The sequence below is a fragment of the Dermabacter hominis NBRC 106157 genome (assembly GCF_001570785.1).
GTDB classification, from domain to species: domain Bacteria; phylum Actinomycetota; class Actinomycetes; order Actinomycetales; family Dermabacteraceae; genus Dermabacter; species Dermabacter hominis.
Window position 1 is genome coordinate 1 of sequence record NZ_BCSI01000007.1, and the last position, 57,671, is coordinate 57,671.

At 62.9% G+C, this 57,671-nt stretch carries 44 protein-coding genes and 3 tRNA genes (1 of these 47 running past the window's edge); 25 read left to right on the forward strand and 22 right to left on the reverse strand.

The features are described 5' to 3' along the window. On the reverse strand, window positions 1–1,641 hold a 1,641-nt coding region (locus tag DEHOM01_RS07215), incomplete at its 3' end, for a hypothetical protein (protein WP_217998002.1). A 550-nt stretch (window positions 1,642–2,191) separates the two neighbouring features. Between DEHOM01_RS07215 and DEHOM01_RS07220 the strand changes: the two genes are divergently transcribed. Further along, window positions 2,192–2,569, forward strand: coding sequence for an iron chaperone (locus DEHOM01_RS07220; protein ID WP_061212156.1), 378 nt, complete (start codon window positions 2,192–2,194; stop codon window positions 2,567–2,569). 132 nt (window positions 2,570–2,701) lie between these two features. On the opposite strand, the gene DEHOM01_RS07225 is transcribed toward DEHOM01_RS07220, so the two are convergent. After that, a complete protein-coding gene (locus DEHOM01_RS07225) occupies window positions 2,702–4,354 on the reverse strand; it encodes an ABC-F family ATP-binding cassette domain-containing protein (RefSeq protein ID WP_061212157.1) in 1,653 nt (550 codons plus the stop codon). 59 nt (window positions 4,355–4,413) lie between these two features. Between DEHOM01_RS07225 and DEHOM01_RS07230 the strand changes: the two genes are divergently transcribed. Continuing rightward, window positions 4,414–5,676 (forward strand): GNAT family N-acetyltransferase, encoded by a 1,263-nt coding sequence (locus DEHOM01_RS07230; protein ID WP_061212158.1) that lies wholly within the window; start codon window positions 4,414–4,416, stop codon window positions 5,674–5,676. A 29-nt stretch (window positions 5,677–5,705) separates the two neighbouring features. On the opposite strand, the gene DEHOM01_RS07235 is transcribed toward DEHOM01_RS07230, so the two are convergent. The 5 genes from DEHOM01_RS07235 to DEHOM01_RS07250 all read right to left on the reverse strand — a co-directional run bounded on the left by DEHOM01_RS07235 (window position 5,706) and on the right by DEHOM01_RS07250 (window position 6,945). Then, entirely contained in the window at window positions 5,706–6,137 is a 432-nt protein-coding gene (locus DEHOM01_RS07235) for a TA system VapC family ribonuclease toxin (RefSeq protein WP_061212159.1), read from the reverse strand. Continuing rightward, on the reverse strand, window positions 6,137–6,388 hold the full coding sequence (locus DEHOM01_RS07240) for a hypothetical protein (RefSeq protein WP_061212160.1): 252 nt from the start codon (window positions 6,386–6,388) through the stop codon (window positions 6,137–6,139). The genes DEHOM01_RS07235 and DEHOM01_RS07240 overlap by 1 nt, the downstream gene beginning before the upstream one ends. Before the next feature lie 255 nt (window positions 6,389–6,643). After that, window positions 6,644–6,716: transfer RNA gene (locus DEHOM01_RS07245), tRNA-Ala, on the reverse strand. A gap of 7 nt (window positions 6,717–6,723) precedes the next feature. Further along, on the reverse strand, window positions 6,724–6,852 hold the full coding sequence (locus tag DEHOM01_RS10140) for a DLW-39 family protein (RefSeq protein WP_217998003.1): 129 nt from the start codon (window positions 6,850–6,852) through the stop codon (window positions 6,724–6,726). A 19-nt stretch (window positions 6,853–6,871) separates the two neighbouring features. Then, window positions 6,872–6,945 (reverse strand) — tRNA-Ile (locus DEHOM01_RS07250). A gap of 532 nt (window positions 6,946–7,477) precedes the next feature. Between DEHOM01_RS07250 and DEHOM01_RS07255 the strand changes: the two genes are divergently transcribed. Together DEHOM01_RS07255 and DEHOM01_RS07260 are read left to right on the forward strand one after the other, a co-directional pair. After that, a complete protein-coding gene (locus tag DEHOM01_RS07255; RefSeq protein ID WP_061212161.1) occupies window positions 7,478–7,927 on the forward strand; it encodes a helix-turn-helix domain-containing protein in 450 nt (149 codons plus the stop codon). A gap of 265 nt (window positions 7,928–8,192) precedes the next feature. After that, window positions 8,193–8,630, forward strand: a complete 438-nt coding sequence (locus DEHOM01_RS07260) for a hypothetical protein (protein ID WP_156468326.1) — start codon at window positions 8,193–8,195, stop codon at window positions 8,628–8,630. 322 nt (window positions 8,631–8,952) lie between these two features. Here DEHOM01_RS07260 and DEHOM01_RS10240 read toward each other — a convergent pair whose 3' ends face one another. The 4 genes from DEHOM01_RS10240 to DEHOM01_RS07280 form a co-directional block, all read right to left on the reverse strand. Further along, window positions 8,953–9,735: a DUF3566 domain-containing protein gene (locus tag DEHOM01_RS10240; RefSeq protein WP_245630682.1), complete on the reverse strand. Its 783-nt coding sequence runs from the start codon at window positions 9,733–9,735 to the stop codon at window positions 8,953–8,955. Window positions 9,736–9,757: 22 nt separating this feature from the next. Continuing rightward, window positions 9,758–12,388, reverse strand: coding sequence for a DNA gyrase subunit A (gene gyrA, locus DEHOM01_RS07270; protein ID WP_156468327.1), 2,631 nt, complete (start codon window positions 12,386–12,388; stop codon window positions 9,758–9,760). 71 nt (window positions 12,389–12,459) lie between these two features. Next, the gene (gyrB, locus tag DEHOM01_RS07275) at window positions 12,460–14,535 is read right to left on the reverse strand and encodes a DNA topoisomerase (ATP-hydrolyzing) subunit B (RefSeq protein ID WP_061212163.1); all 2,076 of its coding nucleotides are present in this window, start codon (window positions 14,533–14,535) and stop codon (window positions 12,460–12,462) included. Between the two features lie 616 nt (window positions 14,536–15,151). Continuing rightward, the gene (locus DEHOM01_RS07280) at window positions 15,152–20,422 is read right to left on the reverse strand and encodes a S8 family serine peptidase (protein ID WP_061212164.1); all 5,271 of its coding nucleotides are present in this window, start codon (window positions 20,420–20,422) and stop codon (window positions 15,152–15,154) included. Between the two features lie 315 nt (window positions 20,423–20,737). On the opposite strand from DEHOM01_RS07280, the gene DEHOM01_RS07285 reads away from it, so the two are divergent. After that, a complete protein-coding gene (locus DEHOM01_RS07285) occupies window positions 20,738–22,852 on the forward strand; it encodes a bifunctional metallophosphatase/5'-nucleotidase (RefSeq protein ID WP_061212165.1) in 2,115 nt (704 codons plus the stop codon). A 298-nt stretch (window positions 22,853–23,150) separates the two neighbouring features. On the opposite strand, the gene DEHOM01_RS07290 is transcribed toward DEHOM01_RS07285, so the two are convergent. The 4 genes from DEHOM01_RS07290 to dnaA form a co-directional block, all read right to left on the reverse strand. Next, the gene (locus DEHOM01_RS07290; protein WP_245630683.1) at window positions 23,151–23,909 is read right to left on the reverse strand and encodes a DciA family protein; all 759 of its coding nucleotides are present in this window, start codon (window positions 23,907–23,909) and stop codon (window positions 23,151–23,153) included. Further along, window positions 23,906–25,228: a DNA replication/repair protein RecF gene (recF, locus tag DEHOM01_RS07295; RefSeq protein WP_061212167.1), complete on the reverse strand. Its 1,323-nt coding sequence runs from the start codon at window positions 25,226–25,228 to the stop codon at window positions 23,906–23,908. The genes DEHOM01_RS07290 and recF overlap by 4 nt, the downstream gene beginning before the upstream one ends. A 14-nt stretch (window positions 25,229–25,242) precedes the next feature. Next, complete coding sequence (gene dnaN, locus DEHOM01_RS07300) at window positions 25,243–26,361, reverse strand: DNA polymerase III subunit beta (protein WP_061212168.1); 1,119 nt, start codon at window positions 26,359–26,361, stop codon at window positions 25,243–25,245. A 452-nt stretch (window positions 26,362–26,813) separates the two neighbouring features. Beyond that, window positions 26,814–28,403, reverse strand: coding sequence for a chromosomal replication initiator protein DnaA (gene dnaA, locus DEHOM01_RS07305; RefSeq protein WP_061212169.1), 1,590 nt, complete (start codon window positions 28,401–28,403; stop codon window positions 26,814–26,816). Window positions 28,404–28,746: 343 nt separating this feature from the next. On the opposite strand from dnaA, the gene rpmH reads away from it, so the two are divergent. The 8 genes from rpmH to DEHOM01_RS07345 all read left to right on the forward strand — a co-directional run bounded on the left by rpmH (window position 28,747) and on the right by DEHOM01_RS07345 (window position 34,263). Then, the gene (rpmH, locus tag DEHOM01_RS07310) at window positions 28,747–28,884 is read left to right on the forward strand and encodes a 50S ribosomal protein L34 (protein WP_016663525.1); all 138 of its coding nucleotides are present in this window, start codon (window positions 28,747–28,749) and stop codon (window positions 28,882–28,884) included. Window positions 28,885–28,897: 13 nt separating this feature from the next. Then, a complete protein-coding gene (gene rnpA / locus DEHOM01_RS07315) occupies window positions 28,898–29,290 on the forward strand; it encodes a ribonuclease P protein component (RefSeq protein ID WP_061212170.1) in 393 nt (130 codons plus the stop codon). Beyond that, the gene (gene yidD, locus DEHOM01_RS07320; protein WP_016663523.1) at window positions 29,287–29,568 is read left to right on the forward strand and encodes a membrane protein insertion efficiency factor YidD; all 282 of its coding nucleotides are present in this window, start codon (window positions 29,287–29,289) and stop codon (window positions 29,566–29,568) included. The genes rnpA and yidD overlap by 4 nt, the downstream gene beginning before the upstream one ends. Before the next feature lie 81 nt (window positions 29,569–29,649). Beyond that, window positions 29,650–30,747 carry a membrane protein insertase YidC gene (gene yidC, locus DEHOM01_RS07325; protein WP_061212171.1) on the forward strand — a complete coding sequence of 366 codons (1,098 nt, stop codon included), beginning with the start codon at window positions 29,650–29,652 and terminating at the stop codon, window positions 30,745–30,747. Between the two features lie 9 nt (window positions 30,748–30,756). Beyond that, entirely contained in the window at window positions 30,757–31,281 is a 525-nt protein-coding gene (locus tag DEHOM01_RS07330; protein WP_061212172.1) for a Jag family protein, read from the forward strand. After that, window positions 31,281–31,955, forward strand: a complete 675-nt coding sequence (gene rsmG, locus DEHOM01_RS07335; RefSeq protein WP_061212173.1) for a 16S rRNA (guanine(527)-N(7))-methyltransferase RsmG — start codon at window positions 31,281–31,283, stop codon at window positions 31,953–31,955. Before DEHOM01_RS07330 ends, rsmG begins: the two co-directional genes overlap by 1 nt. Before the next feature lie 31 nt (window positions 31,956–31,986). Further along, a complete protein-coding gene (locus DEHOM01_RS07340) occupies window positions 31,987–32,856 on the forward strand; it encodes a ParA family protein (RefSeq protein ID WP_061212210.1) in 870 nt (289 codons plus the stop codon). A 12-nt stretch (window positions 32,857–32,868) separates the two neighbouring features. Further along, on the forward strand, window positions 32,869–34,263 hold the full coding sequence (locus DEHOM01_RS07345) for a ParB/RepB/Spo0J family partition protein (protein WP_061212174.1): 1,395 nt from the start codon (window positions 32,869–32,871) through the stop codon (window positions 34,261–34,263). A gap of 1,786 nt (window positions 34,264–36,049) precedes the next feature. On the opposite strand, the gene DEHOM01_RS07350 is transcribed toward DEHOM01_RS07345, so the two are convergent. The 5 genes from DEHOM01_RS07350 to DEHOM01_RS07370 all read right to left on the reverse strand — a co-directional run bounded on the left by DEHOM01_RS07350 (window position 36,050) and on the right by DEHOM01_RS07370 (window position 44,613). Further along, on the reverse strand, window positions 36,050–36,394 hold the full coding sequence (locus DEHOM01_RS07350; protein WP_061212175.1) for a hypothetical protein: 345 nt from the start codon (window positions 36,392–36,394) through the stop codon (window positions 36,050–36,052). Then, complete coding sequence (gene trxB / locus DEHOM01_RS07355) at window positions 36,391–37,440, reverse strand: thioredoxin-disulfide reductase (protein ID WP_082738783.1); 1,050 nt, start codon at window positions 37,438–37,440, stop codon at window positions 36,391–36,393. Before trxB ends, DEHOM01_RS07350 begins: the two co-directional genes overlap by 4 nt. 72 nt (window positions 37,441–37,512) lie before the next feature. Next, window positions 37,513–38,061, reverse strand: coding sequence for a hypothetical protein (locus DEHOM01_RS07360; RefSeq protein ID WP_061212176.1), 549 nt, complete (start codon window positions 38,059–38,061; stop codon window positions 37,513–37,515). After that, window positions 38,058–42,167: a murein biosynthesis integral membrane protein MurJ gene (locus DEHOM01_RS10145; RefSeq protein ID WP_082738784.1), complete on the reverse strand. Its 4,110-nt coding sequence runs from the start codon at window positions 42,165–42,167 to the stop codon at window positions 38,058–38,060. Before DEHOM01_RS10145 ends, DEHOM01_RS07360 begins: the two co-directional genes overlap by 4 nt. Window positions 42,168–42,195: 28 nt before the next feature. Next, window positions 42,196–44,613 (reverse strand): DUF6049 family protein, encoded by a 2,418-nt coding sequence (locus tag DEHOM01_RS07370; RefSeq protein ID WP_061212177.1) that lies wholly within the window; start codon window positions 44,611–44,613, stop codon window positions 42,196–42,198. A 91-nt stretch (window positions 44,614–44,704) separates the two neighbouring features. Here DEHOM01_RS07370 and DEHOM01_RS07375 point away from each other — a divergent pair, with 91 nt between their 5' ends. The 11 genes from DEHOM01_RS07375 to DEHOM01_RS07425 all read left to right on the forward strand — a co-directional run bounded on the left by DEHOM01_RS07375 (window position 44,705) and on the right by DEHOM01_RS07425 (window position 54,966). After that, on the forward strand, window positions 44,705–46,228 hold the full coding sequence (locus DEHOM01_RS07375; RefSeq protein ID WP_082738785.1) for a CCA tRNA nucleotidyltransferase: 1,524 nt from the start codon (window positions 44,705–44,707) through the stop codon (window positions 46,226–46,228). Next, window positions 46,225–48,669 carry a transglycosylase domain-containing protein gene (locus DEHOM01_RS07380; protein ID WP_061212178.1) on the forward strand — a complete coding sequence of 815 codons (2,445 nt, stop codon included), beginning with the start codon at window positions 46,225–46,227 and terminating at the stop codon, window positions 48,667–48,669. The genes DEHOM01_RS07375 and DEHOM01_RS07380 overlap by 4 nt, the downstream gene beginning before the upstream one ends. A 153-nt stretch (window positions 48,670–48,822) precedes the next feature. Further along, on the forward strand, window positions 48,823–49,113 hold the full coding sequence (gene rpsF, locus DEHOM01_RS07385; protein WP_061212179.1) for a 30S ribosomal protein S6: 291 nt from the start codon (window positions 48,823–48,825) through the stop codon (window positions 49,111–49,113). Between the two features lie 46 nt (window positions 49,114–49,159). Further along, window positions 49,160–49,729, forward strand: coding sequence for a single-stranded DNA-binding protein (locus DEHOM01_RS07390; RefSeq protein WP_061212180.1), 570 nt, complete (start codon window positions 49,160–49,162; stop codon window positions 49,727–49,729). A gap of 91 nt (window positions 49,730–49,820) precedes the next feature. Beyond that, window positions 49,821–50,057, forward strand: coding sequence for a 30S ribosomal protein S18 (gene rpsR, locus DEHOM01_RS07395; protein WP_016663507.1), 237 nt, complete (start codon window positions 49,821–49,823; stop codon window positions 50,055–50,057). 21 nt (window positions 50,058–50,078) lie between these two features. Continuing rightward, window positions 50,079–50,549, forward strand: coding sequence for a 50S ribosomal protein L9 (rplI, locus tag DEHOM01_RS07400; RefSeq protein ID WP_016663506.1), 471 nt, complete (start codon window positions 50,079–50,081; stop codon window positions 50,547–50,549). Window positions 50,550–50,672: 123 nt separating this feature from the next. Continuing rightward, window positions 50,673–52,127: an amino acid permease gene (locus DEHOM01_RS07405; protein WP_061212181.1), complete on the forward strand. Its 1,455-nt coding sequence runs from the start codon at window positions 50,673–50,675 to the stop codon at window positions 52,125–52,127. A gap of 10 nt (window positions 52,128–52,137) precedes the next feature. Beyond that, window positions 52,138–53,187: an acyltransferase gene (locus tag DEHOM01_RS07410; RefSeq protein WP_061212182.1), complete on the forward strand. Its 1,050-nt coding sequence runs from the start codon at window positions 52,138–52,140 to the stop codon at window positions 53,185–53,187. A 170-nt stretch (window positions 53,188–53,357) separates the two neighbouring features. After that, on the forward strand, window positions 53,358–54,218 hold the full coding sequence (locus DEHOM01_RS07415; protein ID WP_061212183.1) for a hypothetical protein: 861 nt from the start codon (window positions 53,358–53,360) through the stop codon (window positions 54,216–54,218). Window positions 54,219–54,339: 121 nt separating this feature from the next. After that, window positions 54,340–54,423 (forward strand) — tRNA-Leu (locus tag DEHOM01_RS07420). 75 nt (window positions 54,424–54,498) lie between these two features. Then, entirely contained in the window at window positions 54,499–54,966 is a 468-nt protein-coding gene (locus tag DEHOM01_RS07425) for a DnaJ family domain-containing protein (RefSeq protein ID WP_061212184.1), read from the forward strand. A 27-nt stretch (window positions 54,967–54,993) separates the two neighbouring features. Here the strand turns inward: DEHOM01_RS07425 and DEHOM01_RS07430 are convergent, their stop codons facing one another. Together DEHOM01_RS07430 and DEHOM01_RS07435 are read right to left on the reverse strand one after the other, a co-directional pair. Then, a complete protein-coding gene (locus DEHOM01_RS07430; protein WP_061212185.1) occupies window positions 54,994–55,608 on the reverse strand; it encodes a DJ-1/PfpI family protein in 615 nt (204 codons plus the stop codon). Between the two features lie 3 nt (window positions 55,609–55,611). Continuing rightward, window positions 55,612–56,445: a glycoside hydrolase family 25 protein gene (locus tag DEHOM01_RS07435; RefSeq protein ID WP_061212186.1), complete on the reverse strand. Its 834-nt coding sequence runs from the start codon at window positions 56,443–56,445 to the stop codon at window positions 55,612–55,614. An 86-nt stretch (window positions 56,446–56,531) separates the two neighbouring features. Here DEHOM01_RS07435 and DEHOM01_RS07440 point away from each other — a divergent pair, with 86 nt between their 5' ends. Next, a protein-coding gene (locus tag DEHOM01_RS07440) for a protein adenylyltransferase SelO (protein WP_061212187.1) crosses the window boundary here: on the forward strand, window positions 56,532–57,671 show its 5' portion. The gene runs 333 nt beyond the window's last position; the window shows 1,140 of its 1,473 coding nt (coding positions 1–1,140); it begins with the start codon at window positions 56,532–56,534; its stop codon lies beyond the right edge, outside the window.

The window sequence follows — 57,671 nt, forward strand, 5'->3', positions numbered from 1 at the left end:
CTCTGCGTAGGCAGGGGTGTACTCATCCGAGTCCTTGGTCACCAGGACGCTCCACGCGGAAACGTCGTTGCCACCGGAGACCAGGACCACATTGAAGAGGTCGCCCTTCTTGGCGTCTTCCGGGATGTCGAAGGTGCACGCTGCAACCTGAGCTTTGATGCCCTTGGACTGGTCGAGTTCGCAGGTCTTGAGGACCTTGCCCTTCGCGTCGCGCCACTCAACCTTCGATGGCAGCGTCGACAGGTCGCCCTTGAACTCCGGGGTCACCTTGGTTCCCGGAGCAGCAGGCTTGTCGATTGCGTTGTAGTCCGCCGTGATCGACACCGGGGTGTACGGCATGATCGCGTAGTTGACGTTGTACAGCGAGTTCAGGTTCTGGAACCCGATACCGTTGCCCCAGTTGATCGGCAGCTGGTTCTCACCAGGGTCAACTGCCGCCCGGAAGCCTCCGCCATCGTTGAAGCGCTGGAAGATCGGGGTGTGGAAGCCGGTGTAGCCGTTCTGAACCACACCGTCCTTGTTTTCGACCCACACGAACACATGGTTCGGGTTGAGGACGTCTTCGCGCACCTGACCCTTTTCGTACTTGCCGAATCGCAGGGTGTAGCGGCCTTCGTTATCGGTCTTGCCGTGGACGGTCTTGAGGATGTACTCGGGGTGGTCCTCGAGCATCTTCTTGGTGGCGTCGGCCAGCTTCTGCGGGTCATTCTTGTACTGCTCGTGCAGCTTTTGGTTAGCGGCAGCGCCGTCCTTGGTCAGGGTCGAGGCGTAGACGGTGTAACCGTCAGCTGCCTCGTCAATGCTGTTCATCGACGGGCCAGTGGCAACGATGCCTTTATCCGGACCACCGGTCTCGAGCCATACACGACCCGAGATGGTGTTCGGAACGCTGGTCTGAGTCGAAGCCGAGCCGATTGGCCCCTTGGGGTCTTCAACGAGCTTGTCGCCCTTGGCGGCCATCCAGCTGGTTTCGTGGTTCGGCGGAACTTCCTGGTAGAACGCCGCCATCAGCTGGATGTTGCCGTCAGCCGCAGCAAACGAGCCGAGCGGGCCTTCCACCAAACCATTGAAAGAACCGGGCACGAAACCGTTGGCCTGGCGGAACATAACAACCTTGTTGCCACGCTCATTGGTGAAGGGCTCAACCCAGATCCGGTGCTTCTGGTCAGTACGTGCCGCCCAGGTGTGCTCTTTGCCGAGCTTATCGGTCCAGGTGATGCCCTTCTTACCCGTACCGAAAGCGAAGGTGCCCTTACCACCGTTACCGCCGACGACGTCGGGGAGGGTGTGGGTCTTCGCGCTGAAGATCGGTGAGTAGGAGCCGTCCTTGTCACGGAACTGCGCGTAGACGGTCACGCCATCCATCGGAACGTTGCCGTTGTCAATGGTCGAGCCCGGGTTGCCGTTCGGGCTGGTCAGGTACACGTGACCCGAGATGAGGCCTTTGCCCACACCTTGGGCATCGGTCAGGTTCGCAGCCTTCTTGACACGACCGCTGGCGATCATGTCAGCGTCGATGGCCTGCTGATCCTGAGCGGGTTCATTGGCCATCGGGGCGACGCTCGGTGCAGTCTGAGCCGGCTGTGCAGCGATGGCCCGATCCAGGCCGCTCGCAGTGAAGCTCGGGGTCATGCTGGTCACCAGAGCCAGGGTCAGAGCAGCTGATCCAATACGCAAGGGCTTGCGATAAAAAGCCTCGTGCGACTTTCCATTAACCATTGGTGGGGGTCCTCTCGTAGTTTCCCTAGAGCATCAGGCCGTGAGCGGGAGCCCGGTACGAAAGACGAGAGGATTGTTACCGCAGCGTTATACGGCTTCTGTCCGCCAATCTGTAACGAGCGTTACTCGTGTGGCCAAAACAACCATAGCTCATAATTTCGTAGTGATGGCAGTAATGCAAGTCGCATTTGCTGGCACTTTTCGCTCATTGTGGGGTGTGTCTCATCGCTCCAACGACCCCACCACACATGCTTGAGTCTTCACTTAAATGTTACCGAGCCTCGCACACCCCGTGCGCCTCGGTGCCAGCAGAAACACGTGTTTGGGAGATCGCCACAGGCTCCCCTACGACGACCGCGGAAACTCACACCAGCAGGCGTCGGCCCGAGACTCGTTCGACTTCCGTAAGTCACATACGTTCACAAAAGTATACATTCAAGGGTTCTACGTTTTCCGACGTTAGATTTGCCCCATGACGATCAGGACGTTGGATGAGTTCCTCACCACCATCCCCGAGGGCCCCAAGCGCGACCGCATGGTTGAGGTTCTCGACTGGGTGAAGGCCACATACCCGGACCTCGAACTTAGGATCGCGTGGAGCACGCCCATGTTCACGCATCACGGCACGTTCATCATCGGGTTTTCGGCCGCGAAGATGCACATGGCCGTGTCGGCCGAAAAAGCGACCATGGACCATTTCGCGGATGTCATGCAGGAGCGCGGGACCGACCGCACGGCGATGCTTGCCCGCCTGCCGTGGAATACGCCCATCGATTACGAGCTGATGGCGGCATTCATCGACTACCAAATTGCCACGAAGAAGGACGTCACGACCTTCTGGCGCCCTTAACCTCAGGCTCCTAAAATCTGGCTCCTTTCGGAGCGGCTGTGGCCGAGGTGGTGAAAAACGACTCGGTTAGGCCCAAATACGGCCTCGACACGGCGATTTTTCACCACTTTCACCCAGCGACTCCCCCAGACCTCACCCGGTAGCACCAATAGCGGCCGCGGGTGCGAGATTGAGCCGCCGCCCCGCCCAGTGCTCAATGAGCCAGCGGTCGTGGCTCGCAATGATGAGGGTCCCCGACCATTCATTGAAGGCCCGCTCGAGCGCTTCAACGGTGGCGAGGTCGAGGAAGTTGGTGGGTTCATCGATCACGAGGAACGACGGCGCCTCGGCAAGCGCGAGAGCAAGCTGGGCGCGTCGTTGATTGCCCGCCGAAAGCTCTTCGATTCGTGTGTGCCACATCGAGGGGTGGAGCATTCCTGCGCCGCGCTCCCCCACCCCCTCAGTCCATACCTCGCGCGTGAAACCTGGGTCGAAGACGCGCGGCAGTCGCTGCGGCACAAACCCTACGGGGCGGTCGCTCGAAATACTGCCGCTCGCCTCGGCTCCTTCGGGCGAGGCTCCCGACGCGATCCAATTGAGAAAGGTTGTTTTCCCTGCGCCATTCCCGCCGGTCACGAGTAAGTGCTCTCCGCGCGCAAGATCAAGGGTGAGCGGCGCCATGCGCCCGTGCACGGCGGCATCTCGCGCCGAAAGGGCGAGGCCGGGGGCGTGGTGCGCGGGTGCGAGGGGGAACGTCAAATCGTAGGACCGAGGCCGACGGACCTCCCGCTCCTCGAGTGCCTCTAGGCGCCTGTCGTCATTTCGCTTTCGTCGCGTAGAGGTTGCCTGCGCACGATCGGCAAAGAACTTCTTCGCCATTCCTTGAGCCTCCGAGAGCCGCACCCCGCCGCGTGCGATCGATTGTGCGGCATTCCTGTGCGCGCGAATCTCCCGTTTTTCGCTCTGCTGCTCGGCGTGGATGTCGGCGTGCGCCCGGTGAGCCTTCTGTTTCGCCTCGAGGAATGCCGAGTATGCGCCATTGGTGCGATACACGCCGTGAAGATCGTGCCCCTCGGCTGTAGCTAGTGCCTGCCAGGTCGCGACGTCCAGGTCGTAAATTGCGGTCGCGGTCTCCTCAATGAAGGCGCGGTCATGGCTCGTCATCAGTACCGGCCCTTCCCACGCGCGAAGCGTATCGGCAAGGAAGGCCACGGCTTTCGCGTCGAGGTGATTGGTGGGTTCGTCGAGAACAAGAACCTCCGGCTTCGCTATGAGCACTGCCGCAAGCGGGAGACGCCCGCGCTGACCCGGCGAAAGAGTGTCGACATGCCGAGCCCGACCCTCACCGGTGAGCATCCCGAGGCCGAGACCTGCAAGGGTCTCGTCGATGCGAGCGTCAAGCGACCACACGTCGCGCGCTGTCATCTGCGCAAGGAGAGCGTCGTACTCGCGAGCATCGTCGGGGCTTCCACCCCCGTTTACCGCCATGTGGCTCGTGACGCGTTCAAACATCGTGCTGAGTGCGCGCACGGGCCGGAGGGCTTCGTCGAAATAGTCGCCAACGCTCCCCGAAAAGTTTTCTGCCGACGGAGGCTGGCTGGCGTCGGGCCCCATTCCTTCCCACGCAACCGCGCCACTATCCGGGCGAAGTTCCCCGAGCGCGAGTCGTAAAAGCGTCGTTTTTCCGCAGCCATTCGGGCCCACCAGGAATGCACGCTCACCTGCCCCCACCCGAAAGCTCACCCGATCAAGGAGGGGGCGCGACGTGAACGAAAATGACACGGCATCGAACACAAGTGCAGGCATCCCACGCTCCTCTCCCCTGGCACAGCTCCCCCAAACCCTACTTTGCTAGTGTTCCAGGCGTGAAACTCAAATATGAAACCCATCACGTCACGAGCTCAAATCCCGACGACCATCCCTGGTATCCCGCCTGGCTCACCGCCGTCCAGCAGGGATTTCACGATCCTTACCCCTCGCAGAAATTTCTCGAGCATCAACTGAAAATCGACGCGGAGCGCCAAGCGACCGCGCGCACCGTTCTCGATTCCGAACGACGCACCTACGGCCTCGGCAACGATATTCCCGTTGCCACCTTCATGGACTGGACCGGTGAACTGAACGTTGGCGGCAAGGTCATCGACTGCCACCAGATCAGCGAAGTCACCGTGCTCGCCTCCCATCGCCGCCAAGGCATCGCCACGACCCTCATGACGGAATCGCTCACAGACGCGAAGGAAAAGGGGCTCGCCGTTGCGGCCCTCACCGCGACCGAAGCGGCGATCTACGGGCGTTTCGGTTTCGGCCCCGCGATCTTCAGCACCTCCGTCGAGCTGCACGCCGGCTCCGGCTTCAGCGTGTCCGCACCCATCACCGGCACGTGCGAATACATCGACGTCACCCAGCTCGCCGAAGCCTCCCATCATGTCTTCGAGAAGTTCCACGCGCGCCAGACCGGCTCGATCAGCCGCTGCGCGCCCGAGATGGAGATCCGCAACGGCTCCATCGACAAGCCCACGCGCGAAACGAACAACAAGACCCGCGCGATCGGCCACTGGAACGAGAAGGGCGAACTCGACGGTTACGCGACGTGGCGCCTTGAAAGCCGCGGCGGCGCCCTCGACGTCATCGACTTCGTGCCCTGCACGACCGACGCGAGCATCGCCATGTGGGAGTTCCTCGGCTCCCTCGATCTCGTGCGTCGAGTCCGCTTCGACAATGCCCGCAACGACGAGCATCTCCCGTGGGCTCTCGCCGATCGCCGCCGCTACCAGATCAACGAGCACAATGATTTCCTGTGGCTGCGCGTGATCGACCCGGCCGCGCTGCTCGAGGCCCGCAACTACTACACCGAAGGCGACGTCACCTTCCGCGTGGTGGATTCGATGGGGTTTGCCGACGGCACCTGGCGCCTCACCGTGAAAGATGGCAAGGGCACGTGCGAGCCTTACGAGGGCGAGCCGCAGGTGGAGATCGATGTTCCGGCTCTCGGCTCGACTCTCCTCGGCGGAGTCAACATCCAGGCCCTCGAAACCGTGGGCTGGGTGCGCGGTGATGAGGACGCGGTCGACAAGCTCGGCATTCTCCTGCAGCGCCGTCGTGAGCCGTGGTGCGTGACCTACTTCTAAGCGCGACTACTTCTAGACGCGACCCGCGGTCACTGGACCGTCGGGACGTGAACGCGGACGCCAAACCGTGCGAAGTCACGATCAAACGTGACCATGGTGGCGCCGTACTCAAGCGCCAGTGCGGCGAGATGGGCATCGTTCGTCAGGTTCCCCGCCGCTCCTGCCTCCGCGAGTAAGCCGGCAAGAAGTGCCGCGTGCCGAACCGAGGGCTCTGGAGTGACGACCCTGGGATGAGAAATCCATGCATTAACGAGAGCCATTGCTTGCTCTGCCGTGATTGGGCGGTCGAGGATACGGGCATGGGTGCAGATGCGCACAAAGCCCAGGAGCGACATCCACGGCATACCGATGACTTCTGTCCCGCTACGGAGCTGCTCCGAAAGCCATGTATGGCTAGCTTCGTGTTGCCTTGCGTTTGCATTTACGGCATAGACCAGCACATTCGTGTCAACAATGAGCATCAGCGGCCCTCGGACAACTTTGCAGCGAGGGCCTCGTCCTCCAGATCCGCCGCAATTCGGGTTGCATGCGTGAGGTCGACACGCGGTTGCCCCATCTCGTAGCGAGCAAACGTAAAGTCCGCCGGCGAGCTAGCTCCTAGCCCCTTGCGGATTGCATCGTTCACAACCTGCTTAAAGGGAAGCTTCCGATTCGCCATTTCACGCTCGAGTAGCGAGGATACGTCGGGGTCAAGTGTAAGTGTCGTCCGCATGCACGCATCATAGCATCAATGATCATGATGTTTTGATGCTCCTACCCAAAATGCCAGTTCATCGGGGGATCCTGGAGCGGATAGCTCCGAAACGCGAGGATTTGCCACCCCATTTCCGGGGATTCGCCACCCTCGGCGCGGGGATTTGCCACCCCATTCCCGGGGATTTGCCACCTCGGTTTGGCAGCACCGGTCACGCGCATCAAGGCATGAAGAAACCCCAGGCCGGCTCTAGCCATCCTGGGGTTTTATCTGTGGAGCTAACGGGACTCGAACCCGTAACCCCCTGCTTGCAAAGCAGGTGCGCTACCAATTGCGCCATAGCCCCCGGTATGTCAGCGAGTCTGTTCTTCGGCTTCTTGCCAAAGATCATCCCTCAACTGTTTTTCTTCAACTTTCCGCCAGGTAAAGAGGCCAACGGCGGTGGAGGCGATGAGCAAAAGAAGTGCTCGTACAAACTTCACGATACCTCCGTTCGTTGAGTGGGCCTAGCTGGACTTGAACCAGCGACCTCTGTCTTATCAGGACAGCGCTCTAACCGACTGAGCTATAGGCCCTCCTGGAGCAACTTACGTAACTCCAACGAGGAAACACTCTAACCCAGTTCAGGCCCCTCACACAAACGCTTAGTGGCACGTGTAGGGCATGCCACACGGCGTGACCACAGGGGCACCTGCGGTTAGGCGCGTTTCTGTTCCGGATCGGCGTTCGCGCGGATCACACGGAGGCTCGTCACGATGCTCTCGACCTCCGTGTCAGCGAAGAGAATATCGACGGGTTGGAAGTCGTCCGTGTACGGGGATTCGAAGATTCGGCTCGCCTCCCGCCGTCACGGTTTCGCGAATGCGGTCAACATCAGCGGTGTCACCGTCCGGAAGCGCCACCTGGGCACGCAGGATCAGCAGGTCAAAACGCTTGGCGGGCTCGGGTCCGACGCTTGCTCTGCTTGGGGCAGGCCCCCTAGTTCGAGCACGTCGTGGGCGTCTTCGGCACTAAGACCGTTCGACATGTCAATGCCGCGCGCGGGCGCTTGACAGAGACGCAGCCTGGCACCAGGATATAAGTATCCTAATATCTAGGAGGTGGGGCATGTCATCAGCACTCGAATCCGTTGCACGAGCCCGGGGCATGCAGCACTTAGCCGATCTCGACTTCAAGCGAAGCGTGCTCATCGCTAAGTCGCAGGGGAAGACTCAAGTGGAGATTGCGCGAGCAGCCCGCATGTCTCAATCTGCCGTTTCACAGCACCTCAAGCAGACGCAAGACATCGCGTTCCCACCCGACGGCTTCGCTGGCGCATCACCGCTGGAAATCTGCGAACGATACGCCGCCGGTCAAATCTCCAGCGACGACCTCAAATCCCAACTCGTGGCGTGGAACTTCACCCCGTTCCCGCAACCGTCGGACATCTTCGATGACGGGCCCGTGCCTCCGCCAGGGACCTGGGCCGAAGTGGAGGAAGCCCTCTCATACGGCTACCTCAGCGAAGAACTGTACGAATCAATCCTCGACGAGCGCGAAGCCCGCGGGCTGGACTAACCATCACACCGAGAGGATCCAATGGACCCCCAAAAGCTAATGGACTCGCTGGGGAGGGACGCGGCGCGCTCGCCAAAGTTGCCGATGCGGCCGCTGGCCACTACTACGCCACACGCTAAGCGCAGCTAAATCTCCAACATTCCCAGCTTCACGTCCCGCACAAGCGCTTTGCCGCTCCAAGCGGCGCATCGACGCCAACAAAATCCTTGCACGTGCGCCAGCCGTCTCCTAAAATATAGACGAACCTATATTGGGGGTGGGTTTCATGAATGCTCTTCAGAGAATTAGGCGAGCGCGCATCGCGCGCGACATCGCAGAACTCGACCTTCAACGCGCCCTCATCCAAGCCGCACAAGACGGCGTGAGACAAGTCGATATGGCAGCAGCAGCCCAAATGGCGCAGCCATCAGTGTCGACCCGTCTTGCACACGCATCGCGGGTGCCACAAGCCACCAAGGGCTTCAGCGGAGCTGACCCTTACGAAATCGCCCAGCGCTACCACCTCGGATACATCAGCGAAGGACAGCTCATGGATGAACTCTCGCGATGGGAGTACCTGCCAGAGCCCGAACCTGAGCACATTTTCGACGATGGCGGCCCCAACCCTCCCGGAACCTGGGACGATGTCGTGAGAGCACATCGACACAAGCTCATTAGCGACGAACAGTACAACAAACTCCTCGAGCTCGACGACGAAGCGTAGCCCTCCCCCGACAGGCAAAAGGACAGACATGGCCATGAGCCTCGATCAGGACCGCCAGGTAAATCGTTAACGACTACCTGAGTAACGATGTAATTGAACTTCCCGCCACGTGGACCGGGAAACTCGATGCAGCCACCTTCGTAGACCGGGTTCTCGGTACCAAAACTCGATGGGACTACCCCTGAAGCGTGCTTTCCGCGCAGCACTGTCCTGAAGATCGTCCAGGCGCCGCAAAAACAGCAGGTACGTGAGGGAGCTCCGCGCGAACCATTAGAAAAAGGGCCAGGCTCCGAAAAGCCTGGCCCTTTCCTCACGACAGGAATTAGTTATCCGTCAGCGTGACCTTCAAGCCGCCGAGCAGCGAGGCCACGATGTTGTACAGGAACGCAAACAGCGTGCCGAGCGCGGTAATGAGGATGACGTTGAGGACGGCCACGATCACCGAATACGAGAGCATCTTCGAGAACTCGAGATACTCCATGAACGGCAGCGGCTTGCCGCTGTTGAGGTCGGAGGCAATCTGGTTGACCTGATCCCACAGGCCAATCGAGTTGACGACCTGCCACAGAAGAGCCACCGCGACCACGAGCGCGATACCGAACGCAATCGCCACGAGGAACGACAGCTTCATGACGCTCCACGGATCAAGCTGCGAAAGCGTGAGCTTGACGCGGCGGCTGCCCTGGCGGGGGGCGTCCTGCACCGGCGCGGTGTCGTGGACGCCCGGCATGGGGCGTGCGGCGGGCTGGTGGGTGGTGCGGCTACGCGGCGCCGGCTGGGCGCCCATCGGCGCGCTGTTCGGCTGACCGGGATTCGCGCCACGGTTCTGGCCAGCGGATTTTCCGCCATAGCTCTGCCCGCCCCGTGGGCCTGCGGCATGGTCCGACGCTTGCCCGCCACCCACGTTTGCCTCCTGGGCACCGGGTGCCTGGGCATTCTTCTTGGTGCGGGAGGTCGACTTCGGCGCATCGCCTTCGCCGCTCTTGATCGCGTCAATGCGGCTCGTGACGCCCTCCGAGAGCGCAGTCGTGCGCGACTCGGCGCTCTGGTCGGGCCCGCCCTGCTTCGCGATCGGCTGGGTCTTATCGTCGCTAGTGGAACTCACGGTGTTCTCCTCGCTCATTCGATCAGTCCGAGACTACGGCATCGCCGGCATCATCACTGCCAGCTTCGTCGGCCTCGTCGTCATCCGGCTCACTTTCCTTGAACACGTTGACGAGGATGATCGAGTCTTTCTGGTCGGGCTTTGCGAAGACAACGCCCATGGTGTCACGGCCCTTGGACGGCACGCCCGCGACGGAGGACCGCACGACCTTGCCCTTCTCCATGAGCACGAATACTTCATCGGTCTCCTCAACGATCGCGGCGCCCACGAGGTGACCGCGGTCGTTGGGGAGCTTCGCCACTTTAATACCGAGGCCACCGCGGTCCTGCACGCGGTACTCGTCAATCGAGGATCGCTTCGCGAAACCGGAATCGGTCACGGTAAACACGAACGTATCGGGGTGGGCGACATCCATCGCGAGAAGCTCATCATCGCCACGGAACTTCATGCCGGTCACGCCGCCCGTGACGCGACCCATCGGGCGCAAAACGTCATCGGAAGCGGGGAACCGCACACTCTGGCCGTTCTTCGAGACGAGCAACAAATGATCGTCGCTGTTGACAGCGCGGGCCGCCACAAGCTCATCGGTGACAAGGGAACCGTCGGGCCCCTCAAACTCACGCAAGTTGATCGCGATCAGGCCGGCGCTGCGGTTCGAGTCGAACGCGCTCATCGCGGTCTTCTTCACGATGCCGTGCTTCGTGGCGAGCACGAGATATTCGGCCTCGTCATACCCGCCGATCACGAGCACGGAGCGGATCGTCTCATCGGGCTGGAATTCAAGAAGGTTCGCGATGTGCTGACCCTTCGAATCGCGCGGAGCCTCCGGAAGCTCGTAGCCCTTGATGCGATACACGCGGCCAAAGTTCGTGAAGAACAAAAGCCACTTGTGCGTCGTCGTCGTAAAGAAGTGGTCGACCACGTCGTTCTCACGCAGGCTCGCGCCGCGCACACCCTTGCCGCCACGCTTTTGCGCGCGGTATTCGTCGGTCTTGGTGCGCTTGACCCAGCCGCCGCGCGTGATCGTGACGACCATGTCCTCTTCGGGGATGAGATCCTCAACGGAGACATCACCATCGAACGGCACGATCTGGGTGCGGCGTTCATCGCCGTACTTCTCGACGATCGCCTCGAGCTCCTCGCTCACGATTTCGCGCTGGCGCTGCTCGCTGCCAAGGATCTCTTCGTACTCGAGAATGAGCGCGGCGAGACGATCGTGCTCTTCGGTGATCTTCTGGCGCTCGAGGGCAGCGAGCCGGCGGAGCTGGAGCGCGAGGATCGCGTTCGCCTGGATCTCGTCGATGTCCAGGAGCGCGATAAGGGCCGTGCGAGCCTCGTCCACGTCGGGCGAGCGGCGAATGGTCGCGATGACCTCGTCGAGGGCATCGAGCGCCTTGAGGTAGCCGCGGTAGATGTGGATCTGCTCTTCGGCCTTGCGCAGGCGGAAGCGGGTGCGGCGCACAATGACGTCGATCTGGTGCTTCGTCCACTCACGCACGAACGAGTCAATCGAGAGCGTGCGCGGCACGTCGTTGACGATCGCGAGCATGTTCGCGGAGAAATTCTCCTGAAGCTGCGTCTGCTTATACAGGTTGTTGAGCACAACCTTCGCCACAGCATCGCGCTTGAGAGTGAGCACAAGGCGCTGACCGGTCTTACCCGACGTTTCGTCGGTGATGTCGGCGATGCCCTGGAGACGGCCGGCCTTGACGAGCTCGGCGATCTTCCGCGCGAGGTTGTCGGGGTTGACCTGGTAGGGAAGCTCGGTCACGACGAGCGCGAGGCGCCCGTTGATCTCTTCAGTCTTGACGACAGCGCGCTGCGTGATCGAGCCGCGACCCGTGCGGTACGCCTCCTCGATCCCCTTGCGGCCCGTGATGGTCGCACCGTTCGGGAAGTCGGGGCCCTGGATACGCTCGATGCACGCCTCGAGAAGCTCTTCCTTCGTGGCCTCAGGATTCGTGAGCAGCCACTGCACTGCAGAGGCCACCTCGCGCAGGTTGTGCGGCGGGATGTTCGTGGCCATACCCACGGCAATACCGGCCGAGCCATTCACGAGAAGGTTCGGGAAACGCGCCGGCAAAATCACGGGCTCGTCGACGGTGTTGTCGTAGTTGCCCGTCATGTCGACGGTGTCTTCGTTAATGTCGCGCACAAGCTCGAGGGCGAGCGGCGACATCTTGCACTCGGTGTACCTCGAGGCGGCGGCACCGTCGTCACCCGCGGAGCCGAAGTTGCCCTGGCCAAGGATGAGCGGATAGCGCATGTTCCATGGCTGCACGAGGCGCACCATCGCGTCATAGATCGCGGAGTCGCCGTGCGGGTGGTAATTACCCATGACCTCGCCCACGACCTTCGCGCACTTGCTGAAGGAACGCTCGGGGCGGTAGCCACCGTCGTACATGCCGTACACGATGCGGCGATGCACCGGCTTGAGACCGTCGCGCACATCGGGAAGTGCACGCCCCACGATCACGCTCATCGCGTAATCGAGGTAGCTTTTTTGCATCTCCTTGTTCAGATCAACCTGGAAGATCTGATCGCCCTCGTCCTCGTCGATCGCGTCGACCGTGGTGGTGAGGCCCTGCGGGATCGCGTGTTCGAGATCCTCGGCGCTCTTCGGGCCCTGGTCCTCGATGTTCTCGTCGCTCATGTCCTTCTCCCCTACTCTTCCTCGCGTGAATGCTCTCTCAATAACCGCTGCTTACCCCTCGGGGCGCCGGTTTAGATATCGAGGAAGCGCACGTCCTTCGCGTTTTCCTGAATGAACCGGCGACGCGCATCGACGTCGTCGCCCATAAGCACGCTGAAGACCGCGTCGGCGTCGGCAGCTTCAGCCATCGTCACCTGCTTGAGGGTGCGAAGGTCGCGGTCCATCGTCGTCGTTTGCAGCTCGCGCCAGTCCATCTCGCCGAGACCCTTGTAGCGCTGGATGCCGTTGTCCTTCGGGATGCGCTTGCCGGCCGCGCGGCCCTCTTCGAGCTTGCGGTCGCGCTCCGCATCGCTGAACACGTACTCGTGAGGCGCGTTCGTCCACTTGAGGCGGTACAGCGGCGGCATCGCGATGAAGACGTGGCCGAGCTCGATGAGCGGGCGCATGTACCGGAACAGCAGCGTGAGCAGAAGCGTGCAAATGTGCTGGCCGTCAACGTCGGCATCCGCCATGAGGATGATCTTGTGGTAGCGCAGCTTCGTGGGATCGAAATCCTCACCAATGCCCGTGCCGAACGCCGTAATGAGCGAACGCACCTCGGCGTTGTCGAGCGCGCGATCAAGCCGGGCCTTTTCGACATTGAGGATCTTGCCGCGGATCGGGAGGATCGCCTGGGTCTTCGGGTCGCGGCCCGACACCGCCGAACCGCCTGCCGAGTCACCCTCGACGATAAAGATTTCGCTGATCGCAGGGTTGCGGCTCGAGCAGTCGCGAAGCTTGCCGGGCATACCGCCCGTTTCAAGCGGCGACTTGCGGCGGGTCGCATCGCGCGCCTTGCGGGCTGCCTCGCGGGCCGCGGCCGCCGACTGCGCCTTCGTGACGATCATCTTCATCTCGTTCGGGTGGGCCGACGCCCAGTCCGCGAGCTTATCGGTCATCACCTTCGACACGAACGTGCGCGCGATCGTGTTACCGAGCTTGGTCTTCGTCTGGCCCTCGAACTGAGGCTCGCCGAGCTTGACGGACACAACAGCCGTGAGGCCCTCGCGGATGTCTTCGCCCGTGAGGTTCGCGTCCTTTTCCTTCATGAGGTTATTCGCTCGCGCGTAGCGGTTGATCACACCGGTAAGCGCGCTGCGGAAACCCTCTTCGTGCGTACCACCCTCGTGCGTGTTAATCGTGTTCGCGTACGTGTGCACCGACTCCGAATACGCGGAGGTCCACTGCATCGCGATCTCTACCGAGATCATGTGGTCGGTGTCTTCGCTCTCGAAGCTGATGATCTCCGGGTGGATCACCTCGGCACGCTTTTGCTTGCTGATGTACTTGACGAAATCCTCAAGACCCTGCTCGTACAGGAACGTCACGGACTTGGTCTTGGGCTTCTCCGCGGTGTCGGCGCCGGCGTCGGTGGGGCGCGCCGCATCGTTGATGCCGTCGTTTTCGTCGACATCCTGATCGAGATTGTCGAGATCGGGAAGATCATCGTCAACGGAATCCTCGACCGGGCGGTGGTCGGTGAGCGTGATCTTGAGGCCCTTGTTGAGGAAGGCCATCTGCTGGAAACGCTTGCGCAGCGTCTCAAACTCGTACTCGGTGGTCTCGAAAATGTCACCGTCGGCCCAGAACGTCACGCTCGTGCCGGTCTCGGTCGTTTCCTCACCCTTTTCGAGCGGGGCGTTCGGTACGCCGTGCGTGTACTGCTGACGCCACACGTAACCGTCACGCTTAATTTCAACCTCGAGGCGCTTCGAAAGCGCGTTCACGACGGACGAGCCCACACCGTGCAGACCACCCGAGACCGCGTAACCGCCGCCACCAAACTTGCCGCCCGCGTGGAGCACCGTCAGCACGAGCTCAACGGCGGGCTTCTTCTCAGTGGGGTGCATCGCCACGGGAATACCGCGACCATCGTCGATCACGCGCACGCCGCCATCCTCGAGCACGTCCACGGTGATCTCACTCGCGTAGCCCGCGAGCGCCTCATCAACCGAGTTATCGACGATCTCGTACACGAGGTGGTGCAGGCCGCGCTCGCCAGTCGAACCGATGTACATGCCTGGACGTTTACGAACCGCCTCGAGGCCTTCGAGGACGGTGATGTCCGAGGCGTCGTAATGCGGTGCGTTTTCCTGGGCTTCGCTCACGAAGGAATCTCCTTGATGGTCAACGCCGGGTCGGTCGAACCCGGGTGTGAGGATCGAGGGCCCGTAAGCCACCTCCACCCCTCGGTACGGGGCCGGGCCCATTTCGGGGGCCCATGGCCTCTCAGGGCCGTTTGCGGGCCGCTGAGCGGGGCTCGACCACTCTCAACCCTCAAATTTTACCGCACAGCATCGGTGAAAGTGCGTTCATGTGTACAGATCGAGGTGGCGTGTGTCGGGCGGCACAACCCTCCCCCCTCCGGATTGCATAGGGGTTGTGGGGGTTTGGGCGACCGACAACTCCGAATTGCATAGGGCTAACGGGGGTTTGGCCACCCAGCGGACCGGGCCGGGGCGGGGCGGACCGGGCCAGAATAACCCCCACTATTCCTATGCAATCCAAAGGACCGGGCCAGACCGAAATAACCCCCACAACCCCTATGCAATTCAAACGGACGGGGCGGAATAACCCCCACAACCCCTATGCAATTCAAAGGGGAAAAGTGGGGTGCGAAGTCCGACGCTTGCCGGCCTCCAGCACCCCACCCTTTCTTGACCCGTTCCCGGGCCTACCTCAGGGCCTTACACCATCACAGCCCTGTTCTCTATTCGCCGCTTGCTACTTGCCGCCTCTCCGGCGAGCAACCACCACGGCCACCACGCCACCGAGCACGATGAGCGCCGCAACACCCGCGGTAGCCGCGATCTCCGCACCCGTGCGCGGCATATGCGAACCGCGATGCGAGGAGGCATCCTGCGACGGAATCCTCGACGGGCGTTCGGCCGAGGAACCGTCGGACTTACCCGGTGCCTGAGAACCCTCGCTGCCACCCTTCACGGGCGGCTTACCGGGGTTCCTCCCGCCATCGGTATCCGGGTTCGCGGGGCGCTCGGGAGCATCATCGCCCGGGTTCGCCGGGGTCTCCGGAGTGTTCGGCTTGGGGGCCTTCTGCTTCTCGGTGATGGTCACCGTCACGACTCGCACAACCGAGCGGCCGTCGGCATCCGTCGCGACGAGCGTGACCTTCTGCTCGCCTGGCACGAGGACCGTGCCGGGGGCGAGCGCGAGAGTCGTGTCGCCGTCCTTGAACGCCGAGCCGTCGTCGGTGACCGTGAAGTGGCTGAGCACCGTCTTCGCGGCGGCTGCCTGGTCAGCGAGCGCACCGTGCTCGACCTCGAAGGCCACCGTGTTGGGTCCTTCGATCACGGCATCGTCGTCGACGATAAACGTCGTGGTGTGGGTCGTGACGTTGCCGGCAAGATCCGTCGCCTTCACGCTTGCCGTGTAGAAACCAGCCGGAAGATCGGCCGTCTTGATTCTCGTGCCGAGCCGGGTTTGCGCGGTGCTCGTCTCGGTGCCATCCACGACGGTCGTCGGCTCAGGCGCGCTCCTGTCGCCCGCATCGGAAGCCGCCTCTTCAGCATTCTCGCTGTTTGGCGCGACCGCGCCCGCGTTATCGCCGTCGGTCGCCTCGGGCGGCGCGAGCACGCCGTCGATCGTTGCGGCTTTGCTCGTCAGCTCGGTGTTCTCGTTGTAGATCTCCTTACCGTTGAGGCTCACCGCGACGTTGGCGAGGTTTGGATCCTCGCCCCACGCCTCGAGCTCGCGCTGGTCGCGGATCACCTCCATGTCCTTGACGGTGTCGACGCCGACGGTGGGCGCCTCTTTATCGACAACAACGGGAATGACCGCGACGAGTTCATTGCCCATCGAGTCGTTCGAGTACACGAGAAGCTTGTCGCCGTCGCGGACGGTTACGAGGTGCTCGAACTCCTGGCGATTAACCTCCTCACCGGGGTGGTTGTGCCGCACGAAGTCGGTCAGGTACTCGTTGTTGATCGCAAGGTAGTGACCCCAACCGTCATCGCTGATCGATCCCCTGAAGGTGACGTCATCGGTGTTCGTGTAGAGCGTGCCACCCACGAGGCCAGGCTCCGTGAAGTGGAGGCTCGGCGGCTTGATATCCACCCACAGGCGGAATGAGCCACTGAACTGCTCCTCACCCTTGTCGTCCTTCACGATCTGGTGGAAATCGATGATTCCCACGTCGATCGGGAGGTCAACGCTGAACGTGTCGCCCTCGATCGTTGCGGCAATCGGTTCGTTCCTCGTGATCGTGCCGTCCTTCGCACGCGAGGTGGGAATGAACTCGATCGAGCTCACGGGATCCTGGATCTTGCCGGTGAGGTGGAGAGTCTTTCCATCCTCACTCACGCCCTCGCTCTTCGAGCTAATATCGCACCAGTTCTCTTCCGCATCGCACGTCTCGATGTCGTAGGTCGGGCGAGCAAAGCCATTGTCCTCGGGCTTCTCCTCGGGGGCGGGCGCCTCGCGGCCCTCGATCTCGACATCGAGAGTGCCCTCCGTGGCGCCATCGCTCGCCACCACGGTCACGACGGGAACACTCGGATCGACCTTCCCGGTGTACGTGAAGGTGCCATCCGGCTTCACCTCAACGGTTTCGTTGAAGATCCACGCCTTCAGGTTGGCATTCTCGCGCTCATCGGTAATCGTGCCGGAAAGCGTGAAGCTGCCGTCCTCGGCCACAACGAGCTTGCCATTGTCGTTGAGCGCGCTCTTGTCGATCGTGATGGTGGGCGCTTGCGCGTCCTGCTCGACCGTGATCGTGCGCCGTGCGACCTCCTTGCCGGAAGCGTCGTAGGCGATGACCTCGAGCGTGTACGGATTCGGGCCCTTGTAGGCCTTATCGACGTACTCGAACGTGCCATCGGTAATCTTCGCTTCCTCACCATTCACGGTGACGCGGGAAACCTCGCCCTGGACAACGCCCGACACTTCGAGGGCACCGTCGGAATCCTTACCCACGTACGCGCTCTCCCCCTCGGGGATGCTGTGCCCGTTCACGTTGACGAACAAAGGCGCGTCGCTGAACGTGACGATGGTGGAGGCCTCGTTGAAACCGCGATCGACGGCGCCCACCGTGACGTACGGGGTTGCCGGATCGAACGTGGAGACGAAGCTGCCGTCGGCCTGCTTCTCGACCGTAAGCTGCTCCCCGCTCGCGTCGAGCACGATCGGATCGTCGAGGATGCCCGTGCCGCCCTGATTATCGACGGCCGTGAAATGCACGCGGCCCGGTTCCTTGTCGAGAATGTCGATCGTGGGCGCCGCGGTGTCCACCGTGAACGGCAGGTCCGTGATCTGCGGCTCGTAGCCTTCGGCGATGCGTGCCTTGAGGCGGAACGTATAGGAGCCGTCGGCAAGTGGCGTTTGCTTACCCGTCGACTTATCCCACAGCGTGCCGTCGAACGAACGGCCCATGAACGTGAGGTCGCCGTCGAACGCGGTCGGCACCTTCGAGCCGATCATGCGTCGCAGCATCTCATCCTTGCCGAGGCTCGCGATGACCTTGCTGTTCGCGTCGAGAATCTCGTATTCGACCTCATCCGCGTTACGCATGAGCAGCATGCCCGGGGTCACCGTGTCGAGAACGCTATCGCCGTTCGGCGAGAGCGCGAGCGGCTTCTCATCAGGGTTGTTGAACTGGGTCGTGGCCTCACCGAGGGAGCCCACGAGGTTCGTGTTGTCGGCGGGGCCATCCTCCATCCACGGCTTGCCCGGCTCTTGGATGATGTTCTCCTCGTTCCAGTCGCCAACAAAACCAAGGTAGGGAACGGCAATGTCAAGCGCGCCATTCTCGCCCTTGAACTGGGCCCAGCCCTCGATGAAGTGATTGCCCGCAGCGGTGTGCGGGGTGAGGGTGAACTGCACCGTGGCGGTTCCGCCCGCGGGCACGGTCACGTTCGAGGCCGACGCCGCCAGCGTCTCAGTCGAGACCGTGGCAAGAGTGGGCTTTCCCGCCTCATTCGTTTCCCCGAGCACCTTTTGCGCGGGGATGCTGAACGTGCGGTCCTGATCGCCGCGGTTCGTGAGCGTGACCGTGAAGGTCGTCGGCCCGTTGATCTGCTTGAGTGCAACGGCTGCCTCGCCGTCGACGGTAGCGGTGACGTCAGTTGCGAGCGCGCGATCGACCTCCGCGAGACCCGCACCGATCTGGCGCGGGAGGTACGGGGTGCCGTCCTCGTTTTCGAGGATCCTCGCGGTGTTCATGAGTGAGGTTTCGATGAGCTCGACGCGTTCCTTACCCGTGATGTTCGGGAAGCGCTCCTCGAACTTCTGCGTGAGAAGCGCGCTGAGGCCCGCGACATTCGGGGTCGCCATCGACGTGCCGCTCATGTTCTCGTACTCGTTTTCGCCGACGGTCGAGTACACGTTGCCGCCGATACCCGCGAGCTGCGGCTTGAATGACAGGTCGTTCGGGGTTCCCCACGACGTAAACGAGCTGGGTTCGAGGCCGTCGGGAGCCGGATCCTGCTTAATCTGGTCCGTGAAGGTGATCGTCGCGTTCGGGTCAGCCTTGAGCGCATCGAGAAGCTGGTGGCCCTGCTCGTTCGTGAGGGCCGCACCGAAGGTCTTGAACTTGTCGATGCCCGCCATACCGCGGTAGCCCTCTTCGCCATCGCTGTTGAACACCATGACGCCTTCCGCGCCGTGGTCAAGGGCGTACTGGAGCTTTTCCGCGAACGAAATCTCGCCGCGCGAGATGAGCGCGTACTTGCCCTTGAGATCGATGCCGTCCTTGTAGTCCTCCGGGCGGCCGAGACCCACGTACTCGTACGGGTGAGGCTTGGCATCGGGCTCGCCCACGCCTTCGAGGTAGCCGATATCGGTGCGCTCCCCGTTCGCCTCGAAATACGCGAGCGGAACGCTCAGGGTCGAATTATTGATCGAGGCAATCGAGAAGGCCGAATCATTCGTCGAAGGACTGCCCGCCGTACCGTCATCGAGGCGGCCGAGCGCGTCGTCCGGCCCACCCTCGAGCGAGAAGTTCTGGCCTTCGTTACCCGCGGCCACGAGCGTAATCACGCCCTCTTCGCGGGCCTTCTTCATGGCCTCATAGGCGCCGTCGGAAAGATCCGGAACACCATTCGGGCTGCCGAGCGACATGTTGATGACATCGGCCTTGAGCCTCACCGAGTCTTCGATCGCGGCGATGATGTCGCCATCATTCGCGCCAGCCGACTTCTTCGGGTCATTCGAAAAGACCTTCATCGCCAGCAACTGCGCGTTCGGAGCTGCGCCGTCGATGCGGCCCGTCGAGGCGAAATCGGGGGTGTCCCCCTCGGAGCCATTGGCCGCGGTAATACCCGCAACGTGCTGGCCGTGCTGCGAATCGGTGAGGTCCATGACCTCGAAGTTGTCATCCGCGTAGTTGTAGCCGGTCGGCACCTTCTCATTGAATTTGCCCGCGGCCTCCGGGTTGATGTTCGTGATCTTCGCCTTCTCGAAAACACCATCGTCGAGACGCATATCCGGGTGGCCCGCGTACACACCCGAGTCGATGATCGAGATCACCGTGCCCTCGCCATCAACACCGAAGTCCTTGTACGCCTGGGCAACACCCTGGAGCTCACGCGCCGAATATTCGCTCTGGTAGTACACGCGCTCGCGTCGCACCGAGGCGACCTGCTTCTCGGTCGCGAGGTTTTGGATCTTGCCCTCGGGCATTTCGGCACTGAAGCCATTGACGAGATACCCGAACTGTCGATCCACCTTCAGGTCGTACTTCGCCTTCCACGATTCAAGCAACTTTGCTTGCGAGGAAAGGCGGTTCTTCTCGCCGGACTCACTCGGTGCCGACGGTTGGTCCTTCAACATCACGACAACGCGTACGCGTTCATTCGATGCGGGGCGAGTGCCCCGCTTCTCACGCTGCTTCTGAATCGCCGCTCGCTGAATCTGCGAGATCGCCGGCGCTGATTCGTGGTCATCGGTGGGCGCGGCGAGCGCTGCCGGAACGGCAAAACTCGCGGCAACGGCGCTCACCGACAACGCGGCTAGCACCTTTCGCTTAAAGCCTGGGGACACGCTGTTCTCCTTTGAATAAAACTGCGAGGAATCAAACCGAGGACACCGGGATCTTCAACGCGCCAGGCTCGAAGCCGGGGAAGAGACGAGAGGAGAGTATGTGACTCAGTTATCATTGAAGCCTAGACACAATGCGGGACTTAAGTAGCCGGTTGCTCAAAAAATGACACAGAAAAAATGAAATGCCTGGTCAGACGTCGGACCCTGGAGGCCACCCGGACCACCCCAAGCCGTGCCTTCGCGTTTACCCCCGCGTCACCTCACGAGCCTAGATTCCGAAACGCCCAACATCCCTTTGAGCCTTCAGGAGACCCCATGCGCAAAGCAACGGCAGCTGCGCTCACCGGCCTACTTTTCTTGACCGCGGGTGCCCCCGCGTTCGCGGCCGACGGCGACCGGACCGACATCGACGACATCACGATTCTCGCGACGACCGATACCCACGGCACCGCGCTCAACTACAACTACTTCACGGGCAAGCCTTTCGGCACACCTGAGGAGCCGAAGAACCTTCGCGGCATGGACCACCTCGCATCCGCAATCAACCAGGTGCGCGCTGACAAAGGTGAGAGTGCTGTTGCCCTCCTCGACAACGGCGACGCCAATCAGGGCTCCTCGCTCGAGACGGTCTACAAGCGCGACCACAAGCCTGGCGACGTTGACCCGATCGCGACGATCTACAACTACCTCAAGTACGACGCGGGCGTCGTGGGCAACCACGAGTTCAACTACGGCCTCGACGAACTCCAGGACTACAAGAGCGCTCTCGAATTCCCTCTCCTCGGCGCTAACGTCACCGATAAGAAGACCGGCGAGCCCTACCTCGAGCCCTACACCTTCGTGAATAAGAAGACCACCGACGGCCACGACGTGAAGATCGCCGTGATCGGCGTCGTCACGCCCGGTATCCCCGGCTGGGATGGCAAAAAGGTTGAGTCCCTCAACTTCGGCGACCAGGTCGAAGCCGTCCAGAAATACGTTCCCGAGGTGAAGAAGCAGGGCGCGGATGTCGTCGTCGTTCTCGCCCACACCGGTCTCGACCCGGAGGGCTACAAGTGGGATCCGAAGGACCTCCAAGAAAATGCCGCGCGTTCGATCGCCGAGAACACCTCCGGCGTCGACGTCGTGATCGGCGGCCACTCGCACCAGACCGATCAGGTGCAGAACTACTACACGAACAAGGACGGCCACGAGGTGCTGTTCACGCAGCCCGGCTACCACGGCCGCTTCCTCTCGAACGTGACGATCCCGCTGAGCCTCGACAATGGCAAGGTCGTTGTCGACTGGAACGAGCAGGAGAAGCCGAGCGCCGTTGCCCTCAAGGCCGCGGATTACTCCGCCGATCCCGAAATTGAAAAGCTCATTTCCGATTGGCACGAGAAGACCAAGGAATGGGTCGAGAAGGTCGTTGCACAGGCAACCGAAGACATGCCCGCCGCCGATTCGGCATGGGAGGACACCGCGATCCTCGACTTCATCAACTACGTGCAGACCGAAGAGATCAAGCGCGCGATGAAGGGCACCAAGAACGAAGGCCTGCCGATCGTTGCGGAAGCCTCGCCGTTCTCACGCGAGGCCGTGTTCAAGAAGGGCGATGTCACGATCGCCGATATGGCCTCGCTCTACATCTACGACAACACCCTCTTGGGCGTGAAGATGAATGGCACCCAGCTCAAGGAATACCTCGAGCACTCGGCTCGCTACTACAAGCAGCAGGAGGAGGGCGCGAAGATCGACGATTGGTCGACCGTCACGAACGCCCAGTACGACGGCATGACCCGCGGCATTCCCGACTACTCCTACGACGTTCTCTCGGGCGTGAGCTACCACATCAACATCTCCAAGCCCGTTGGGAAGCGCATCGAGAACCTCACGTGGCCCGACGGTACCCCCGTGAAGGATAACGACGAGTTCATCCTCGCGCTCAACAACTATCGCCAGTCGGGCGGCTCGGGCTATCCGGCCGTCAAGGAGGCCGAGGTTGTCTACGACGAGCAGGTGGCGATCCGCGATCTCATGATCGAATGGGCGACCAAAAACAAGACGATCGACCCGGCGAACTTCTATGCGAAGAACTGGGACGTGAGCACGTCGGCCGCTCCCCCGGTTGATCTTCCCGCCGACGATGAGGTGGGGCAGCCTTCCGAGGACTCGGGCACTCCTGTCGACGAACCGAAGGACGAGGCTCCCGCTAACGCTAATGGGGATGCTGACGGAGAAGCTGATGACTCCGCTGATGCTTCCGATGGCGGCGAGACGATTCCGATCAGCGACTCGGACGACGATGCCGATCACTCGAAGCCCACTGCTCCCTCGCGGGCGCGCGGCCCGCTTCCGCGCACGGGTGCGGAAAGCCTCGCCGTTGCAGGTGTGGCATTCTCGCTCCTTGCGGCGGGTGGCGCGATGCTCGCTCGCAGGCGTCGGGCCTGATCCCATAGGTGCCCTGCAAAAAGGAGGGCCGGAGCCGGGTGGCTTCGGCCCTTCCTTGCGCCTCACACCACCCCCTCACCAGCTAAAACCCGCACCAGCCTTCGCCCCTCCTCACCACCTACCCCGATCACGAAAGTGGTGAAAAAGAGCCAAAAAGCGCCATCTGCCTACGTGAGAGAGCGATTTTTCACCACTTTCACCACGACGCACGGCCGGCCAGCGCGGCAAGAGCTCAAATTCGGCTGATGAGAGGGAACGGGGAGGCAAAATGCGGGGGTCGAACGCCCTCGCGGTTGCACTACCCGTAGGTGTCGCGCGGGCCGCGCCACGTCACCGTGCGGCGCCCCTTTTTCCACGATTGCGTACTCGGCCCAGCCACCTTGATTTCGCTCACGACCTGGGCACCCACCCGTTCGTGGATTCGCGTGATGATCTGCGGGCCGAGCATTCGAAGCTGCGCCGCCCACGCGGAAGAGTCGGTGCTCACCACGAGCACGCCCTCCTCGAAACTTTCGATGTGGCAATGCTGCGCGATAGCGGGCCCCACGATGTCGTCCCATTCGGCGAGCACACGCCCCGCGCTCAAACCCCGATCCCACCCGAGGTTCACGAGCATCTTTTCGAGCACGGTGTTCAGGCGCTGCGGATCGCGCGGATCGGGCCGCGCCCCCGAATACCCCGCCCCCTGCGATCGCTCGCCGCGCGGATCGCCCTTGGGGCGCGTCAGCCTACTCGCACGCGGCCGGTATCCGTGCTTCTTGGCGGCGGCGCGAGCCTGGTTAAGGGCGCGCCGGCCGAGCTCTTCGGGTCGCGCGAAATCACGGGGCCTCGCATCAGGGTCGGGCACGAGTTCCTCGCTCAGCTCCGTTCCGACGCTTTCCTCGCCCTCCGGGACCCCACGTTTCTCATGGTGCGGCTGCGCTTCACTGCCGTTGCTCGCCGCGCCGCCTAACGGAACTGGGTGACCGCTCTGCTCATCAGGGCGACCCTGCTCGGGGCGGCGTTGCCACGTCCCGAGCGCGTAGGGGTTGAGCGATGCACGGTTATCGCCGTTCACCACGTGGCCCCCTGAGTACTCGTTCCTCGAGGTCCGTCGTCACGCGCGGTGGCGGAACCCTTGACTACATCGATGACGTGCACGTCGTCGCCGATGGAACGGGGGATGTCGGCATCGTTGGCGGTTGTGATGAGCACCTGCGCGGCGCCTTTGATGATGCGCCCGAGGCGTTCGCGGCGGTGAGAATCGAGTTCGCTGAAGACATCGTCAAGGATGAGGATCGGTTCGCCGTCGCCGAGGTCGCCTTCTTCGATCGTGAGGAGGTCGTAGGAGCCGAGGCGGAGCGCGAGGGCGAGCGACCATGATTCGCCGTGGCTCGCATAGCCCTTTGCAGGGAAGTCGCTGAGGCGGATCTCGAGGTCGTCGCGGTGGGGGCCGACGAGGCTCACGCCTCGCTCGATTTCGTCGTCGCGGCGTTCGGCGATGTGGGCGAGGAGGGCGTCGTGGAGCTGCTGGAGGCTCGGCAGCGGAGGTTCGTCGCGCGTCGTTTCGGCGTCGCTCGCGGCGGCGAGGTCACCCTCGAGAATGCTCGAGGCGTAGCGGATGTTCGCGGGGCTCGTGACGGCGCCGCGGCCGTCGGGACCTAGACCGAGGTTGGGATCGGCTCCTTCGTCGCTTGAAACCCGCAGGTAGGAGTATCCAACGTGGGGCCGCAAGCGATTCACGAGGTGGAGGCGTGCGCGCATGAGTTCGGCTCCGCGACGCGCGAGTTGCTCATCCCAAACGGCGAGGGTCGATTCGGCGGCTTCGCGCGGGTCCATGCCGCCGATGTCGGAGGGCCCGTGTGCGCCGCCGCGCCCCCTGTTCATCGCCCGCATCTGTTTCAGAAGGTGGTTGCGCTGGCGCAAAACCTTGTCGTAATCCGATTTGATGCTCGCGAATCGCGGGGCGATTTCGAAGAGGATCTCGTCGAGGAAGCGGCGACGACCTTCGGGCTCGCCCTTGACGAGGGCGAGATCTTCGGGGGAGAACATCACGGCGCGAACCTGCCCGAGGACCTCGCGGGCGCGTGCGAGTGGCTGGGAGTGCAGGCGCACTTCGTTGGGGCGGCCTGGGGCGATCTGCATGTCGATGCGCACGTCGCGGCCGGAGCGTTCGCACATCGCGCGGATGATTGCGGTTTTTTCGCCTCGCCGCACGAGGGCCGCGTCATGGGCGACTCGGTGCGAGGAGAGGGTCGCGAGGTACCAGAGGGCCTCGACGATGTTTGTTTTGCCCTGGCCGTTCGCACCCACGAACACGGTGATCCCGGGCGTGAAGCGAAGGAGAGTGTGTGCGTAGGAGCGGTAGTTGAGGAGTTCGAGCGCCTTGAGGTGCATCGAGAATCAGGAACTCAGATGCGCATGGGCATGAGGAGGTAGCGGTAGTGCTCCTCCGGCGCCGCTTCGAGCGACTCTTGGCCACGCAGCACGGTTGGCTTGACCGAATCGGGAAGCGAGAAGTGCGTGAAGTCGGTGCCGAGTGCACCGAGGCCATCCAGAAGGAAGCCGGAGTTGTAGCCGACGACCAAGTCGCCGCCATCGACTTGTGCTTCGAGGACTTCGCTCGCCTGTGCGTCGTCTCCGTCGCCCGCTTCGAGGGCCACTTGCCCCTCGCTGAAGGTGAGGCGAACGGGGGTGTTGCGCTCGGCGACGAGGCTCACGCGCTTGACGGCCTCGATCAGGGGCGCTGTCGCGACACTCACGGTGTACGGCGTGACGTCCGGGAACAGGCGCAGCACGGGCGGGTAATCGCCGTCGACGAGGGTCGAGGTCGTGCGGCGGCCAGAGGATTCGAAACCGATAAGTTTCGCCGTCTCGCCTTCATTGAGCGCGATCTCGACATTGCCGCCGCTGAGCGAACGCGCCACTTCGGTAAGGGTTCGCGATCGCACGAGGGCACTCAGTTCGCTCGAGGGGCTCGCGGGGTTCCACGTGAACTCGCGCACGGCGAGGCGGTAGCGGTCGGTCGCGGCCATCATGACTTTTTCACCGTCGATCGTGACCTTGACGCCGGTGAGGAGGGGAACGACGTCGTCTTTACTCGCGGCGATCGACACCTGCGAGATGGCCCGCGCGAACGTTCCCGAGTCGACGGTGCCCACTACGGGTGGCATCTCCGGAAGTACCGGGTATTCCGCAACGGGGAGGGTCGCGAGCGAAAACCGCGAGGACCCGCACAGAATTTCGACCTTGGGGCCCTCGTGCGTGACGGACACAGTTTTGTGGGGCAGCGCCCGCACGATGTCGTTGAGCATCTTGCCCTGGACGAGAACCTCACCTGGTTCGTCGATGTCAGCTTCGACGGAAATGTGGGCACTGACTTCGTAGTCGAAGGTCGAAAACTTCAGTTCGCCTTCTTCGGCAACGATCCTCACGCCCTGGAGGATGGGCATTGCGGGGCGCTGCGGGAGTGTGCGGGTTGCCCACGAAACGGCATCGCTCAGCACGTCTCGATCAAGATGAAATTTCACGCCTCGGCTCCTTTACGAAAAAGCTTCCCGCGCCCTCGCGCGTACTTCCCAACTTTAGCCAAATTCTTGGCTTCGCGCCCGGGTCAAAATTACACGCTTGTCATTCTCATCCCCAAGGATTCCACATCGTCAAGGCCCGAGCGTGCGCTGTCACGCGACTTTTCCCCATTACCCGCATCTCAAGTTTAAACAACCCTCTTAATTACGCCTGTTGACGCTGTGGATAACCAAAATTATTGCTGGTCAGAGCGAGAACTACACGTTTCGGATTCGGTGTGAGGATCGCCGAGGAACTGTTGATGCATTGGGCATAACTGTCATTTTCGCGAGCGTGCACGCGCCGTCAACTCACAAAACGCGAGCCGTGCGTGCACATTCTCCACAAAGTTATCCACAATTCTGGAAACTATGGGCCTGACCAGGAGCGTTGCGCGGCCCGCAACCGTCGGACCTCAGTGCCTCCCCTGTTCCTGCGCATTCGCCTTCACTCGCGCCGTAAGTTCCGTGACCTGGTTAAACAGGGCGCGACGCTCCTTCATGAGAGTCGAAACTTTCTTGTAGGCATGGATCACAGTCGTGTGATCGCGCCCGCCAAACGCATCACCGATGGCCATGAGTGGCATCTCCGTCAGCTCTCGGCACAGATACATCGCACACTGGCGAGCCGTGACAAGTGCGCGCGTGCGCGCGGTGCCCTTGATTTCATCGACGCCAAAGCCAAAGTACGCCGCCGTTTCCGCGATGATGAGGTTCGGCGTGATCTCAGCGCTGCCGTCGTGCGTGAGCAGGTCTTTCAGCACGTTTTGCGCGAGCTCAACGTCCATGGGCTGCTTCGAGAGCGAGTGCAGGGCCTGTACGCGAATAAGCGCACCTTCGAGCTCGCGGATGTTCGAGGAGATGTTCTCCGCGATGTACTCGAGCACCTCGCGAGGAACCTCCTCGTTGTTCTCCGCTGCGACCTTTTTACGCAAAATCGCGATGCGGGTTTCGAGGTCCGGCGGCTGCACGTCCGTCATGAGCCCCATCTCGAATCGCGAGCGCATGCGATCTTCGAGGCCGCCGAGGAGTTTCGGTGGGAGATCCGAGGTGATGACGATCTGCTTGTTCGCGTTGTGCAGGGTGTTGAACGTGTGGAAGAAGGCCTCGAGGGTCTCGGGTGCGCGCTGCAAGAACTGGATGTCGTCGATCAACAGGATGTCGATGTCGCGGTAGCGTCGCTGGAACTCCTGGGCCTTACCGAACTGGCCCGACTGCACCGAGTTGATGAAGTCGTTCGTGAATTCCTCGGAATTTACGTACCTGACCTGGATGTTTGGGTGTAGCTGCTTGGCGTAGTGACCTGTCGCGTGCAGGAGGTGGGTTTTGCCGAGGCCTGATCCGCCATAGATGAACAGGGGGTTGTAGGCGAGTGCGGGCTGTTCGGCGACCGCGTAGGCGGCAGCCTGAGCGAAGCGGTTTGAGGCGCCCACGACGAACGTGGCGAACGTGTACTTCGGGTTGAGCCGCGAATCGTTTCCGAGTGACGAGGAGGTGGGGAGGTCGCTGGAGCTGGCCGGTGCCTCGGCTCGGTCGGTTCCCTCGGCGGGCGTGTAGGGGGAATAGGGCGTGAGGTCCGACGGTTGCTGGGACCACGGCGATGCCACATTCACAGAGTTATCCCCATCGTGACGTGGGGTGACGGGGATTGATCCCGATGAATTCACAGAGTTATCCACAACGTTGTCCACCGGGGCGGTGCTCGATGGGGCGCTCGGTTCTGGCTCGTCGTCGAGGCCCAGCGTGGGGTCGATCGTCACCGCGAACGTCACGGGTTTGCCCATCGCCTGCGAGAGCGACGAACGAAGCTGATCGGGGATCCGCATCTCGAAAAGGTCCTTGACCGTTGCATTTGGCACCGCAATGAGGGCCGTGTCCTCGAGAAATCCTCGCAAACTGGAGAGGGTCACGTAGGCGAGGTGGCGATTCGACACCGAGTCATCGGCGCGCAGGATCTGCTGGCACTCGGCCCACAGCGCGTCGCGATCGAGTGCGGTCTCGTCCATTCGGGGGCTCCTCGTGGGAATCGGGGGGGTGGCGGACGTCCATAATTATCCACCATGTTTTCCACATTTATGCCCAATGACGTGGAAGAAGGCGCACACCCTGTTAAATCGTTGGGGATAACCATGAGATTCTAGGCACACTTCGCTGAATCGAGGCTCGTTCCATTGACCGGCTAGCCGCGCGATTCTAGACTCGATCAGTCTGTGTTCACGGAACCGACGCGTTCGGTTTCGCGCACACACCCGAAACCATTGGCCCCACGGGCCGTCTTTAACCGGGCCCTCCGGCCGCCACGCGGTTCCTTCCCGGAGACGAGGGCCCCGATTTATTTGGAGAGAAAAGATGACCAAGCGTACGTTCCAGCCGAACAACCGCCGCCGCGCCAAGAAGCACGGCTTCCGCGCACGCATGAGCACCCGCGCGGGCCGCGCCATCATCAACGCGCGCCGCTCGAAGGGCCGCGCGTCCCTCTCGGCCTGAGCCGCGGCGTGACGTGCGGGCAGCGAGCCGCCTACGTCACAACGACGACTTCCGCCTGACCACCCGCCAGGGAGTGTCAGCGGCCCGATCCCACGTGGTCGTGCACCTCGCGATCCTTTCCTCACCGGAGGTCAAAAGGATCCAGGAGGAGCCGCGCGTGGGATTTGTCGTGTCAAAAAAGGTCGGCAACTCTGTCGTCCGCAGCCGCACCAAGCGCAGGCTGCGGGAAATCATGAGAGCCCGCCTCGATCGCCTACCCGCGTACGCAACCGTCGTTGTGCGTACGCGCGCCGGCATCAACGACATCGGGCACGACACGCTCGTCAGCGAAGTCGATTCCGCACTCACCTCCGCCCTCGGCAAGCTCGCGAAGCGCACCTCTATGCACGAGGGAACACGGGGATGAAGGCAACCGTCGGAATCATTCGCGCGTACCAGCGAGGGATTTCCCCATACCTGCCGGCCGCGTGCATGTTTACGCCCGTGTGCTCGCAATACGCACTCGACTCGATCCGCCGCCACGGAGCTCTCAAGGGGCTCCTTCTCACCGCGTGGCGGATCCTTCGTTGCAATCCCCTGAGCGGGGGTGGGATCGACCCAACCCCCGCTCCCGGCATGTGGACGAACCCGAAACCCGCTCCCGAACGGGACACTGAAAGTACCGAGTTCGCCCACACCCACTAGGCTTGACCCGAACACCCGACCTCGCGCCGCTCATCGCATGACCGTCATGCGCATGCGAGCGGCAGGAAGAAAAGGCCGAAGTTGAACATTCTTTACCCCATCGAGTGGGTCGTCGTCTGGATCATGGTCCAGGCCCACAAGCTCCTGTCCTTCGTCATGGACCCGGATTCGGGTTGGACCTGGCTGCTGTCGATCGTGCTGCTCACCGTCGTGGTCCGCATCATCATCTTCCCGCTCTTCGTGAAGCAGATTAAGAGCTCGCGCGGCATGCAGATGGCCGCCCCCGAACTCAAGGCGATTCAGCAGAAGTACAAGGGCAAAACCGACCCCGAGTCCCGTCAGGCCATGGCCAACGAGACGATGCAGGTCTACAAGGAGCACGACGCCAACCCCGTAGGCTCGTGCCTTCCTGTCCTCATTCAGATGCCGATCTTCTTCGCGCTTTTCCGCGTGCTTTTCTACAAGCTGCCGGAGGCCGCAACGAGCAATAAGAGCTTCGGCATCCTCACGCCTGAGCTCGCCGATAGCGCCCACAACGCGCGCATCTTCGGTGGAACGACGATCTCCGACTCGTTCCTCAATGGCGACATGTCCGCGAAGATCATCGCGGGCATCATCATCGCACTCATGGTGCTCGTGACGTTCCTGACGCAGAAGGAGCTGACGATGCGCAACATGCCGCCGTCGGCCCTCGAAGGCCCGATGGCGTCCACGCAGAAGATGATGCTGTACATGCTCCCGTTCATCTACGTGATCTCGGGCCCCGGCATGCCGATCGGTGTGCTCGGGTACTGGCTCACGACCAACGTGTGGACGTTCGGCCAGCAGTGGTGGATGATCACGAAGAACCCGACCCCCGGTTCCGCCGCCGAAAAGGCTCGCCACGAGCGCATCAACAAGAAGCGTGAGAAGCAGGGCCTTGAGCCGCTCGACTTCACGCCGAAGAAGTCCAAGCGCGTGCAGGAAATGGAAGCGGCCAAAGCCGAGAGCATCCGCGTGCAGCCGAAGCGGTACGAAAACGGCCGGAAGCTGAGCGATGAAGAAATGCTCCAGCGTGCCCGCGAAAAGCGAGCGAAGGCCATCGAAGAGCGCCGCAAGAAGGCCGCTCAAAACGGTGCACAGAAGGCGGGCGGCTCGAAGCAGAGCAACGCCCTCGGCAAGAAGCGCAAGAAGAAGTAAGGATTCCCGATGAGCGAGAACGACACTTTTGACAACGACGCGGTGGACACCCAGACGTCCGCCGACGAGCGCCTCGCGCGCCTCGAAGAGGAGGGCGACTTCGCCGCCGACTACCTCGAAGAGCTCATGGACATTGCCGATCTTGATGGCGATATCGACATTGACGTCGATGGCGATCGCGCGTCCGTGGAGATCCGCGGCGCCGACGAACTGAGCGCTCTCAACGAGCCGAAGGGTGAGCTCCTCGATGCTCTCCAGGAGCTCACGCGCCTCGCCGTTCAAACGAAGACCGGCGTGCGTTCGCGCCTCATGCTGGACATCGGTGGTTTCCGCGCAAGCCACAAGAGTGAGCTTGAGGAACTTGCCGAGAAGGCCGTCGAACAGGCCAAGAACGGCGAGGTTCCCGTTCCCCTTCAGCCCATGAACCCGTTCGAGCGCAAGGTCGTGCACGATGTTGCAAAGCGCCACGGCCTGCACTCGGAATCCGACGGTGAGGGCAAGACCCGCCACGTCGTGATCTACCCCCAAGACTGATGCTTCCCGCTCCCGCACACCTCGACTCTCTCGCTCGCGACCTTTTCGGTGAAAGCCTCGTACTCGCCGAGCAGTACGCGGAGATTCTGCGTACCCGGGGAGCGGAAGAGGGCCTCATTGGGCCGCGCGAAGTCGATCGTATTTGGGAGCGGCACGTCATCAATTGCGCCCTCATGGTGCGTGCCCTCGGGCCCGCGGGCCTCGTCGAATCGCTCGCGGATGTAGGTTCGGGTGCCGGTCTTCCGGGGCTCGTCATCGCGATTGCTCGCGAGGATATTGACGTGACCCTCATCGAGACGATGCAGCGCCGCGTGGACTTCCTTGAGCGAGCGGTCGAGGAGCTGAATCTCGTCAATGTCGAGGTTGTGCGCGCTCGCGCTGAGGACCTTCATGGTGAGCGGGAGTTCGATGCGGTGACGGCGCGGGCCGTTGCGGCGCTTGACAAGCTCGCGAAGTGGACCGTTCCGCTCGTACGCATCGGAGGCGAGCTCGTGGTGATGAAGGGCAAGAGTGCCCGTGACGAAGTCGTGAAGGCTGAAAAGACCCTCGCCCGTCTTGGCGCATGCGATGTTCGCGTTGAGGAATTCGGAGATCCATCCGTGGAGGTTCCTACTACAGTGGTACGAGCACACGTTCGTGAGGTATCGGGGCGAAAGGGGCAGCGTCGTGGCTGAGAAGAAGAACTCTCTCGATGAAACACCGCTCATGCGGCAGCTTCGTAACGACATGGAGCTTCGCAAGCGCCTCGAGAAGGCGACCTTCGCCGCGCCAGAACACACCCGCATCATGGCTGTCGCGAATCAGAAGGGCGGCGTCGGTAAAACGTCGAGCGCCGTCAACGTTGCGGTCGCGCTCGCCAAGGGCGGTCTCAATGTTCTCGTGATCGATTCGGACCCTCAGGGCAACGCTTCGACTGCTCTCGGGATCCCGCACGATCCGGAAATCGCCTCGCTTTATGACGTGCTCATCGAGGATGAGCCGCTTTCGGCGATCGTGACCCCTTCTCCCGAGGCGGACACCCTCGAGTGCGCCCCCGCGACGATCGACCTTTCGGGTGCCGAGATCGAACTGGTTCCCATGGTTGCGCGTGAATCCAGGCTCAAGAACGCGCTTGCCGACTACTTCGCGGAACGCGAGGACAAGGGCCTTCCTCGCCTCGACTACGTTCTCATCGATTGCCCGCCTTCGCTTGGGCTTTTGACAATCAATGCCCTTGTGGCCGCGCGCGAGGTGTTCATGCCGATCCAGGCGGAGTACTACGCGCTCGAGGGCATCGCGATGCTGTGGAAGAACATCGACCTCATCCGCAAGCACCTCAACCCTGACCTTGTGGTCTCGACGATTCTGCTCACGATGTATGACGCCCGCACGCGCCTGGCGGCCCAGGTCGCGGAGGATGTGCGTGCGCACTTCCCCACGCAAACCCTCGATACCGTCATTCCCCGGTCGGTGCGCATTTCGGAAGCCCCGAGCTACGCGCAAACCGTCTTGAATTACGATCCCAACAGCACGGGTGCTCTCGCGTACCGCGCCGCCGCGCACGAGATTTCCCGTCGCCCCGAGCCTAAGAACTGAAACGAGGAGATCATGGCGAAGAAACGTGGCCTTGGTCGGGGTATCGGTGCACTGATCCCCAGCTCCGAGCCTGCTGCAACCGAGAAGCCCGAGGCGAAGGACACGCCCACGCCCGAGCCTTCCGCGAAGTCGGCCGGTACGAAGGCTTCTACCTCGGCACAGCGCTCCGGCGCCTCCTCGAAGGCTGCTGCGTCCAAGCCTGCCGCGTCCTCCTCACCCTCGAAGAAGGGGTCCGACGCTACCCCCGCCCCTGCTGAGCCCAAGGCTTCCGCGTCGAAGCCTACCGGCACACGCGGCGCCGACATGTTCTTTAGATCCGAATCCGAATCCGCTGATAAGTCGAGCGAGCGTCGCCGCGCAGCCGATCTTGAACTCGCTGACTCGTGGGCGCGCGATGCACGCTCGAAGCGCCGAAACGGCAAGAAAGCCGCGGCAAAGCCCGCCGCGGCAGCGCGTAAGGCCGACGGCGAAAAGGCTCCGAAAACTGCTGAGACCACTCCGGTTGAGCAGCCGTCGGATTCAGATGCGCAGGCTGCTGCCGCGCCCGCACAGCCGTCCCACGACGGTCTCGTGCCCGTGCCTGGCGCCGAGTTTGTCGAGGTGCCGATCGCCGAGATCCGCGAAAATCCCCGCAATCCGCGAACGGTTTTTGATGAGGATGAACTCGACGAACTGGCCTATTCGCTCCGTGAAGTCGGCGTTCTTCAGCCGATTGTCGTTCGCCCCGTAAGTGACTCAGTCGATGGCGAATCCTTTGAGATCGTCATGGGTGAGCGCCGTTGGCGTGCCGCGAAGCGCGCTGGGCTCAAGTCGATTCCCGCGATCGTGCGTTCGACCGCCGACGACGACCTGCTTCGCGATGCGCTCCTCGAAAACCTGCACCGCTCGCAGCTGAATCCCCTTGAAGAGGCAGCCGCCTATGGCCAGCTCCTCGAGGACTTTAACTGCACCCAGGATGAGCTCGCCGATCGCATCGGGCGCTCGCGCCCGCAGATTTCCAATACCCTGCGCTTGCTTCGCCTCCCTCCCCTCGTGCAGCGGCGCCTCCAGTCCGGCGCCCTTTCCGCGGGCCACGCCCGCGCGCTTCTGGGACTCGATGACGTTCAACTCCAGGAGGAGCTCGCCCAGCGCATCGTGAGCGAAGGTCTGAGCGTTCGCGCTGTTGAGCGCCTTATCGCAAACGGTGTTGAGTCCTCCTCGGCAACCCGCACGGTGACCCGCCGTAGCTCGTACAACCCCCGCGTGGTATCCCTGACCTCGCAGCTGTCGACGAAACTTGAGGCACCGGTGCGCATCGATGTCGGTAAGCGCAAAGGTAAGGTCACTCTCGAGTTCACGAACCTCGACGATCTCGAACGGATCGTTGCGAAGCTCGGTCTCGAGGACGTCCAGCTCCCGCAGGACTGAGCCTGACAGGTTGCTGACGTCTCCTCTTAGTCGTCGAATATTTGCGGAACTGTTTTCCGGGAACCTTCGCTAGCGCTTTCTGCGGTCGCAGATTGAAACGTGCTCGCCTTTTCGCGGAAGCCTCTCTCGTCTAGCCCCCTGGGTCCCAGCGCGCCATCGTTGTAATTGCACGTCAACCCGCGCTGCTTTTGCGGAATAGCTGGTGCCGGGAGGCCGACCGCCCTTAGACACATCTCCGTCGTGGGCTTAAGCTGCCGGCAGGCTCCTGCGCTCTCCCGTGCGTACCTATGGATCGTAGCTAAGCCGTATTTGTATGCCCGAGTTCCCAGTCGTTTCGCCATACTCTTCCGTGGTTCAGGTGGAACCCGTTTTCGTCGAAAATATCTCGCGCTGCTTCGACTCAGTATCAGCGCGGGTTTACGTTTCACGTGAAATCACTGCGACCGGCATCCATGCGCGAGACCCTTACCAATCATGTGGAGTATTTGTCGGGTAACCTTCGGAACCTCGTTTCACGTGAAACACTGCTGCCGGGGTGCTGGTCGGCCTAAGGTTCACTCCCAAATCGACAACTTCGCACGAAGGGTCACTAATTCGATAATTAGCGCTAAACGTTTCACGTGAAACAGGACAATGTTCGCTGGAAACAAAGTCACAAGCTATTTCGTCCTTTGGAGAGTTATTCGCGTGAAGTCGTTCGACTTACGAAAGAAAAAGCATCGTTTCACGTGAAACTTGGCCGGCTACTCACATCGCCGCGCGCGTCTGCCTCCCTTTGTTGCTACACGTTTCACGTGAAACATCCCATCGATCAGCAAAGCGCTTTGAGACTTTCGGTGTCGGTAATTCGGGCGAGCTGCGCCGCAAGTCAAAAGAGTTTCACGTGAAACAAGCGCGCTGTACATTTGGCCGCTGCGTTCTACCGCCGTATGTGTCCGTTCACGGGCGTTTGGTGTATCGATCTTGAGGCGTTTCACGTGAAACGCCGAAGTAGGCTTTTACGATTTCGGCCCGATTGAACAAATGATTCCACAGGTTGATCATTTGCCAATGTTCCCAGCTTCGATGTTAGCCACAACTTGAAGGGATCTGTTTCACGTGAAACTGCTTGAGAAGCCCATAGCAAGGATTCGGGTCGAAGGGCGTAGGTCTTGTGTATGCGCCGAGTGCGATCAAGGCGGTTGCGGTTGATTGGAACGCGGGCCGGTTGCAGCTGTTGAGATAGCCCATCAGTGATGTTTCACGTGAAATGTCGTGTATTGGTGACCAGATGCTCTATTCGGCAGTTCGCGCTCTGTACAAGCTGCTCTCAGCGCGAAAGCGGCTAGCGAAACCGCGGGCTGGCTGCTCGCTAACGTGGGCGGACCCTGGAGTTTCACGGGAAACAGCCCTTCCGGTACCACACCGAATTCTGGAAACGATGCACTACTGATGCGTGAAGGGAAGCGCCGCAAGTGAGTCAGAGGGTAGGTATGGACATGCGTGGGCTACGCGCTGGAGTGCGAAGAGGGGGTTCCACGTGAATCTCCAGCTCTTAACTCACATATGTGAAGAGTTGTGTGGATAACGTGGGAGAGGTAACCCGCTAGCCAGGAATGCGCGTGCCAAGGCGGGCGTCGCAAGGCCCACCATGCACGGTAAAGCTGCAGGTAAGGGCGTTATTTGTCATTTGTCCACAATAGGGTGCAGCACTCGTGAATAGAGTGTGGATAAATATGGGGATAACGCTGTGAGGCACGCCACGGTGACGACGATCTGGTGAATGTTTCCGGTGGGACGTGCAGTGCTAGCAGACAGTTGCGCGCCACAAATCGTCGAGCGCATCGCGGACGGCAAACTTCGGGCACGCACCTTCGACCACTCGTTCGCCCACTACTTCGGAACCGCGAAGCGCAACGATGCGCCAGGTTGGAAGAACGCGCGGGAAAAATTGCGCGCTAACCTGCTCGGGCTCTCCCGCAACCGAAACGTCATGAATATCAACGCTTACGGACGGCAGGTCAAGATCGCGTAATTCGCGGGCCGTGAGCGGCGCAGGAAGAGACGGCGCCGCCCACGAGGCCCAGTAAAGATGAATGTGAAACGTGACGGCCTCGCGCGAAAGCGATCCGTCAGATTCTCGCTCGCTCACTCGAGCGTGGCGAGGTACTTCTCCGCGTCGAGAGCGGCCGAGCAACCGGAACCGGCCGCAGTGATGGCTTGGCGGTAGCGGTGGTCAACGACATCGCCGCACGCGAAAACACCCTCGAGGGAGGTGTGGGTGGTGCGACCCTCGCAGAGGATGTAGCCCTCGTCGTCAATATCGATCTGGCTCTTGAAGAGATCGGAGCGGGGCAGGTGCCCGATCGCCTCGAAAAGACCATCGGCGGGAATCGTTTCACGCTCGCCGGTGACGGTATCTTCAAGCACGAGGTGCGAGAGCTCGTTATCGCCCTCGATGCCAACGACCTGGGTATTCCAACGGATCTGAAGCTTGGGATCATCTTCCGCGCGCTTCGCCATGATCTTCGAGGCACGCAGGGCGGCACGGCGGTGAAGCAGGGTGACGGACTTGCCGAAACGGGTGAGGAAGGTTGCCTCTTCAACAGCGGAATCGCCGCCGCCAACAACGAAGATGTCCTTGTCCTTGAAGAAGAAGCCGTCGCACGTTGCACACCAGCTCACGCCCTTGCCGGAGAGGCGCTCTTCGCCGTCGACGCCGAGCTTGCGGTACGCGGAACCGGTCGCGATGATGACGGCCTTCGCGCGGAACACGTCACCGCTTTCGGTGCGGATGGTCTTGATCTCGCCTGCGAGCTCAACGTCGGTAGCGTCCTCGAACAGGATCTCGGCGCCGAAACGCTCCGCTTGTTCCTGCATGTTGCCCATGAGGTCCGGGCCCATGATGCCCTCCGGGAAACCGGGGAAGTTCTCGACCTCGGTGGTCGTCATGAGGGCGCCGCCAGCATCGAGCGAGCCGGCAATGACCACGGGCTTCAGGCCAGCGCGCGCCGCGTAAACGGCGGCGGTGTAGCCCGCCGGGCCCGAACCGACGATCACAATGTCGCGCACGGGGGCGTCCGAAGCGTCGGCAGGCGAAGCAGTTTCGGCCGTCTCGGTCTGCGCTCCCGCAAGGCTGATGCCGAAGCCACCGCCGAGGGTGTTGAGGATCGGGGTCTGAGGCTCAGAGGTGGTCATGATGTCCTTTCACAGCGAAAGCTCGCAACGGTCAAACAGAACAAGGGTAGGCGGGAAGGCTGAGATCCGCGGTCAGCTCTTCGGATCCACGAGTACCCGTGCGGAAAACAGGAGATCGGAGGCGCCGTCGGCATTTCTTCCGCATGTGGAACGCACGACGGACGCGGAAACTTCCCCACCCTCGCGGCGAACTTGCGTGAGGTTATGCTCATCGAGCACAAGGAGCCACGCGTTTTCGTCGGCGCCCCACGACACCCGCTCGAGCATAAGCACCGACTCTTTCGACGACAGGGACTTCAGGCACTGCGTGACGTCGAACGTCGCGGGCGTTTGCAGGCTTCCGGTATCGAGAAGGTTTTGGACTTCGGCACCGAGCGTGTACTCGGTGAGTACCGGAAGGCCGGCATTATCGGTGCCGGGGGCCGAGTTCGAATCGGCGATGCTTTGCGAGGCAGGGGCGTCCATTTTCACGCTGAGGTTGAGCGCCCACGACAGCATGACGCCAAGGAGAATCGTCACGACGAGAAACGCGGCGAACACCCCGGGTGGGAAGCCCGTCCAGCTTTTCAATTCGCCTCGCGCGCGTGAGCGGCGACGCGAGCCGCGACGAAAGAAGCTCATTCCTGATTGACCTTCACTTCGGCGATTTCGAGGCGGTACCCGCCATCGATAGCGCCGAGGTTCGGGGCCCACAGCACGAGCGAACGTGCGTCGACGGGCTTTTCAGGCGTGAGGGTGAGATCTTGGCCGGCGGCAACTTCGCCCGAGGCGAGCACGTCGCCGAGCTGGCCGTCCTCAGTCAGGGTGCGCAGCTCGATCGTGCCGCCCTGCTGCGCGCCGGGCGTTACGCGGACGTTCTTGACTTCGCCTTCGCCGAGGTCGAGCTTGACGCCCATCCCGTCGCGAAGCTTGCCGAAATCGGCACCCTTGTACCGCTGGGTCTTCCACACGGTATTCGGATCGCCGTCGAGCATGTTCCCCGCCCTCTCGGGTTTATCAGCCTTCGTGGGATCCGGCGGGTACACGATGCTCACCTGGTTGAGCGGCGCGAGTGGTTTGGGCGTCTCGGTTGGTTTTTCGCTCGGCTTTTCGGCCGGGGCTTCGGTTTCTTTCGGGGTTTTTTCTTCCGACGCCTGCGTGGTTGGGCTCGTGGCGACATCTCGATTGTGGCGGCCCACCGACGTCACGGACGTCACCGCCCAGACGAGGCCGAGGATGACGGCGAGAAGGGCAGCAACGAGAATGACGCGCGCCGTTGTCGAGCGAGACACCGTGCTGCCGCCGGAAGCCGGGGTGCTCCCCGATGCGTCGGAGGCGAGTGCGATGTCCATGACGTCGCGGAATGCCGAAGCGTGCTGTGGGCTTTGCGGGGCGGGAGCGTTCGCGTCGAAGGCGCTCGCGTCACGGCCCTGCACGGGGATGACGACACCGGCTCCGGGAGCGTTTTGGCGCACGCGAGGGGCAGCGTGCTGCACTGCCGAGGGAGGCGCCACGGCCGGGCGGCCGGGAGCTGGGTGGGGTTCATCGTTCGTGTTTGGTGTGCGCGGAGATTCGGCGAGGGACTCCTCGCGACCCGCGACCGGAATAGGGGCGGGTGCGGCAGGGGCGACGGGCGCCACCGGCGCCGTGGGTTCCTCCGCTGGCGCAGCCGGGGCGTAGTGCGTACTCGGGTCGATGTGGCCGGGGAAGGTGCTCGCCGCGCTCGGGTCCTGAGGGGCATCGATGACTTCGGACCACGGCGTTTCAGAATCCGCATGGGGCTTGTCGACCGTCTCGGCCGTGCCCGTCAGCGTGGCCTCAGGGACCTCAGGGGCTTCAGGGGCCTCGGAGCCCTCGGTGATTTCGGGTCCTTCGCTGTTCGCGGGAGTTTCGGTGTGTTCAGCGTTCTCGGTGTGCTCGGCGGTCTCGGTGGCCTTGACACTCTCGGTGGTCTCGGGGTTTTCGGCGGGAGCAGGCGATTTGGGATCGCTTACCGCAGCTTCGCTCTGTGCTTCCGCCTGGCGCTCAAACGGCCCCGCGACAACGGGTCCCGCGGCCTTGCGCACCGCGAGTGGGACAGGCGCCCCCGCGTGTTGCTCGGGATCGTACGCCTCGAGAGTGACCGGAAGCGACTGCCACGGTGAAAGCTCCTCGCGTACATCCTCAATCGACATCGGACGCGGCCCATCCGCGGGCGCATTCGGCGTGAGCGGCGTCAGAAGAGCCGCAGTGAGCGCACCCAGCTCGGCGGGAACCGTGCGCGGAGACGTTGTCGACGGATCGAAGGAGGCGTCGGAACCGAAAAACTCCGGCCCGCGCCCCGCGAGCCCGACATATAGAACCCGGCCCACGGCTCGCACGTCCGGGCTGAGCGTGAAGGGTTCGGTGAGGTGCAAAAGACCCTCGTCGCCCGCATCTTCGACACCTGCGCCGAGGATCGTCACCTGATCGTGCTCGAGGTCCACGAACACGCGATCCTCGTCAAGGTGGTGGTGGCGAATGCCCTTGCTACGGGCCTCCTGGAGCGTCGTCGTCACGCGACCCGCGATCGTGCGGACCGTCTCTGCGCGAAGCGCGCCGTCGCGGGTGAGGTCGGCGAGGGTGGGAAGGCCCGGATCGGTGTACACCACCGCGGTCGCCTTCGAGTCGCCGTCGCTCGGCTCAAGCACGTCGTGGACGGCCTCGAGGCCGGGAACGCTCACGAGAGACACGCGGCGGGCCGCATCGAGAACATCGGCGGCAAACTCCCCGCGCACGAGGAATACGAGAATCGGCTCGCCGCTTTCCTTCACACCGCGATGCCACGACGCCCCTTCGGTGGTGGACGATGGCACGCGGCCAGATTCTCCGCGCCCCGAACCGTCCAGGGCAGGGCTCAGTGAGAGGGAGGAAAAAAGCTCCTCGAGGCTGCGAATATCGGTCACGGTCATCCTTTGGTTCGCTTGAACAGTTCGATCCGATGTTTGACCATCGTAGCGGGGTGCCTCTGGCACGCTCGAGGTTTCCTCCACGGCGGCGGGAGTCTCCTCCTGCGGCTTTTCTGCCGGTTTCCCGCGGCCACGCTTGCGCATGATTCGGGAGGCGATCATCGTTGCCGCATCGCGAATCTCCGACACGCGAAGCCCCCACGCGACAAGAGCAAACACCCCTGTCATCACCGCCGCAACGATCACGCCCACGACGATCGCGATGAGGCGCCCCCTCCACGTGAGATCGCCGAGAAGCGCGAGGAGACCCCAGCCCGCGGCCATCGAGACGAGGCCGGCAACGAGAAGACGGGCAACCATCGACACGGCACCGAACGAGTTCACCTGACTCATGTCGACGCCCTTGCGGGCGAGATTGCGCCGCATGTGCCACACGCCCTCGAGCCACCCGATCAGAATCCCGACCGAGCTTACGAAAGCGCCCGCCGCAGCGGCATAGCGAGGATCGACCCAGAAAAGGATCACGGGGATCGCGATAAGCGAGAGCACCGTCGGGGGAACGCGCATCAGGAACGCCGTGCGGGTGTCTTCATAGGCGTAGAAGTAGCGGGTCACGAGGTAGGTTGCCGCGAACGCGGGAAGTCCCAGCGTGTAGCCGATGAGCACGAGCCCGTTTGCGCCCGCGCCCGTGGGACTCGTGCCGCCCACAACGACCCACATGATCGGCGCCGCGAGAACAACGAGCACGGCGGTCGCGAGGATCATCGGCACGAACAGAATCCTGTTCATCGACGAATACGTGCGGTAGGCCCCGAGGTGGTCGTGTTCGGTCACGCGCTTCGACATCCGCGGGAAGATGCTCGTCACGAGCGATACGGCGATGATGCCCTGCGGGAGCATGAAAACCGTATAGGACCAGTCGAGGGCCGCGAGAGCGGGATAAAGCTCGCGGGAAGCGCCGATGCCGCTCGCTTGCGCTTTTTCCACCGCCGAGACTGCACCGCCCGTTGACCAGCGGCGTGCGAACACCGCGATCTGGCCAACGACCATCATGGCGAACGTCCACAGGCCCATCGTGCCGAGCTTGCGCAGGCCCAGACCGCGAAAACCCCACTTGAACCTGATCTTGAGGCCGATCTTCCTCGTCCAGGCCCACACGAGCAGGGCCTGCGCGGCGCTGCCGCCCACTTGGGAAAACGCGAGCACGAGCACCATGCCCCACGTCCACTGCGTGCCATCCGGCTGCGTGCCCCACAAAACGAGGAACAGGATCGAGCCCGCAATGTTCATGATGTTGTTGAGCGCGGGGGCCCACGTGAACGGACCGAAGCTCTCGTGTGCGTTGAGGATCTGCCCGAACATGATGTAGATGCACGAGAAAATCATCTGCGGCATCATGAAATAGCCGAGAACCGTCGCGGCCTGCGCCGTTCCCGGGTCGAGCTTTGAGTTCGCCACGACCGTGAGGAGCGGAACGGCGAGCGTGCACAGGGTCGTGATGGCCGCCGCGACAACGAAGAACAGGGTGAACAGGCGCGAACAGAAATCCTCGCCCCTATCCGGGAGCTTCGCTGCGCGCACGACCGCCGGTACGAGGATCGCGTTGAGCGTGCCGCCGCCGATGAGGATCCACAGCGAATTCGGCAGAATTTGCGCTGCCGAATAGGCGTTCGCCGCGATCGATGCCGAGCCGCCGAGCACCATGCCGAGCAAAAAGGTGCGCACGAAACCCAGGAGTCGGGTCGACGCGGAGGCAACAGCCATAACGGCGCTCGCGCGCATAGCTTTGCCCCGCGCGGAGGAGGTGCTCGGTTTGTTCATAGTTCGGTTCGGGTCCTTAATTCCTGTGTCACGAATGGTGCGGGGAGGCGTCGGGGTCGTCGACGCTCTCAAGATCCTCGGGCGCCGTGATGGCAGGGCTGCGGGCGTCCGACTTCGTGCGGCCCGCGCGGACCACGCCCGTGGCGACGAGCGCGGCAAGAAGCACCATCGCGACGAGAGTCGTCCAGTTCTCCCACTCCGGATTGACGCTCAGTTGGCTCTCGCGAGAATCAAGGATGACCCCGTTGTCGCTCGCGATCATCACCGTGAACGTGCCGTTCCCGCTTTTCACGGCTTGCACGGGAATGGAGTGATCGCTCGTCGTGAGGGCGGGGAGAGTGATTGGTGAGAGCTTCCCGCCCGTCTTTGCGATGCGGTCAGAAAACGACACCGTGGGCACGAGCGTCGCCGGGGTGGGGAATCCGTTGTGGACGGTAAATGGGATCGATGCCTCGTTGGAGACGAGGTTGTAGGTTCCCGCGAGTGTGAGCGAGATTCGCCGGGTGTTCGCTTCCGTCACCGTCGCGATGCTAGAAAGCCGCCGAACGTGCGCGTTCGTGTCCGCGAAAAACGGGCTGCTCACCCCCGAGGCCGCCAGAAGAACCGCTCCGGAAAGGTAGCTCGGGTCCTTGAGCGTCGCGCGCACGTCTGTGAGCGACGTGAGGCTCTTTTCGACCCGTTCGCTTGCGCCCGCCGGCACCTTTTCGGGCGAGGCGTCGATGTGGGCGGGGCTGGCGTCGGAACCCTCACCGATCGCGCGCACGGACTTCACCGTGCCAACCCAGTAGTTTCCACCTTCGCCGATGATCGAGGTCGTGCCTTTTCCTGCCTTCGCCGCGTCGAGAAGCGTGGATGCAGGGGCGTGGGTGACCCACGGCGCGGCGCTCAAGGCATCGAGCAGGTGCGACGTGCGCTCGGGGTTCAGTGAAGAGGTCGCGGACGGCGCGAGCAGGAGGGTGCGCGGGGCCGACGCCGGCTGGCCCGCGATGAGTGCCGTGTCCGCGAGAGCCCGCTGGTAGGACAGTTCGGGGTCGCGTGCGTCAGCGAGATGCTCCGAAAGCTCGGTCAGACGCGTGTCGTAGCCAACGAGAGCGACCGTGGATTCACCCTTGCGTGCAAGCTGCGCGTAGCCGCTCGGTGTGACGTTGGGGTTCGTGGAGGAGAAGAAGGATTCGGCGGGGACAAGAGCGACTTTCGCGCCCGATGCGCGTATCGCTTTCGCAGAGACCGCCTCGGGTTCCATGCGGACGACTGTCGGCGCCGTGCTGAGGCCCGTGCTTGTCGCAGCGGCGGAGGCCTCTTTCTCCAGCAGCTTCGCGGTCGAGCGGGCAGTTGCCGGGCTCGCGAGGGCGAAAGGCGCGAGCGTGACGTCGTGGCGCGAAGCCGCGTCGATAAGCGCAGAGCGGCGCTCGTTCCAGGTGTGATCCTGCCCCCACGTGGTGCCGGGGGCGGGTGCGCTCGCGGGTTCATCGGCGCCGCCCGCGTCGGAGGCAGCGGGGGTCGTGGACGGGGAAGGGCTCGGGCTCGGCGTGGAGTCGGAAGGTGCGGGATCGAGCTTAGACAGCGCTTCGTCGAGCGTACTCATCCCTTTGGGAACCTTGAGGTCAGTGAGCATGGAAGGATCGAGCCACCAGCTCACGTCAGTACGCTGGGCAATGTCCCACTGCGCAGCGAAGGCACCCTCGCGAACGTCCTTGGCGAAGGCGTCGGGGTCGGTCGCCGCGAGAGCGGGATCGGTACTTGCGAGAGGCGCGAGGTAGGCGAGGGAAATCCGGGGCGTTTCGGCGGTGGGCTGCCACACGAGAAACGTGCGGAGAGTTGCGGCGGCGGTGCCTCCGGTGGAGGGCTGGGTGCCGTCGGCTGACGACTGCGCCCCCGTGACTGCCGTGAGGGCGATGCGGCGCGGCCCCCACAGTGATTCGTCTCGCGTGTAGCCGAGAGAGTCCGCCGGGACGCGCACCGTGAACTCGGCGGCCTCGCCCGGCCCGAGCGTGCGCGTGGCCGAAGTTCCGCGCACCGTTCCTCGGTGCGAAGTATCCGCCGTGTCCATCGCCGCCCATTCGTCGGCAATCGTGCGATCCGTGACTCGCGACGTGAGCCCCGAGAGCTGAAGGGCCACGCCCTCGAGCGGGGTGCTTCCCGTGTTGGTAATGTTCACGCGGGCTTCGACCGTACCGCCCGGCTTCACCGCCTCGGGGGAGAGCGCGCGAAGATCGAGCGTGAGGGGCGCGCGGGCGTCAGGTTCCGGTGACGGGGCGGGTTCCGACGGTAGCGCGGGTGCGGTCAGTGCCACATTCGTGGGCGGTTGCTGGCCGGTAAACTGGTACGCTGCGGTGTCCCGCTGGGCGAGCGCGCCGGCGGGCACGAGAGCCGCACACAGGATCGAATACAGTGCGACCATGACGAAGAGGGCGCGACAAACGCGCCGCGTCACGGATCGAAGCATGGAACCACTGTAGAGGGCGCAGCTTCGTGCCACGTGCCAAACACGGGTGGCGCGCGCGGAGCGATCCGCACATCACAGATCAAGGTGAGGAATGAACGACGTGACTAACGGCGACAAGCGTGAAGCACACCGCATGGGGATCGAGACCGTTCGCATCCGCGCGCGGAGCATGTTCCAGGCGCTTCCAGCCTCCGTTCACGAGCTCGGCCACATGTTCGAGACTGCGGGCGAGGAATTGGCACTCGTCGGCGGGCCCGTGCGCGATGCCCTTCTTGGCCGCAGTAGCGATGACCTTGATTTCACGACGTCGGCGCGGCCCGAGTCGACGGAGCAGATTCTTCGGCAGTGGGTCGGCAAACGGGGCGCGATCTGGGACATGGGGCGCGAGTTTGGCACGCTCGGCGCGCAGCTCGACGGCGTCAAGGTCGAGATCACGACGTACCGTACGGAGGAATACGATCCGCAGTCTCGAAAGCCGCAGGTCGCGTACGGTGACACGATCGATGGCGATCTCTCGCGACGCGACTTCACCGTGAACGCGATGGCCGTGCGCCTTCCCTCCCTCGAGTTCATCGATCCGTTCGGCGGCCTCGAAGATCTTGCCGCGGGGCTTCTTCGCACACCGGTCGCCCCCGAACAGTCCTTCAGCGACGACCCGCTTCGGATGATGCGCGCCGTACGTTTCGCCTCGACCCTTGGATTCGACATCGAGGAGGGGACCGCGCGCGCAATCGCCGCCCTCGCCGGCCGCCTCGAGATCGTGAGCGCCGAGCGTGTGCGCGAAGAACTCGTCAAGCTCATGCTCGGCGATCACCCGAGGCGTGCCCTCGAGCAGATGGTCGATCTTGGCCTTGCCGACATCATCCTTCCCGAGCTTCCCGCGATGCGGCTCGAGATCGATGAACACCACAGACACAAGGATGTCTATACGCATTCGCTCACGGTGCTTGAGCAGGCGATTGACCTTGAAACAGGCCCCGAAGGACCGGTTCCCGGCCCCGATTTCATTTTGCGATTCGCGGCGCTCATGCACGATTGCGCGAAGCCCAATACGCGCCGCTACGAAGAAGGCGGAGTCGTGACCTTCCGGTTCCACGAAGTCGTGGGGGCGCGCATGGCGAAGGCCCGCATGAAGGCACTCAAGTTCGATAAGGAGACGACCAAGGCGGTCGCACACCTCATCGAACTGCATCTTCGCTTTCACGGCTACGCGGATAGCGAATGGACAGACTCGGCCGTGCGCCGCTACGTGACGGACGCGGGCGATCAGCTCGAACGCCTTCACCGCCTCACGCGCGCCGATTGCACGACGCGTAACAAGCGCAAGGCCCAGCGCCTTCGCGAAGCCTACGATGACCTCGAAAAACGCATCGCCGAGCTCGCGGAACAAGAAGAGATCTCCAAAATCCGGCCCGATCTGGATGGCCGCGCGATCATGCAGATTCTTGACCTCAAGCCCGGCCCGGCAGTCGGCAAGGCATATGCCTACCTTCTTGAGCTACGCATGGAGGAGGGGCCCCTCGGCGAGGAGGAAGCCTCGAGGCGCCTTCAGGAATGGTGGGCGCATAATGGGGCGCACGAAAGCGCGCCGGCGACGAGAGGAACCTCGAAGTGAGCGACAAGAGCCCAAAGGGGACGAGCCGTACCCGCTCGAGCGGAAAGCGTGCAGCGCGCCCTGCGACCACTCCCGCGGCAGCGAGCATTGGTCGCAGCCGCACGAAACCGCGCCCCGAAAGCGCCGCGCCCGCGAAAGGCCGGCACGCTGTAGCGGCAGCAGGCACGGCTGCGTCTAAGCCCAAGCCCAAACCCAAGCCCACGAACTTTCTCAACTACCCGCGCGCCGGAAAAGAAGGGTTTTCGCGGTGGCTTCCCTCGTGGCGCCTCCTTTCCGCGGCCGTCCTCGTTCTCTTCTGTGCTGGCGTGGGCTTCGGTGCGTGGCTTTATGCGACTACCGAAGTACCCGAGCCGACCGATATCGCCGTTGCTCAAACGACCCGCGTGTACTACTCGGACGGAAAGACTCTCCTCGGCGAGTTCAGCGACCTCAATCGCACGATCCTGCCCGCCGACGAGATCCCGGACAACGTCAAGGAGGCTGTCGTCGCCTCCGAGGACTCCACGTTCTACGAGAACCGCGGCATTTCGCCGAAGGGTATCGTGCGCGCTCTCGTGAACAACCTTTCTGGCGGCTCCCGCCAGGGGGCTTCGACGATCACCCAGCAGTACGTCGAGAACTACTACACGGGCAAGGTCACGTCGTATACCGGCAAGGTGCGCGAAATGATCATGGCCGTCAAAATCGATGAGGAGCTCGACAAGAACGAGATCCTTTCGCGCTACCTCAATACGATCTACTTTGGTCGTTCCGCCTACGGAATCGAAGAGGCGGCGCAGGCCTACTTCGGCAAGAGTGCGAGCGAGCTCGATGACGCCGAGGCCGCACTTCTCGTCGCCGTCATTCCCGCACCGAGCGCCTACGACCCGGCGAAGAATCCCGATAAAGCGAAGGCGCTCTGGCAGCGCGTCATCGACCGAGAGGTCAACGAGACGGGAAGCCTCACGAAGGAGGAAGCCGACAAGCTCAGCTTCCCCGAGACGATCGAATACAAGCCCCAAAACTCGTTGCGCGGCACAAACGGCTACCTCATGATGGCGGTGCGCAAGGAACTCGAGGCGCGAGGCTTTGACGAGGACGACATCGACACGGGCGGCTACACGATCGTTTCGACGATCGACAAGCACACGCAAGAATCGACCGTCGAAGCGATCGCGAATCTTCCCGAGGACCGCCCCGAGAATAATCGCGTGGGAACCGTGAGCATCGACCCGTCAACCGGTGCGATCCGGGCGCTCTACGGCGGCGAGGACTACCTCAAGCAGCAGCGGAACGACGCTACCCAGTCGCGCATGCAGGCCGGTTCAACGTTCAAGGCGTTCACGCTTGTTGCGGCGCTCGAGGAGGGCTATAGCCTCCACTCCAACTGGGACGCCTCTTCGCCTAGGACCTTCAAGGGGTGGACCGTCAAGAACTTCGGCAATGTCTCGCGTGGCAGCGTCGATCTCCTGACCGCGACGCGGCACTCCTACAACACGCCCTATGCGGCACTCAACGTTGACATGGGCGCCGAGAAGACGCGCGAAGCGGCCGTCAAGATGGGGCTTTCCGAGAAGACGCCCGGTCTCGACGACAGCCCGAGCAACGTCCTTGGCTCTTCATCGCTCACGGTTCTCGAGCTCGCGGGGTCGTATTCCGTGATCGCCTCGGGCGGGATCAAGCGCACGCCGCACATCGTCGAAAAAGTGACGAATGCTGACGGTTCGCACAAGTACGCCTACAAAGATGACGGCGAGCGAGTTCTCAAGGAGTCCACGGCGATCAACGCGACCGTAGCCCTCCAGGAACCCACGAGCTCCCGCGGCTCGGCACGAATCGTCAATGAAAAAATGGATGGCCGCCCGGTCGCGGGTAAGACGGGTACTTCAAGCTCGTTCCGCTCGGCGCTCTTCGTGGGCTACACCCCGCAGCTAGTGACCGCGGTGGGCATGTTCCAACCAAGTGCCGACGGCCGCACTGAAGAGCCACTCACCCCGTTCGGCCCGTGGGATGACATGACCGGCGGCGGCGCACCCGCGAGCATCTTCGGCGACATCATGACGAGCGCCCTCGACGGGCAGGACGAACTCGACTTCCCCGACGAAGTCGATACCGATGGCAAGAAGAAGCGGAAGAGGCGAAAGCGGACGCAGGCGCCCGCGCCGCGCGAAACCAAGGAACCCGAGGTGACCGAGGCACCATCGGAAGAGCCGAGTGAGGAGCCGCCCGCAACCGAGGAGCCGTCGCAGGAGGCGCCCGAGCCGTCTCCTTCTCCCTCCGAGGAGAAGCCGGCATCGCCAGCGCCGAAGCCGAAGCCTGAACCGAAGCCGAAGCCTGAACCGAAGCCGAAGCCTGAACCGAAGCCCGAACCGAGCGAAAAGCCCAAGACCCCGAAGGTGCAGCCGACGCGCGGCAACGACAAACCCGCCGAGCCGACCGAAGCGCCGAAAGAACCTCGGTAGCGGTGAGGTCCAGGCCACCGTCGGACCCCCTTCCCCGAACCCGGGCGAGCCGCTAGACTTGGGAAGTCTGTGGAAAACCGCAGGCGCATGCATGACCCTCCTGCCACGGAAGGACCGTGGCCGCGATAGACCACAGGAGGTGGGGATTTACACATGCGTAAGTACGAAATGGTTGTGATCCTGGACCCGTCGATCGACGAGCGTACCGTGGACACCACTTTTGAGAAGCTCATCAAGGTTGTTCCTGCTGAGGGCGGCACCGTCGACAACACCGACGTGTGGGGCAAGCGCAAGTTCGCCTACGAGATCGACAAGAAGCAGGAAGGCATCTACGTCGTCCTGAGCTTCACCTCGAAGCCCGAGACCGCCAAGGAGCTCGATCGCCAGCTCGGCCTCAACGAGTCCGTTCTGCGCACGAAGCTCATGCGCGTCGACGAGAAGTAAAAACCTCGTTTACAAGCCACACCGCACCATCAGCTGAAGGAGAGTCATGGCGAACGATACCGTCATCACCGTCGTCGGAAACCTGACCGCCGATCCCGAGCTGCGCTTTACGAACTCGGGGATTCCCGTCGCGTCGTTCACCGTCGCGTCGGCCCCCCGCACGTTCGACCGCCAGTCGGGCGAATGGAAGGACGGCGAAGCTCTCTTCCTGCGCTGCTCCATCTGGCGCGATGCAGCCGAGAATGTCGCCGAGTCCCTCACGAAGGGCACCCGCGTGATCGTTCAGGGCCGCCTCCAGCAGCGCTCCTACACCGACCGCGAAGGCAATAACCGCACCTCGATCGAACTCCAGGTCGACGAGATCGGTCCTTCGCTTCGCTACGCGACCGCGAAGCCGACCCGCACTCAGCGCGGCGGCGGCGGAAACTTCGGTGGCGGTTTCAACGGTGGTAACAGCGGTGGCGGCAACTACGGTGGCGGCCAAGGCGGCTATTCCAACCAGGGAGGCTACGGCGGTAACCGCGGTGGCGCCCAGGGTGGACCGCAGGGCGGCCAGAACCCCGCCGATGTTGACCCCTGGAGCAACGGCGGCGCCGAAGAGCCACCGCCCTTCTAAATCGCGCCGCGCCACTCGGCACACATCCTCAATTTATCCATTCCATCCCGGGTAGAAAGCCCGGGCTCCCCTCACTCAAAGGAGCACCACGATGGCGAAGCCAGAGCTTCGTAAGCCCAAGAAGAAGCAGAACCCGCTCAAGAGCGCCGGTATCGAGAACATCGACTACAAGGACCCCGCGGTTCTGCGTAAGTTCATTTCGGATCGCGGAAAGATCCGTGCACGCCGCGTGACCGGCGTCAGTGTCCAGGAGCAGCGCAAGATCGCGAAGGCCGTCAAGAACGCCCGCGAGATCGCCCTCCTTCCCTACTCGACCTCCGGTCGCTGAGCCAAGGAAGGATAGAGAAAAATGGCTACTACCAAGCTCATCCTCACCAACGAGGTTTCCAAGCTCGGCGGCCCCGGCGATGTCGTCGAGGTCAAGGCCGGCTACGCGCGCAACTACCTCCTGCCGCGCGGCCTTGCCACGCCGTGGACCAAGGGCGCTGAGCGCCAGCTCGAGCAGATGGCTGCCGCAAACTCGAAGCGCGCCGTGGCGTCGCTCGAGGACGCGCAGGCACTGCGTGACCTTCTCCAGACCAAGCCGGTCGTCGTGGCCGAGCGTGCGGGCCAGAACGGCCGCCTCTTTGGCGCCGTGACCGCCGCCGAGGTTGCCGAGGCTGTCAAGGCTGGCTTCGATCGCGAGATCGATCGCCGCAAGGTCGAGTTCACCGCGCCGATCAAGTCGCTCGGCGAGTACACCGTGACGGTGCGCCTGCACGAAGAGGTTTACGCGAACCTCGTTGTCCAGGTCGTTGCCGCGAAGGGTGCGCGCGCCTGAACGGCATAGCGTAAACGCTCGAACGAGAGCGAACGAGGAAGCGGCGGGTCCACACCCGCCGCTTTTTCGTGTCACCTGGTGGCCATACGCGCACGTTGCCAAAAAATTGAATACATTTATGTAATGACCTCCCCATCGTCACCCCCGTCTACAGCCGGCGATCCCCACGAACACGGCCACCTTTCCCGATCACTCACGCATCGACAGATGGCCATGATCGCGATGGGCTCCGCGCTCGGCACCGGCTTGTTCCTCGGTTCCGGAGATGCGATCGCCGTGGCCGGTCCCGCCGTGATCATCAGCTTTGCGATCGGCTCCGCCATCGCCATGACCATCGCCCTCGCGATGGGCGAGATGGCTTCGCGCCACCCCGTCCAGGGCGGATTTGGCACACTCGCCGCGCGCTACCTCTCGCCTTTTTGGGGCTATCTCGTGCGGTGGCTCTACTGGATCGTGACGGTCGGGGTGACCGCCGCAGAACTGTATGCGTGCAGCCTGTATCTCCAGTTCTGGGCTCCGGATCTTCCGCAGTGGGCGGGGGTCGCGATCCTCGGCGCGATTGTCGTTGCGATCAACGTGGTGAGCGTCAAGAGCTTCGGCACGATCGAGTTTTGGCTTTCGAGCATCAAAGTCATCGCGGTCGTCGTCTTCATTCTCGTGGGACTGTGTCTCGTGTTCTTCGGTCTCCCGGGAACACCTGCTGCCGGGGTCTCGAACTGGACGAACGACGGTGGCTTCATGCCCTTTGGCTTCAAGGGCGTGTGGGTATCGATGGCGCTCGTGATGTTTTCTTTTGGCGGCATCGAGATGCTGTCCATCTCGGCAGCAGAGGCGAAGGATCCCGCGCGGTCGATCCGCACGGCCGCGCAGTCGACCGTGGTTCGATTGAGCTTCTTCTACGTTGCAGCGATAGGGATTATCGTCGCGCTCGTGCCGTGGAAAGAGGCCTCGGGTGCCGCTGGTGACGTGCGCTTGTCACCGTTCGTTATGGTGTTCCACGAGCTCGGGATTCCCGCTGCGGCGGGCCTCACGAATCTCATCGTGGTGATCACCGCGCTGTCCGCCGCGAACGCGAACGTGTATGCGGGCTCGCGCTTTCTTCACTCACTCGCCGCGGATTCGCTCGCCCCGCGAGTACTCGAGCGCACGACCACGCGCGGCATTCCGCTGCCCGGCATCATCGTGCACGCGTGCGGGATCCTCGTCGTCGTGGTGCTTGCGATGACGGGCATCGGCGGCCTGTTCCCCCTCATCATGTCGACCGTGATCTTCTCGGCGGTCATCGTGTGGGTTCTGATCCTCGTCACCTACATCGTCTACCACCGCACGCGCGACGGGCGCGAACTGTTCCGCATGCCCGGTGGCGTGGTGACGGCGATTGCGGGCATCGCTGGGCTGCTTTTTGTGTTCTCCACGGTGATCGCCGTTGAGCGCATGCAGCTCGCGGCCATGGTGGGCATCCCGTTCGTGCTGCTCGTGACCCTCGCGTACGTGCTCGTGTTCCGCCACCGCATCAGCGTTGAGGCAATCGACGCGAGCTTTGCGGAGGCTGAAAAGGCGCGCGCCGAATTCTCGTAACCTTGATCCCATGCCTTCGACACCTCAGCGGCGCTACGTGCCAATGCTCGATGTTGTGCGTATTTCGGCGATCGTCGCTGTCGTAGGTATCCACTGTCTCGCGCCCGCCGCCACTGTCGAAAACGCCCCCTGGGCTCTCGTTGTGTTCCGCTCGATGCTGAACGTCGCAGTGCCCGTGTTCATCATGATCTCCGGCGCCCTGAACCTCGCCCCGGTGGCGATGCGCAAAGGGGCATGGCCGTTTCTGCGTTCGCGTTTCGCGCGGCTCATTCCCGCGACCATCGTGTGGACGCTCGTGTATGGCGTTGTGATCAATGGCGCGGTTCTGGGTCGTGACCTGACCGCGGAGCGGCTAGGCAAGGAAGCGCTCATGGGGGATCAGTCCCCACAGCTGTACTTTCTATGGCTAATCATGGGCCTTTCCATCATTACCCCCGTGCTCGGCTCGTTCGTTGCGCATTCGAAAGCGCGTGCGTGGGCAGCCACCGGTGTGAGCCTCGCGTGGGGTTTGTCGGTGTATCTCGCTCCGAACGCGTTTGAGGCGGTCGGGCAACCCACGGGCGTGATTTCCGGGGCGGTGCTCACCTACTGGATTTTCTACGTAGGGCACTACCTCGCCGGTCACGTCGCGTTCGCCCACCCGGTCCGACGGCGCCTTGCCCCCGCCGTGCTCGCCCTCGGTTTCGCGCTGCTCGCGGTTCTCGGCGTGTGTGGCGGTCTCGGTATTGAGAACGAGGGATGGGGCAAGCTCGTCAGCGGCAACTACCGATCACCCTTGAGTGTCGGTGCATCGTTTGCGCTCGTGGCGGGCCTTCTTGCCGTGAGCCGCGAGTGGGAGGTTTCCGATCGTGTGCAGGGTGTGTTGCGGCGCCTCGGCGATGCGTCGTTCGGCGTGTTTCTGTGCCATTTCGTTGTGCTCATCGGTGTGCGCCTCCTCGTGCCCGGGCTCGATTCGAGTGGAACGCTCTCGTGCGTGGGCGCATGGGTGCTCGTGCTCGGGCTTTCGTGGGCGGTGTCGCTTGTCGCGGCGCGAATCCCTTGTGTGCGAGCGGTGTTTTAGCGCCGCGGCCTCGTAAGACGCCTGGTAACCGTCGGACCCCGCCTGCCGCTCGAGCGTGCGGCCTTTCCTTCACAACCTCCACACTTTGCAAAGTCTTTACTTTTTGCGTGGGGCGCGGGAAGATATGTCAGCACGCACTTCCCTTGTGCTGATGTCTAAAGGAGATATCCATGTCGATGAGGTCCACGTTCCGCGGCGCATCCGCCGCGTTCGCCGCCGCGCTTGTGCTCGCTTCGTGCGGGGCTACGGGCGGTGAGGTATCCACGCCAACCGAGACCCCCACCCACGCACCCGAAACGGCGAAGCCGAGCCCCACCCAGATTCCCTCGGCCAAAGAAACCGATAAGCCGAGTGCGGAGCCGAGCGCGAGCGAGTCACCGAGCAGCGAGCCGAGTGAGAAGCCTTCGGCCGAATCCGGGGGAGAGGTCACTTCGGCCCCTGCTATGGTTGCCCACATCACGAACGATGATGACCCCGAGATCGGTGATTTTCCCGTCTCGAAGGATGAGATCGCCAAGGCGATCACGGACGTCGTTCCCGATGACGCTTCGGCAAGCGTCGAATGCGATTCAGACGTGGACATCACGGCTGGTAAACCGAAGACGCACTGCACCGTAAAGGGCGAAAACAAGACGACCGAGGCCTACGTGTACGGAACGTTTTCGAGCGTGCAAGGCACCGGCCTCCTGGTCGGTTTCGAGAAGGACTTCGACCCCTCGCTTACCGCGAAGTTCACCGAAACCGGAACCGAAGTGTATGCCTACGGCGCGGGCGGCATGTGGGCGGCTGACGCACCGGCTGATGGCGCAAATGTTTCGAAAAAAGCGCTCAAGGCGATGGAGGCCTTCGAGATCCCGGTTTCGAAGTTCGAATGCACGGGTGAAATGTTCATTCCGGAAGGTCGCAATTCGCAGGTGTGCCCTTTCGAAGCTGAATGGGGCAAGGGCGAGGCGACCGTGATTGCGGCAACGATCCTCAACGCGCAGGAATCGGGTGTGCTCGTTGTTCTCCCGACCCCCGCGGACGGCTGACGTACACACTCGTGGCGTTGCCCACCTGGCTCGTGCGTGGATTCGCGCGCGCGAGGCGGTGGGGCTATATTAGGGAGCGCTTCGATCTCGGTGTGCCGTGAAACCCGGTGTCGAAGTACCCGCGCAAGTGGCGGAATTGGTAGACGCGCACGGTTCAGGTCCGTGTGCCTTTGCGGGCGTGGGGGTTCAAGTCCCCCCTTGCGCACCCCATGCGGGCCCCTCCTACGGGAGGGGCTTTCGCGTATCTGCACGCGTGTACTCGGGTGAGGGGTTGAGCAGCATGAGTGAGGAGACGCCCTCGGGCTCGCACACAAACGCATGGCTCGGTGCCGTGGGGGAGGGTGCGGGGTTCATTCCGACGGCTGCCGATCGGGCCGCCGCTGCCGGCGTTTTTGACAACCTTCCCCTCGCGGGTGCGCAGCTCGAGCTTCCGGACGTGCACGATCCCGACTGGTGGATTAAATCGCGCATTTCCTCCGGCGAATTCGATCGCGAGGCGCTGCTGCCCGCCGCTGTGGTGCTGCGCAAGGAGCACGATATGCTCGCGCATACTCTTCGCTCGCTCCCATCAGAAGACGCGGTGCGCGAATACCTCGAGGATTACAACGCTCGGGCGCGCCGCGAAAATAGCGCGGCGGTCCGTGACGCTTCGCTGCGGCCCGCCTCAAGCGAGAAACCTCCGCTTCTCGTGCCTCTCGTCGATGTCGAGGGCTGGGTCTCTCGCTGGAGCCGCCTCCGCCAGCTGTGAGGGCGTGCCGCCCTGCTGTGCACGCCCTCAGGGCAGAGGGGGCGCGGCGGCGAAGGGATCCGAATCGCTATCGGTGTTGGCCGTGTATTCGGCCTTCGCGAGGGCCCGATCACGTGCCTCGGGACCGCACAGGGAGGCGATGAGGGCTGCGGTCATGTCCATCCCAGCGGCCACGCCCGAGGACGTCCAGCGATCGCGATCCTCAACCCAGCGAGCCTCCCTCTGCCAGGCAACCGTCTGACCGAAGGTGCGCGCCCACTCGAACGCGGCTTTATTGCTCGTTGCGCGGTAGCCTTCGAGCAGCCCAGCCGAAGCGAGGAGCGCCGAGCCCGTGCACACGGACGCGAGGAGCCGGGCACGCGTGCCAACCTCGGTAAGCCACGCGAGAAACGGCGCATCGTCGACGAGCGTTCGCGTGCCGGGCCCTCCCGGGACGAGAAGGATGTCGATCGGCTCCTTGGAGAGCTCCCGGAACGAACGGCCACACTCCACGCGAAGGCCTTGCGCGCTCGAGACGAGACCCGCCTCGGGCCCCACAAAGTCGAGCGTGATGCCCTCGACGTGGCTCAAAAGCTCAACCGGCCCGCACACGTCAAGCAGCTCGAATGCGTCAAAGAGGACGACGCTTACTCGTCTCGTCATCGATTACTCTCCTTTGAGATGCGCTGGTCGAATCACGTCAATATCGACCTTCGTGGAAATTCCGTCAACTGTGCCGTCAAAACGCAGCTGCCATACCGCCCAGCGATCCTTCTCGGGACGCGAGGACTCGGAAAAGAGCCAGGTTGGGCGACCTTCGGCGTGCGGGAGGTCGTAGTGGCGCCGCCACTCGGCACTCGAGTAGATCACGAGCTTTCGCCCCCACGCCTTTTCGACAATGCTCACGAAGTCTGCGACTTCCGCGTTTGCGTGCTGCGCCTCGGGGCGTTCGTCGCACGCGCCATCAAACTCGAGGTCGAGGGCGGGTGGAAGCGCACCCGAATCCGGCGGGGCCGCCTTCAAGAAATCGCGTGCCTGGTCCGCGCCGGGGGAGCACAGCGTGAAGTAGTGGTAGGCGCCCGGGGTGATGCCGCTTTTCGTGGCGCCCTTCCAGTTCGAGGCGAATTTCGGGTCGGTATAGCCGGTGCCCTCGGTCGCCTTGATGTACGCAAAGCTCACGCCCGCATCGGCGACATCGCCCCAGTCAATCGTCTTTTGGTGCGAGGACACATCGATGCCGAGGCTTTCGCCCTCGCGCAGATCCACACCGCGCGGCAGATTTGTGAGCGCGGAGGCATCCGCGGGGGTGTCCGGGATGGTCATCACGCGCGCCTTCGCGGGTGCGGGCGCGGCGGGGACCGCCCGTTGGTCCGACGGTTGCCCAGCCGCAATGGTGCTCACGAGCGTGCCAATCGAGACGAGCATGCAGGACGCGGCGAAGATGGCGACGATCGCTTTGTATTGGCGCCGATAGACGTCGGCGCGAGAAAAGCGCGGCATACCGAAAGTGTAGTGGTCAAGCGCTCACGGATGTGGGTGCGACGCTAGGTGAGTAAACGTCGGAACGGACCCTGTAGCGTGGTGGTGTGCCCTCCCAGTTTCCGACACTGACCACCCAGTTCGCGCGCGAGTTTCCCGATCTCGTGCGCGAGTGCGCGCCCAGCATCCCCACCGATACGCGCGTGGGGGCCGCGAATGCGCCGCTCGCGAGGGAGCTTGGGATTGATTCCGGGGCGGAAGTCGAGGCGGTCGAGGGCCTCGCGCGCAGCTTTTCGAATGCGCACAGCGCGCACGCGATGGCGTATTCGGGCCACCAGTTTGGCACGTTCTCGCCCGTCCTCGGCGACGGCCGCGCCCACCTCATGGGTGAGCTGACCTGCGGCGATGCGATCGTGGACGTGCACCTCAAGGGCAGCGGGCTCACGCCGTTCTCGCGTCCTGGATCGGACGGCAAAGCGCCGCTCAGCGCGATGTATCGCGAATACCTCATCTCGGAGGCGCTTGACGCCCTCGGCATTCCCACGAGCCGCGCGCTCGCGGTTCTCGAGACGGGGGAGCGGATCAGGCGCCGCGCACCCGAGCCGGAACCCGCGGGGATCCTCGTCCGCACGGCTTCAAGCCACGTCCGCGTGGGCACCTTCCAGTTTGCGAGGATCGCGGGCGATCAGGGAGCAATCGCGGCGGATACGCGCGACAAGCTCGTGCGATTCGTCCTCGATCGGTACTACCCCGGATGGGAAGAGCGTGCCGACGCTCGCCGGAGGCCAGCGCTTGCTCTCCTTCGCGGCGTTGCCGCACGCCAGGCGCGGCTCGTGGCGCAGTGGATGGGGGTGGGGTTCGTGCACGGCGTTCTCAATACCGACAACGTCAGCGTTGCGGGCGAATCGATCGACTTTGGGCCGTGTGCCTTCCTCGATCGGTACGAGGCCGGGGCGTGCTTCAGCTCGATCGACACCGGCGGCCGCTACGCCTACGACCAGCAGCCAACCATCACGCAGTGGAACCTCGCGCGCTTCGCAGAGTCCCTCCTCGACCTCATCGATCCGGATCCGCAGCGCGCGATCGACGACGCGAGTGCGGTACTGGCGGAGTTTGAGGTGGAGTACCGCGCTGCCTTCACGCGAGTGTTCGCGCGGAAGCTCGGAATCGAGGCGGAACCGGACGTCGCGTTGGTGCAGTTCGTTGCGAACACTCTCGAGTCCCTCGAGCGCGAGCACATGGACTTC

Excerpts from the sequence above, each read along its gene's own strand:
- DEHOM01_RS07220 (WP_061212156.1), top strand. The coding sequence starts at position 2,192 with ATGACGATCAGGACGTTGGATGAGTTCCTCACCACCATCCCCGAGGGC.
- DEHOM01_RS07225 (WP_061212157.1), bottom strand. The coding sequence starts at position 4,354 with ATGCCTGCACTTGTGTTCGATGCCGTGTCATTTTCGTTCACGTCGCGC.
- DEHOM01_RS07235 (WP_061212159.1), bottom strand. The coding sequence starts at position 6,137 with ATGCTCATTGTTGACACGAATGTGCTGGTCTATGCCGTAAATGCAAAC.
- DEHOM01_RS07240 (WP_061212160.1), bottom strand. The coding sequence starts at position 6,388 with ATGCGGACGACACTTACACTTGACCCCGACGTATCCTCGCTACTCGAG.
- DEHOM01_RS07255 (WP_061212161.1), top strand. The coding sequence starts at position 7,478 with ATGTCATCAGCACTCGAATCCGTTGCACGAGCCCGGGGCATGCAGCAC.
- DEHOM01_RS07260 (WP_156468326.1), top strand. The coding sequence starts at position 8,193 with ATGAATGCTCTTCAGAGAATTAGGCGAGCGCGCATCGCGCGCGACATC.
- gyrA (WP_156468327.1), bottom strand. The coding sequence starts at position 12,388 with ATGAGCGACGAGAACATCGAGGACCAGGGCCCGAAGAGCGCCGAGGAT.
- DEHOM01_RS07285 (WP_061212165.1), top strand. The coding sequence starts at position 20,738 with ATGCGCAAAGCAACGGCAGCTGCGCTCACCGGCCTACTTTTCTTGACC.
- recF (WP_061212167.1), bottom strand. The coding sequence starts at position 25,228 with ATGCACCTCAAGGCGCTCGAACTCCTCAACTACCGCTCCTACGCACAC.
- dnaA (WP_061212169.1), bottom strand. The coding sequence starts at position 28,403 with ATGGACGAGACCGCACTCGATCGCGACGCGCTGTGGGCCGAGTGCCAG.
- rpmH (WP_016663525.1), top strand. The coding sequence starts at position 28,747 with ATGACCAAGCGTACGTTCCAGCCGAACAACCGCCGCCGCGCCAAGAAG.
- yidD (WP_016663523.1), top strand. The coding sequence starts at position 29,287 with ATGAAGGCAACCGTCGGAATCATTCGCGCGTACCAGCGAGGGATTTCC.
- DEHOM01_RS07330 (WP_061212172.1), top strand. The coding sequence starts at position 30,757 with ATGAGCGAGAACGACACTTTTGACAACGACGCGGTGGACACCCAGACG.
- rsmG (WP_061212173.1), top strand. The coding sequence starts at position 31,281 with ATGCTTCCCGCTCCCGCACACCTCGACTCTCTCGCTCGCGACCTTTTC.
- DEHOM01_RS07340 (WP_061212210.1), top strand. The coding sequence starts at position 31,987 with ATGCGGCAGCTTCGTAACGACATGGAGCTTCGCAAGCGCCTCGAGAAG.
- DEHOM01_RS07345 (WP_061212174.1), top strand. The coding sequence starts at position 32,869 with ATGGCGAAGAAACGTGGCCTTGGTCGGGGTATCGGTGCACTGATCCCC.
- trxB (WP_082738783.1), bottom strand. The coding sequence starts at position 37,440 with ATGACCACCTCTGAGCCTCAGACCCCGATCCTCAACACCCTCGGCGGT.
- DEHOM01_RS07360 (WP_061212176.1), bottom strand. The coding sequence starts at position 38,061 with ATGAGCTTCTTTCGTCGCGGCTCGCGTCGCCGCTCACGCGCGCGAGGC.
- DEHOM01_RS10145 (WP_082738784.1), bottom strand. The coding sequence starts at position 42,167 with ATGAACAAACCGAGCACCTCCTCCGCGCGGGGCAAAGCTATGCGCGCG.
- DEHOM01_RS07370 (WP_061212177.1), bottom strand. The coding sequence starts at position 44,613 with ATGCTTCGATCCGTGACGCGGCGCGTTTGTCGCGCCCTCTTCGTCATG.
- DEHOM01_RS07375 (WP_082738785.1), top strand. The coding sequence starts at position 44,705 with ATGAACGACGTGACTAACGGCGACAAGCGTGAAGCACACCGCATGGGG.
- rpsF (WP_061212179.1), top strand. The coding sequence starts at position 48,823 with ATGCGTAAGTACGAAATGGTTGTGATCCTGGACCCGTCGATCGACGAG.
- DEHOM01_RS07390 (WP_061212180.1), top strand. The coding sequence starts at position 49,160 with ATGGCGAACGATACCGTCATCACCGTCGTCGGAAACCTGACCGCCGAT.
- rpsR (WP_016663507.1), top strand. The coding sequence starts at position 49,821 with ATGGCGAAGCCAGAGCTTCGTAAGCCCAAGAAGAAGCAGAACCCGCTC.
- rplI (WP_016663506.1), top strand. The coding sequence starts at position 50,079 with ATGGCTACTACCAAGCTCATCCTCACCAACGAGGTTTCCAAGCTCGGC.
- DEHOM01_RS07405 (WP_061212181.1), top strand. The coding sequence starts at position 50,673 with ATGACCTCCCCATCGTCACCCCCGTCTACAGCCGGCGATCCCCACGAA.
- DEHOM01_RS07410 (WP_061212182.1), top strand. The coding sequence starts at position 52,138 with ATGCCTTCGACACCTCAGCGGCGCTACGTGCCAATGCTCGATGTTGTG.
- DEHOM01_RS07415 (WP_061212183.1), top strand. The coding sequence starts at position 53,358 with ATGTCGATGAGGTCCACGTTCCGCGGCGCATCCGCCGCGTTCGCCGCC.
- DEHOM01_RS07425 (WP_061212184.1), top strand. The coding sequence starts at position 54,499 with ATGAGTGAGGAGACGCCCTCGGGCTCGCACACAAACGCATGGCTCGGT.
- DEHOM01_RS07430 (WP_061212185.1), bottom strand. The coding sequence starts at position 55,608 with ATGACGAGACGAGTAAGCGTCGTCCTCTTTGACGCATTCGAGCTGCTT.
- DEHOM01_RS07435 (WP_061212186.1), bottom strand. The coding sequence starts at position 56,445 with ATGCCGCGCTTTTCTCGCGCCGACGTCTATCGGCGCCAATACAAAGCG.